Annotated in this window: 46 protein-coding genes and 1 pseudogene (2 of these 47 cut by a window edge); 24 read left to right on the top strand and 23 right to left on the bottom strand. The window is 71.1% G+C overall.

Features of this window, described 5'->3' with window-relative positions:
* Positions 1-3,369, bottom strand: the 5' portion of a protein-coding gene (locus tag OG259_RS08940; protein ID WP_328941766.1) for a hypothetical protein. Its footprint begins 585 nt before the window's first position; 3,369 of the gene's 3,954 nt are visible here — the first part of the coding sequence; the start codon lies at positions 3,367-3,369; its stop codon lies off the left edge, out of view.
* A gap of 199 nt (positions 3,370-3,568) precedes the next feature.
* Between OG259_RS08940 and OG259_RS08935 the strand changes: the two are divergent.
* Positions 3,569-3,765: pseudogene (locus OG259_RS08935) on the top strand (IS5/IS1182 family transposase); the annotation flags it as partial.
* A gap of 253 nt (positions 3,766-4,018) precedes the next feature.
* Here OG259_RS08935 and OG259_RS08930 read toward each other — a convergent pair.
* Together OG259_RS08930 and OG259_RS08925 are read right to left on the bottom strand one after the other, a co-directional pair.
* Positions 4,019-4,870 carry a hypothetical protein gene (locus OG259_RS08930; protein ID WP_328941765.1) on the bottom strand — a complete coding sequence of 284 codons (852 nt, stop codon included), beginning with the start codon at positions 4,868-4,870 and terminating at the stop codon, positions 4,019-4,021.
* An 84-nt stretch (positions 4,871-4,954) separates the two neighbouring features.
* Positions 4,955-5,431 (bottom strand): hypothetical protein, encoded by a 477-nt coding sequence (locus tag OG259_RS08925; RefSeq protein ID WP_328941764.1) that lies wholly within the window; start codon positions 5,429-5,431, stop codon positions 4,955-4,957.
* Positions 5,432-5,956: 525 nt separating this feature from the next.
* Here OG259_RS08925 and OG259_RS08920 point away from each other — a divergent pair.
* Positions 5,957-6,544: a GNAT family N-acetyltransferase gene (locus OG259_RS08920; RefSeq protein WP_328941763.1), complete on the top strand. Its 588-nt coding sequence runs from the start codon at positions 5,957-5,959 to the stop codon at positions 6,542-6,544.
* Positions 6,545-6,713: 169 nt separating this feature from the next.
* Entirely contained in the window at positions 6,714-8,282 is a 1,569-nt protein-coding gene (locus tag OG259_RS08915) for an NCS1 family nucleobase:cation symporter-1 (protein WP_328941762.1), read from the top strand.
* On the opposite strand, the gene OG259_RS08910 is transcribed toward OG259_RS08915, so the two are convergent.
* The 3 genes from OG259_RS08910 to OG259_RS08900 all read right to left on the bottom strand — a co-directional run bounded on the left by OG259_RS08910 (position 8,236) and on the right by OG259_RS08900 (position 11,200).
* Positions 8,236-9,027 carry a serine protease gene (locus OG259_RS08910; RefSeq protein ID WP_328941761.1) on the bottom strand — a complete coding sequence of 264 codons (792 nt, stop codon included), beginning with the start codon at positions 9,025-9,027 and terminating at the stop codon, positions 8,236-8,238. The genes OG259_RS08915 and OG259_RS08910 overlap by 47 nt on opposite strands.
* Positions 9,028-9,207: 180 nt before the next feature.
* Complete coding sequence (locus tag OG259_RS08905) at positions 9,208-10,092, bottom strand: hypothetical protein (protein ID WP_328941760.1); 885 nt, start codon at positions 10,090-10,092, stop codon at positions 9,208-9,210.
* Between the two features lie 40 nt (positions 10,093-10,132).
* Complete coding sequence (locus OG259_RS08900; RefSeq protein ID WP_328941759.1) at positions 10,133-11,200, bottom strand: lipoate--protein ligase family protein; 1,068 nt, start codon at positions 11,198-11,200, stop codon at positions 10,133-10,135.
* 112 nt (positions 11,201-11,312) lie between these two features.
* On the opposite strand from OG259_RS08900, the gene OG259_RS08895 reads away from it, so the two are divergent.
* The 10 genes from OG259_RS08895 (at position 11,313) to OG259_RS08850 (ending at position 22,942) form a co-directional block, all read left to right on the top strand.
* Complete coding sequence (locus OG259_RS08895; protein ID WP_328941758.1) at positions 11,313-12,149, top strand: inositol monophosphatase family protein; 837 nt, start codon at positions 11,313-11,315, stop codon at positions 12,147-12,149.
* 81 nt (positions 12,150-12,230) lie between these two features.
* A complete protein-coding gene (locus OG259_RS08890) occupies positions 12,231-13,649 on the top strand; it encodes a phytoene desaturase family protein (RefSeq protein WP_328947031.1) in 1,419 nt (472 codons plus the stop codon).
* A 9-nt stretch (positions 13,650-13,658) separates the two neighbouring features.
* Positions 13,659-14,279 (top strand): L-threonylcarbamoyladenylate synthase, encoded by a 621-nt coding sequence (locus tag OG259_RS08885; protein ID WP_266898503.1) that lies wholly within the window; start codon positions 13,659-13,661, stop codon positions 14,277-14,279.
* Positions 14,280-14,392: 113 nt separating this feature from the next.
* Complete coding sequence (locus OG259_RS08880) at positions 14,393-15,154, top strand: metallophosphoesterase (RefSeq protein WP_328941757.1); 762 nt, start codon at positions 14,393-14,395, stop codon at positions 15,152-15,154.
* A gap of 103 nt (positions 15,155-15,257) precedes the next feature.
* Positions 15,258-16,742, top strand: a complete 1,485-nt coding sequence (locus OG259_RS08875) for an AlkA N-terminal domain-containing protein (protein ID WP_328941756.1) — start codon at positions 15,258-15,260, stop codon at positions 16,740-16,742.
* A gap of 6 nt (positions 16,743-16,748) precedes the next feature.
* On the top strand, positions 16,749-17,246 hold the full coding sequence (locus OG259_RS08870) for a methylated-DNA--[protein]-cysteine S-methyltransferase (protein ID WP_328941755.1): 498 nt from the start codon (positions 16,749-16,751) through the stop codon (positions 17,244-17,246).
* A gap of 29 nt (positions 17,247-17,275) precedes the next feature.
* On the top strand, positions 17,276-17,479 hold the full coding sequence (locus tag OG259_RS08865; RefSeq protein ID WP_328941754.1) for a type II toxin-antitoxin system VapB family antitoxin: 204 nt from the start codon (positions 17,276-17,278) through the stop codon (positions 17,477-17,479).
* Between the two features lie 188 nt (positions 17,480-17,667).
* The gene (locus OG259_RS08860) at positions 17,668-18,216 is read left to right on the top strand and encodes an AMIN-like domain-containing (lipo)protein (protein ID WP_328941753.1); all 549 of its coding nucleotides are present in this window, start codon (positions 17,668-17,670) and stop codon (positions 18,214-18,216) included.
* A gap of 186 nt (positions 18,217-18,402) precedes the next feature.
* Positions 18,403-22,518 carry an SGNH/GDSL hydrolase family protein gene (locus tag OG259_RS08855; RefSeq protein ID WP_328941752.1) on the top strand — a complete coding sequence of 1,372 codons (4,116 nt, stop codon included), beginning with the start codon at positions 18,403-18,405 and terminating at the stop codon, positions 22,516-22,518.
* A gap of 1 nt (position 22,519) precedes the next feature.
* Positions 22,520-22,942 (top strand): hypothetical protein, encoded by a 423-nt coding sequence (locus OG259_RS08850; RefSeq protein WP_328941751.1) that lies wholly within the window; start codon positions 22,520-22,522, stop codon positions 22,940-22,942.
* A 63-nt stretch (positions 22,943-23,005) separates the two neighbouring features.
* Here the strand turns inward: OG259_RS08850 and OG259_RS08845 are convergent, their stop codons facing one another.
* Complete coding sequence (locus tag OG259_RS08845) at positions 23,006-24,103, bottom strand: ADP-ribosylglycohydrolase family protein (protein WP_328941750.1); 1,098 nt, start codon at positions 24,101-24,103, stop codon at positions 23,006-23,008.
* A 260-nt stretch (positions 24,104-24,363) separates the two neighbouring features.
* On the opposite strand from OG259_RS08845, the gene OG259_RS08840 reads away from it, so the two are divergent.
* A complete protein-coding gene (locus OG259_RS08840; protein ID WP_328941749.1) occupies positions 24,364-25,515 on the top strand; it encodes a glycerate kinase in 1,152 nt (383 codons plus the stop codon).
* A 101-nt stretch (positions 25,516-25,616) separates the two neighbouring features.
* On the opposite strand, the gene OG259_RS08835 is transcribed toward OG259_RS08840, so the two are convergent.
* Both OG259_RS08835 and OG259_RS08830 read right to left on the bottom strand, forming a co-directional pair.
* Positions 25,617-26,231 carry a hypothetical protein gene (locus OG259_RS08835; RefSeq protein ID WP_328941748.1) on the bottom strand — a complete coding sequence of 205 codons (615 nt, stop codon included), beginning with the start codon at positions 26,229-26,231 and terminating at the stop codon, positions 25,617-25,619.
* Positions 26,232-26,302: 71 nt separating this feature from the next.
* Positions 26,303-27,511 (bottom strand): PucR family transcriptional regulator, encoded by a 1,209-nt coding sequence (locus OG259_RS08830; protein WP_328941747.1) that lies wholly within the window; start codon positions 27,509-27,511, stop codon positions 26,303-26,305.
* A 205-nt stretch (positions 27,512-27,716) separates the two neighbouring features.
* Between OG259_RS08830 and OG259_RS08825 the strand changes: the two genes are divergently transcribed.
* From OG259_RS08825 to OG259_RS08805, 5 genes are read left to right on the top strand one after another with little or no spacing between them, the layout of a single operon-like run.
* Positions 27,717-28,535: an ABC transporter ATP-binding protein gene (locus OG259_RS08825; RefSeq protein WP_328941746.1), complete on the top strand. Its 819-nt coding sequence runs from the start codon at positions 27,717-27,719 to the stop codon at positions 28,533-28,535.
* Complete coding sequence (locus tag OG259_RS08820) at positions 28,532-29,455, top strand: ABC transporter ATP-binding protein (RefSeq protein WP_328941745.1); 924 nt, start codon at positions 28,532-28,534, stop codon at positions 29,453-29,455. Before OG259_RS08825 ends, OG259_RS08820 begins: the two co-directional genes overlap by 4 nt.
* Positions 29,452-30,342, top strand: coding sequence for a branched-chain amino acid ABC transporter permease (locus tag OG259_RS08815; RefSeq protein ID WP_328941744.1), 891 nt, complete (start codon positions 29,452-29,454; stop codon positions 30,340-30,342). Before OG259_RS08820 ends, OG259_RS08815 begins: the two co-directional genes overlap by 4 nt.
* Positions 30,335-31,471: a branched-chain amino acid ABC transporter permease gene (locus tag OG259_RS08810; protein ID WP_443051935.1), complete on the top strand. Its 1,137-nt coding sequence runs from the start codon at positions 30,335-30,337 to the stop codon at positions 31,469-31,471. Before OG259_RS08815 ends, OG259_RS08810 begins: the two co-directional genes overlap by 8 nt.
* The gene (locus tag OG259_RS08805) at positions 31,468-32,733 is read left to right on the top strand and encodes an ABC transporter substrate-binding protein (protein ID WP_328941743.1); all 1,266 of its coding nucleotides are present in this window, start codon (positions 31,468-31,470) and stop codon (positions 32,731-32,733) included. The genes OG259_RS08810 and OG259_RS08805 overlap by 4 nt, the downstream gene beginning before the upstream one ends.
* Positions 32,734-32,737: 4 nt before the next feature.
* On the opposite strand, the gene OG259_RS08800 is transcribed toward OG259_RS08805, so the two are convergent.
* Complete coding sequence (locus tag OG259_RS08800; RefSeq protein WP_328941742.1) at positions 32,738-33,586, bottom strand: NAD-dependent epimerase/dehydratase family protein; 849 nt, start codon at positions 33,584-33,586, stop codon at positions 32,738-32,740.
* A gap of 59 nt (positions 33,587-33,645) precedes the next feature.
* Between OG259_RS08800 and OG259_RS08795 the strand changes: the two genes are divergently transcribed.
* Positions 33,646-34,647 carry a GNAT family N-acetyltransferase gene (locus OG259_RS08795; RefSeq protein ID WP_328941741.1) on the top strand — a complete coding sequence of 334 codons (1,002 nt, stop codon included), beginning with the start codon at positions 33,646-33,648 and terminating at the stop codon, positions 34,645-34,647.
* A gap of 72 nt (positions 34,648-34,719) precedes the next feature.
* On the opposite strand, the gene pssA is transcribed toward OG259_RS08795, so the two are convergent.
* From pssA to OG259_RS08750, 9 genes are all read right to left on the bottom strand, one after another.
* Entirely contained in the window at positions 34,720-35,586 is an 867-nt protein-coding gene (gene pssA / locus OG259_RS08790) for a CDP-diacylglycerol--serine O-phosphatidyltransferase (RefSeq protein ID WP_328947029.1), read from the bottom strand.
* A complete protein-coding gene (locus OG259_RS08785) occupies positions 35,579-36,235 on the bottom strand; it encodes a phosphatidylserine decarboxylase (RefSeq protein ID WP_189834654.1) in 657 nt (218 codons plus the stop codon). The genes pssA and OG259_RS08785 overlap by 8 nt, the downstream gene beginning before the upstream one ends.
* A 169-nt stretch (positions 36,236-36,404) precedes the next feature.
* On the bottom strand, positions 36,405-37,610 hold the full coding sequence (locus OG259_RS08780; RefSeq protein ID WP_056562931.1) for an acyl-CoA dehydrogenase family protein: 1,206 nt from the start codon (positions 37,608-37,610) through the stop codon (positions 36,405-36,407).
* Positions 37,611-37,612: 2 nt separating this feature from the next.
* Positions 37,613-38,137, bottom strand: coding sequence for a MaoC family dehydratase (locus OG259_RS08775; RefSeq protein ID WP_030320137.1), 525 nt, complete (start codon positions 38,135-38,137; stop codon positions 37,613-37,615).
* A gap of 5 nt (positions 38,138-38,142) precedes the next feature.
* The gene (locus OG259_RS08770; protein ID WP_055640579.1) at positions 38,143-39,108 is read right to left on the bottom strand and encodes an HpcH/HpaI aldolase/citrate lyase family protein; all 966 of its coding nucleotides are present in this window, start codon (positions 39,106-39,108) and stop codon (positions 38,143-38,145) included.
* Positions 39,105-41,126, bottom strand: a complete 2,022-nt coding sequence (locus OG259_RS08765; protein WP_266898556.1) for a protein meaA — start codon at positions 41,124-41,126, stop codon at positions 39,105-39,107. The genes OG259_RS08770 and OG259_RS08765 overlap by 4 nt, the downstream gene beginning before the upstream one ends.
* Positions 41,127-41,140: 14 nt before the next feature.
* Positions 41,141-42,478 carry a crotonyl-CoA carboxylase/reductase gene (ccrA, locus tag OG259_RS08760; RefSeq protein WP_328941740.1) on the bottom strand — a complete coding sequence of 446 codons (1,338 nt, stop codon included), beginning with the start codon at positions 42,476-42,478 and terminating at the stop codon, positions 41,141-41,143.
* Between the two features lie 386 nt (positions 42,479-42,864).
* Positions 42,865-43,695, bottom strand: a complete 831-nt coding sequence (locus OG259_RS08755) for a TetR family transcriptional regulator (RefSeq protein ID WP_328941739.1) — start codon at positions 43,693-43,695, stop codon at positions 42,865-42,867.
* A gap of 115 nt (positions 43,696-43,810) precedes the next feature.
* Complete coding sequence (locus OG259_RS08750; RefSeq protein WP_328941738.1) at positions 43,811-45,592, bottom strand: 3-hydroxyacyl-CoA dehydrogenase family protein; 1,782 nt, start codon at positions 45,590-45,592, stop codon at positions 43,811-43,813.
* A gap of 300 nt (positions 45,593-45,892) precedes the next feature.
* On the opposite strand from OG259_RS08750, the gene OG259_RS08745 reads away from it, so the two are divergent.
* Complete coding sequence (locus OG259_RS08745) at positions 45,893-46,495, top strand: HEAT repeat domain-containing protein (protein ID WP_328941737.1); 603 nt, start codon at positions 45,893-45,895, stop codon at positions 46,493-46,495.
* Here OG259_RS08745 and OG259_RS08740 read toward each other — a convergent pair.
* The 3 genes from OG259_RS08740 to OG259_RS08730 form a co-directional block, all read right to left on the bottom strand.
* Positions 46,466-46,945 (bottom strand): RidA family protein, encoded by a 480-nt coding sequence (locus OG259_RS08740; protein WP_328941736.1) that lies wholly within the window; start codon positions 46,943-46,945, stop codon positions 46,466-46,468. The two genes, OG259_RS08745 and OG259_RS08740, sit on opposite strands and share 30 nt — an antisense overlap.
* 79 nt (positions 46,946-47,024) lie before the next feature.
* Positions 47,025-48,617 (bottom strand): alpha/beta hydrolase, encoded by a 1,593-nt coding sequence (locus OG259_RS08735; RefSeq protein WP_328941735.1) that lies wholly within the window; start codon positions 48,615-48,617, stop codon positions 47,025-47,027.
* Between the two features lie 116 nt (positions 48,618-48,733).
* Positions 48,734-49,765 carry an Rv2578c family radical SAM protein gene (locus tag OG259_RS08730; RefSeq protein WP_328941734.1) on the bottom strand — a complete coding sequence of 344 codons (1,032 nt, stop codon included), beginning with the start codon at positions 49,763-49,765 and terminating at the stop codon, positions 48,734-48,736.
* 147 nt (positions 49,766-49,912) lie between these two features.
* Between OG259_RS08730 and OG259_RS08725 the strand changes: the two genes are divergently transcribed.
* Together OG259_RS08725 and OG259_RS08720 are read left to right on the top strand one after the other, a co-directional pair.
* Positions 49,913-50,356, top strand: coding sequence for an SRPBCC family protein (locus OG259_RS08725; protein ID WP_266898572.1), 444 nt, complete (start codon positions 49,913-49,915; stop codon positions 50,354-50,356).
* A 253-nt stretch (positions 50,357-50,609) separates the two neighbouring features.
* Positions 50,610-53,090, top strand: coding sequence for an MFS transporter (locus OG259_RS08720; RefSeq protein ID WP_328947028.1), 2,481 nt, complete (start codon positions 50,610-50,612; stop codon positions 53,088-53,090).
* Between the two features lie 82 nt (positions 53,091-53,172).
* Here the strand turns inward: OG259_RS08720 and OG259_RS08715 are convergent, their stop codons facing one another.
* Complete coding sequence (locus tag OG259_RS08715) at positions 53,173-56,349, bottom strand: hypothetical protein (protein ID WP_328941733.1); 3,177 nt, start codon at positions 56,347-56,349, stop codon at positions 53,173-53,175.
* Between the two features lie 645 nt (positions 56,350-56,994).
* Here OG259_RS08715 and OG259_RS08710 point away from each other — a divergent pair.
* On the top strand, positions 56,995-57,671 hold the beginning of the coding sequence (locus OG259_RS08710) for a ricin-type beta-trefoil lectin domain protein (protein ID WP_328947027.1). It continues 7,288 nt past the right edge of the window; only the first 677 of its 7,965 coding nucleotides appear in the window; its start codon is at positions 56,995-56,997; the stop codon falls past the right edge of the window.

Genomic DNA, 57,671 nt, shown 5'->3' with positions numbered 1-57,671 from the left:
CTCGTCGTTGCCGCCAAGAGTGAGCATCACCAGCGTGGTGTTCGAGTCCAGGACACCCGACTCGGTCTGGCGTACTTCCCGGAACTGGCCCTCACCATGGGCTTGAGGAGTGTTGCCGGACGGTACGGAGGCCACGTTCTTGGTCATCGCCCCGGAGCAGGTCACGTTCTGGAATGCGACAGCGGAGCTGAAACCGTCGGAGAGCGTGCCGATGGTGGCGCTCTGAGAGGGCAGGACGACCTTGCGTGCCCAGGAGTTGGCGCTGCGGCGGCAGGCGTTCCACTGGCTGGTGCCGTGGGAGGTGTCGGACTCGGGGGAGTAGGCGCCCGCGCCCTCGCCGGAGGAGTACGAGTCGCCCATGGCGACGACCATGTGCTTGGGCTTGCCGGGAAGTGGCTGGAAGGCCACGGCGTCCCAGGCGATGTTGTGGTCCGCCGTGCCGTCACCGGTGGTGTTCGACAGCTCGACCTTCGGGGTGCCGGTGAAGTTGTAGACGCCCAGGTCGACCCAGGTGTTCTTGCTGAAGTGGGTGTTGACGTAGCGGTTGCGGTCTCCGCCGGCGACTCCCTTGATCACGTACTGGGCCTGCTGCGTGCGGGCGCCCGTGTCGGGCTGGTGGACCAGGACGCGGGCCCAGTTGAGATTCTGATTCAGCGTCCAGGTGCCGGTGACCGTCATCCGTCCGTTGAACCCTCCGAGGCGGGCGGAGTCACGGGTGTGGGCGTACCAGAAGTGACCGTCGTAGCCGCCGCCGATCTGGTGCAGGTCGCCCTTGGCCTCGTACTCGCCGTCGGCGTCCGGGTTGAAGCTGAACTGGAAGCTGCCGGCGGACTGTGAGGTGCCGCAGTCGCTCCAGGTCTGTGCGCCGCCCGGTAGCGACTCCACGACGAGCGCGTTCGACGGGAACCCGGTGGGCGGGGTGCAGCTGGGAGTGCCGTACTGAAGGCGGGTGCCCCGACCAGGTTCTGCGCGCAGAGTCTGGTACTTGATGTCCTCGTTGCCGCAGGTGCTGGCGCAGTCGTTCTTCCAGGTCACGTTGTACCCGCGGTACCAGTACTGCATGTAGCAGAGCTCGGTGCCGCACTGCGGCGGGTTGTTCGGGTCGCAGCTGTTCACGGTGTTGCAGAACGCGCTCAGCGGCGGCTTTATCCGCGTGCGGTCCCCGACGCTGGTCCACCAGGCCGGGCGGAAGCCCGCAGAGGCGAAGCCGGCCTCACCGGGCCAGTCCTGCCGACCGCTGGTGGCGTAGGAACGGCCGGTGTCCATGGACCAGGCGCCCCAGCCGAGAGCCTTCTCCTGGTACGGCCACTTCTGGGGGTTCGCAGCGTCGGTGGGACTGTTCTCCATGAAGGGGCCGCGGCTCGCCGGGTACATCGGGTTGGCCGGGTTGTTGTACCAGCCGAGGCCCCACGGGGCTCCCGGGGTGGTGGGAGGGTTGAAGCCGAGGTTGTAGTTCCAGAGTGCGGCGAACCAGTTCTCCGGCTTGGCGGGGTCGTCGTTGTTGATGGTGATCTTCTGGCCGTCGGTGTGCACCTGGTTCCACTTGTCGGCCAGGATGTACATCGAGGCGGCGATGTTCACCGTGTAGTCGAGGGCCACGGCCCGCTGCTTCTGCGGCGACAGCGCGGTCTCGCCGGTCTTCTCGTGTCCGGCCATGCGCATGCCGTCGGTCACCTGACCGACGCCGTAACCGCAGTCGGAATTCTCCCAGTTGATCTTCCAGTAGGAATCCGAGTCGCTCCCCTTGTGGCCGTAGAAGCCGGCGACGGCGGCCAGGGGGTTGCCCATCTGCCCGGGGATCGCACCCGATTCGGCCTGCCACAGGTTCGACTCCTGGGCGAGGACGCCGAGGAGGACCTGGGCAGGGATACGGCCGCTGCCGCCGCCCTTCAGCTCCGGCCTCGGGAAGAGGGCCTGCGGATCGACCGTGAGCAGACCGATCTGGGAGCGCCAGCCGCCCTGGGTGATCCACTGAGAACGCAGCTCGCCGCGCACGGCCATGTCGACGGCCCACTCGACCTGGTTCGGCGTGGGCTGCAGTGCCTGGCTGTTCACGTCGTTACGCGGGACGGAGCACCATCGGTCCGTGTCGACGGGGTCGTTGGCGAGGGAAGCGGCCGCCCTCGTGGCGGATCCGGTGGCGGACCGATCCGCGGCGCTCGTATCGGGCAGGGCCGGGGAGGCCGTGTCCTTGCCCGGGGCGCTGCTCGTCTCCCGTACCGACTGAGTGAACTCCTCACCGGTGGCGGTGGCGGTGGCGGTCACCGTCACCGGCCGCTCCTCGTCGGGAGGGGCGGGGGCTTCTCCAGTGGTCTCCCGGGGCGGTTCAGCGGCGGTGGAGTCATGGCCCGCCCCCTTGAGCCGGTTCAGGCCCCTGCGGACGGTGGGGGCGAGGACGGGGTCGACGGCGAGGCGGCCCTCGCCGGAGACGGCGACGTCGGCGGGTACGGCGAGGGGCACGATTCCGGTCCCCGCGGTACGCGACGGCGCGGTGGGGGTGCCCGTGAGGAAGACCTTGCCGGTGTGGCCCTGCTTCAGGCCGAGGTCGCCGAGTTTTCCGGTGGCGAGCGTCGAGACGGCAGCCCGGTCGGCCCGCCACAGCCTGGCGTACGCGGTGCTGTCCCGGTGGTCGAGGAAGGCGATCCCGTTCTTCCCCGACGCCCGGATCTCGGAGGGCACTCCGGACGCGGTGGCGAGGCTCTCGACCTTGCCCTTCCGGTTCACGTGCACCAGCTTGCGGCCGCGCGCGGCGACTGCGCCGTCCGCGACGGGGACCGCGGAGGTCACCTGACCGGTCACGTCCGTGTCGGACACGACGTCTCCGGTGGTGTCCACGGTGAGGAGGCGGCTTCGGTCGTCTCGGAAGGCGCTGAACAGCGCGGTGCCTGTCGCCGGGTTGCAGCTCGGGTCGAAGTACGCGAGGGAGGCGGTGAAGGGGAGCTTGGTCACCTGGCCGGAGTCGATGTCGACGATGGCGGTGAACGCGCCGCCCGTCATCAGGTCCGGGCGATTGGTGAAGGTGCGGGGTGCGTAGGCGACCGCCGCGTGCGAGCGGTCCATGACGCACGCGTTGCCGATCCAGGTGTCCGCCTGCATGCCCGGTTCGGCGAGGACGGCGACGGTCTTCCAGGCGAAGGCGTCGGAACCGTTCGCGGCGAGGATGCGCAGACCGCCGGCGTCGGCGGCGGTCGTGACGACACGGTCCGTGGAGGTCTTCCAGGTCGAACCGAGGTTCTTGTCCGGGGACGGGACCGTCCGGGGATCGGGACCCTTGCCGGAGGGAGTCGACGGGGACGTGGCGCGTGGCGTCTCACCCGGATCCGGTGCGGCCGTCGCGGGGCCGGCCGCTTGGAGGAGTCCTCCCGCCAACGCGGCGCTCAACACGAGGGCCGCTGGGCCGCGTAAGTGTCGTGTGGGTGTGTGGACTTGTCTGTTCACTTCTCTGCACGCTCCTGGGACGGCGGAGAGACCGAGACCGCTCAGCCGCGAGTACGGGCACGGGAATCGGAGTGCCATGGTCTCGGCCATGGCACTCCGGCAGGACGAGGGGGATCGATCGAAAGTCGCACGGATCGTCCGCCCCGGTATCGAATCCGGTGAGCTGCTCAGTCGGCACCGCGGGAGGAGCGAGCGGTGGCTCTCCTGGCCCATCGGCTACCGCCGCCGTACCGTCCGGTGCGAACGAAGGGCAGCCACTTCCTTGCCTTCCTCGGCCTTGCCGCAGCCCTGACCTGCTACCTGAGACTCGCGAAGCTCACCACGTGAGACAACCTCTCGGTCCGCTCGCCGACGTCACTCCCTACCGAGGCCCTTGCGCAGGTTCAGGGGTGGGGTGTCGTCGCGGGCGCACGACGACACCCCACACCTTCGGTGCCGGGGCCCGGCTTCTGTGCAGCGGATCAGAAGCGCCGGGGCGGTGGTGCCAGACGCCGATGGTGCTCGGTTGCGGTGGAGACGTGCGCCGGCCGGTTGCCGGGTGACGGCGCCACGACTGTCGCCAGGCGGCTGTTTCGGCCGGTCAGTTCTTCGCTGCGGCCAGCGCGGCCGACTTCGCCGCGACGGAGCGGTTCTCGCTCTTGATCGCGTTCAGGGCAGGGAGGTTCTTCCCGATCTGCGCCTGCTGGATCTTCGTCTCGGCGTCGAACCAGGTACGCGTCACGTCGAACTGCTCACGGCAGCTCAGATCGGCCTTGGCCGTGGAGATTTCCAGTTCCGTGACGGTGGTGGGATGGCTGAACCTGGGGTCGTCCATCGGCTCGAGAGGGGACTTGTAGCTGTAGCCCTTGTCCTTCATGCACGCGGTCCACCGGGCGAAGGCGGTCACTACCGCGGGATCCTTCATGGACTCGGTGTACGAAGTGGCGTCGATCTGTTCCACCAGTGAGGACGACTGGATCGCCGGCGCCTGGGCGTCGGTCGACTCGGCACACGCACGCAGCGCGTCCGGGTCGGAACCGGACTTGTCGACCGCGCCGACCTCGATCGCCGCGTCGTATTCCTCCTGGACGTCGAGCGCCGGGTGGTAGCCACGCTGCCCGGTGAGCACGGGATCGTGGACGCCGTACCTACGGTCGACCATCGAATCGCCGCTGAGATCCGGCAGGTCGGGTGCGGGTTGCCACTTCTCGTACCCCGCCTTGCTCATACAGGCGTCGATGAGATCGTCCCGCACACCGGAAATCTTCAGGGCATCGGATCTGGAGCTGATGAAGTCTTCCACGGGAAGGCGCCACGTGGCCGGATTCTTCTCGTCACCGACGAGTGCCTGAGGCGCCTTCGGCGCCTTCGGTGCAGCCACATCGCTTCGGCTCGCCGAAGCCTGATGGTCGGCCTTCGTGCCCGACTGTCCTATCGTCAGGGCGATCGCCACTGCCCCTAACGCTGCCGCAGCGGCAATGGGAGCAGTTGCTTTCGTCATCTTGCTGCTGAGCATCATTCTCGCCCTTCCGTTATCTCACGAGGCCCACGAGAACGATGCATTCTCGTTGTAGACGTACCTGAACCGGTCGATGTGCTGATAAGGGTTCATGATGTCCGTCGGGCCGCCGTACCCACTCCTGAAATGAACCCTGGCCTTGTACTTGTAGTGATCGTTCGTCCCGGACGCGGCATTGTTCTTTACCGTCTGATTGGAGCCGGGCAGTGGGTTGCTGGCGCCTACGATGCAGTAGCGAAGCGGTGTGCCGCCGCCGGGTGCGTTGTTGCCGTTCCACAGGACATCGAAGTTGTAGACGTTGTACCCGATGTTCCGGTAGGCGCCGTTCTGGCCCGAGTTGTAATAAAGGTGGAACTTGAAGGCCGAGCCGGAGGGGGCCGCGCAGGCCGCAGGGTCCCACAGATTGTCGATGTCCCCTCCCGCCATGGCTGGTGTCGCACCAAAGAATCCCAGAAAAGCCGCACCGGAAACGACTGCGGCAACCTTCTTCCTCATCCTCTTCTTGCTCCTTTTTGTGAACGGGCTCTCTGTGCGGCAGCTGCGCAGAGAAATACTCCGGCGTGGATCTCGCCTCTCGAACCAAGAAGCGGCAACCGTGTGGGCAAATGGCCCGCCCTTTCGGAGTTCAACCCATTGAGCCGTGGATTGATTTCCTTGCGAATGGCAGCGCAATCACTCACCCACCCTGTTCTGGTGAATGCCTGGAGTCTTGCCTGCCGGGAAAGGGCGCGTGGAGCCGCCCCCGTGACTCGCAGAAACCTACATTGCCCGGACAGCGCAGGAAAGGGGTTTCAAACAATCCTTGGCTCCATCGTGGCCGGAACTCTATGCCCGCACATAAACCAATTCAGTCATGCAGAGTTGCCGAGGCGTGTGCTTTGTTCGTTTTTCACCCGATTTTGAGGCGGAAAATCGTTCCTCGAAGAAACGCGGTTTCAGCCGAAGTCGGTGCTTACGCGAACACCGGCCCCCGTTCCGTCGGGCCGGCTGCCGCGTTCGGGCAGGCTCTACGATCAACCGATGAACGCCACCGTCCTGCTCACGTCAGCCGCGACCCCGACCGCTCCCGTTCTCCTTCTCCGCCCCTGGTCCGTGGAAGACGTCGCGGAGTTGGTCGAGTCGCACCGGGATCCCGAACTGCGCCGTCGGGCGGCTTCGCCGATGGAGAGCGAGGACGACGGACTGGCGTGGGTGCGGGCCCAGGAGGAGGGCTGGGCTGCGGGCGTCCGGTTCGGATTCGCCGTCTTCGAGACGCCCCTCGACGGGGAGCCGCAGCGCCTCGTGGGCAGCGTCGCGCTCAAGGAGGTCGCTTCCGGCAAGCCGTTCGCCGAGGTCGGCTACTGGACGGCGGCCGCGGCCCGGGGGCGGGGCGTGGCACCCCGAGCCCTGGAAACCCTGACCGGCTGGGCGTTCGACACCTTCGGACCCGACGGCCTCGAACGCCTCGAACTCCTCCACCAGGTCGACAACCAGGCTTCCTGCCGCGTGGCGGAGAAGTGCGGCTACGCGTTCGACAGGCTTCTGCCCTCGGCGCCGCCCGCCTTCCCGCTGGACGGCCATCTGCACGTACGGGGGGCGGTCGTAGGCGCCTCGCGTACGCCGACGTGATGCGCGGGTCTACCCGCGTCGCACGGCGAGTGGAAGAATCGGGCCCCGACTCCTTGGCTGCAAGTGGTTCTTGACAGACCACGACGGAGCCGATCCGGCATGGCACCCCCTCGCCCTCCTCGGGCGACACCTCGTTCCGTCCTCCCCGCCGAACGAAGGGTTCCTCCGTATGACCGCAACCGTCCCCCCGGGAAGCCCGACCGAACCCGCCGGCCCCACCGGCCGCTCCGGGCCCGCCGGCGGCGACCGCGTCGAACTCGCCCCCGGCACCGCACGGCCCGCCGATCCCCGCTTCGTCAACGACGACCTGCTCCCCGTCCCCGTCGCCCAACGCCGCTGGACCACCTACAACTTCGCAGCGCTCTGGGTCGGCATGGCCCACAACATCCCCTCCTGGATGCTCGCCTCCGGTCTCGTCGCCCTCGGCATGGACTGGAAGCAGGCCGTCCTCACCATCGCCCTCGCCAACGTCGTCGTCCTGCTGCCGATGCTGCTCACCGGACACGCCGGACCCAAGTACGGCATCCCCTTCCCCGTCCTCGCCCGCGCCTCCTTCGGGCTCCGCGGGGCGAACCTGCCCGCCCTCATCCGGGCCGGGGTCGCCTGCGCCTGGTTCGGCATCCAGACCTGGATCGGCGGCCAGGGCGTCTTCGTCCTGCTCGACAAGGTCTTCGGCGGCGGCTGGGCGGACGCGTCGAGGATCGGCGGCCAGCCCTGGACGCTCTGGCTCTGCTTCGTCCTCTTCTGGGCCCTCGAACTCGCCATCATCTACCGGGGGATGGAGGCCCTGCGCCGCTTCGAGAACTGGGCCGCGCCCTTCGTCATCGTCGGCGCGCTCGTCCTCCTCTGGTGGGTCGCCGCCAAGGCGGGCGGCCTCGGGCCGCTGCTCGACCAGCCGTCGAAGCTCGGCTGGGGCGCCGACTTCTGGCCCGTCTTCTTCCCCGCCCTCATGGGCATGATCGCCTTCTGGGCGACACTCAGCCTCAACATCCCCGACTTCACCCGCTTCGGCGCCGGCCAGCGCGCCCAGGTGTGGGGCCAGACCCTCGGCCTCCCCACCACCATGACCCTGTTCGCGCTGCTCTCGGTGCTCGTCACCTCCGGCTCGCAGGCCGTGTACGGGGCGCCCGTCTGGGACCCGGTGGCGCTCGCCGCCAAGACCGACAACGTCTTCGGGCTGCTGTTCGCACTGGTGACCGTCCTCGTCGCCACCCTGTCGGTGAACATCGCGGCGAACGTGGTCTCCCCGGCGTACGACCTCGCCAACCTCGCCCCGAAGCTCATCGACTTCCGTACCGGCGCGCTGATCACCGGCGTCGTCGGCGTCCTCATCATGCCGTGGAAGCTGACCGCCACCCCCGAGCTGTACATCTTCACCTGGCTCGGCCTGGTCGGCGGGCTCCTCGGTACGGTCGCCGGCATCCTCATCGCCGACTACTGGCTCGTCCGCCGGACCGTCCTCGACCTCGAAGGGCTCTACCGGGCCGACGGACCCTACTGGTACCGGAGCGGCTGGAACCCGGCGGCCGTGCTCGCCTTCGCGGTCGGCGGCGTCCTCGCCGTCGGCGGCTCCCACTCCGCCCCGGGCACCGGGCCCTTCCCCGAGGACGGGCTCGTCCCCTTCCTGAAGCCGTTGGCCGACTACGGCTGGGCCGTCGGCCTCGCGGCCTCGCTGCTCCTCTACACCGCCCTCATGAGGCGCGGGCCGGCCGGCCGGTCGTCCGCTCGATCCAGCTGAGGTAGGAGCGGACCCGGGTGTTCACGGCGGGGGTGTCGGTGGCGCACTCCTTGCCGTAGGACACCAGCCCGACGACGTACGGCCGCCCCCCGACCATCCGGACCAGGGGGCTGCCGGAGTCGTACTGGCAGGTGTCGCGCCCGGGGGAGTACGTGCAGATCTGAGTGGGGGCGATCTGCGACATGCCCCGGCTCGCGCAGACCGGGTTGCTCATCGTGCCGAGGGTCACGGTCCGCAGCACGTCGGAGGTGCGGCCGCCGAACGAGGTGGTGCCCCAGCCCGGCACCTCGACCTGCGTGTGGTCGGAGGCGCCCCGGTCGGACGCGGTGGGCAGGCCGATCGGGCGCACGTCGCGGTTGAGGGCGACCGGTTCGGCGAGCTCGACGAGCGCGATGTCGTTCCGCTGGGTCTCCGGGTCGTACTCCGGGTGCGGGACGAAGCGGGCGGGGGACGCCAGGACCGCGTGCGGGCTGTCGGCGCCGGTCGTCAGGTCGTGGTCGCCGAGCAGCACGCCCACCCGCGTGGGACTGCTGTACGAGCCCGTCAGACAGTGGGCGGCGGTGAGCACGTACCGGTTGCCGATCAGCGCCCCGCCGCACATCACCCGTCGCTCCACCACGTCCACCAGTCCCGCCATGAAGGGGTACTGGTGGGGCCGTGCCTCGTGTCCGCCGACGACCGCCCGCGCGGGCGGCGCGATGCCGAGGGGGCACACCGCCATCACCGCGCCCGCGACCGTCGCCATGAGCTTCCTCGCCCGTCCCACCTGATCTCCGTACCGTCGGCGCCGTGTTCCCGGGGCCGAGGAGTGCGGAGACGTTTCCGCACGCCTTCCGTACGTCCGTCCCGGCCCGCGTGGGCTCAACGACGCGCGACGGATACGGTCACCTGATCATGGGGCCGGACCGGTGACGGACGGGCGTGATCAGCTGTCGGCGTCCGGGGCCCAGCCGGGGACGTGCGCGGCCGCGGCCGCCTCCCAGGCGGGGGCGCCGCCCGGGAACGGCCAGGCGCGGGTGAGGTCGGGGGAGTGGACGATCGCTCTGAGCCGGGAGGCCAGCATCCGGCTCTCGTTCGCGATCCGCGACGGGCCGAGCGGGCCGTCCAGCGTGGCGACGCGCTTCTCGTACTCGAGCACCGGACGCTCGGCGCAGAGCGCCACCCACGCGGCGTCCACGGCCCGCGACAGGATCAGCACCTCCGGCCGGCCGCCCTGCGCGAGCGCCGCCGTCAGCCGGTCGTGACCGTCGAGGACCACGGGGGAGTTGAGCCCGCTGATCCACCAGGCGAACACCGGGGGCAGGACGCCCTCCCGGTACTGACGGCGGTACGCCTTCACACGCGGCGCCTCCGGGTGTGACAGTGCCCGCAGCGGCAGCAGATCGCGCGCGTCCTCCACGGGGTCGCCGTACCCGAACCAGGTCAGATGGCCCCGGTCGGGGTCGTGAGCCAGGAGTTTGGGCCAGTTGGCGGCCACGAACCACCGGTGGGTGTCCGGGGCCAGCAGCCATTCGCCCGCGTGCAGCGGCCCGTCGGCCGCCGTTCGGAGCTCCGCCTCCGCGTACGCGGCCCAGCGCTCCGGCCACCGGGCCGAGCCCGGAGCCGCGAACTCCGCCACCGCACGCGCCCGTTCGGCCCGGAGCGGGGCGAGCGGAGAGGCGTACCGGCCGGTGCGCGCGTAGTGCAGGCCGTGGTGGGTGGCCCGCTGCCGGGCGAAGAGTACGGGGACGGCGCCCTGCATCAGCACCAACCGTCGCCCGTCGGCGCACTCCATCCGCAGTCCCGGCTTCACCGGCCCCTCGACACGCATGCCGCCACCCTACGCAGGGGGCACGGGGGCCGGGCCGCGGCTACGGCACCCGCGCCGTCCACTCCCGCGTGCCGAACTTCGTCTCCGCCAGCTCCTTCGCCCGCGTCAGCTCGTCCTCCGTGACGTGGCCCTCCGACAGTCCGTACCGGCCCCGGAACGAGGCGATCATCCGCTCGATCACCGTCTCGCGCGGCAGGCCCGTCTGGCGCCGCAGCGGATCCACCCGCTTCTTCGCGCTCTTCGTGCCCTTGTCGGAGAGCTTCTCGCGGCCGATCCGCAGCACCTCCGTCATCTTGTCCGCGTCGATGTCGTACGCCATCGTCACGTGGTGCAGGACCGCGCCCTCGCCCGCCACCATCCGCTTCTGCGCCGCGCCCGCGATCTTGCCCGCGTCCGTGGCGATGTCGTTGAGCGGCTGGTACCAGGCCCGGATGCCCATGTCGCCGAGCGCGCCGAGCACCCAGTCGTCGAGGTAGGCGTAGCTGTCGGTGAAGGACAGGCCCTGCACGAGGGCGTCGGGCACGGAGAGCGAGTACGTGATCGTGTTGCCGGGCTCGATGAACATGGCCCCGCCCCCGCTGATCCGGCGCACCACCTGGATGCCGTGCCGCTCCGCGGCCTCCGGGTCGACCTCGTTGCGCAGGGACTGGAAGCTGCCGATGACCACCGCGGGGGCGCCCCACTCCCAGACCCGCAGGGTCGGCGGGCGGAGTCCGGCGGCCACCTCGGCCGTGATGACCTCGTCGAGCGCCATGTGCAGGGCGGGGGACTGCGGCGGCTCGTGGATCAGCTGCCAGTCGTAGTCGGTCCAGTCCGTGGCGTGGGCGAGGGCGCGGCGGACCGCGACCCCGATGCCCTCCGTGGTCAGCCCGAACATCTGCGTGCCCGCCGGCAGCGCCGCGTCGATCCGTGCCGCGAGACCGGCGGCGTCCGTGTCGACCGGCGCGCCCTCCAGGGCGCGGTCGATCGCCAGGATCGCCTCGTCCGGCTCCAGGAAGAAGTCGCCCGCCACCCGGACGTTCCGCAGGACCCCGTCCTCGGCGTCGAGGTCGACGACCACCAGTTTCCCGCCGGGAACCTTGTACTCACCGTGGTACGCGCCGTGCACGGAACCCTCCCTGCGTGTAAGGGGTGAACTCGGCCAAAGGGTACTCCCAGGGGAAACGGAGGGTGACAGATGCGCCGGTCCGCTTGTCAGCGCCCCGTGCTTAGCTGGACACATGAGCGATGAGTTCCTTGACCAAGTCCTCGGCGGCCGGACGACCGAGGTGGAGGAGGCGGTCCGCAAGGCGGCCGCCGCCGAGATCATGCCGCGCTTCCGGCAGCTCGCCGCCGACGACATCGTCGAGAAGAACGGTCCGCACGACCTGGTCACCGTCGCCGACCGGGCCGCCGAGGCCCATCTCACGGCCTCCCTGACCGCCCTGCTCCCCGGATCCGTGGTCGTCGGCGAGGAGGCGGTCCACGCCGACCCCGCCGTCTACGACGCCCTGCGCGGCGACGCCCCCGTCTGGATCGTCGACCCCGTCGACGGCACCCGCCAGTTCGTCCACGGCGACCCCGCCTTCTGCACCCTCGTCGCGCTCGCCCAGCACGGCGAGTTGCTCGCCTCCTGGACCTTCGCACCCGCCCTGGACGAGTTCGCCGTGGCCGTACGCGGCAGGGGCGCCACACTCAACGGACAGCCTCTGCACGCCGGTTCGCCCGCCCCGGGCGCGGTCCTGGAGGTCGCCACCTCGCACCCCGACTACACCACCCCGGACCAGAAGCGCGCCCTGCTCGGCCTGGTCACCGAGGGCGTCGCCCCCCGCCCGTGCGGCTCCGCAGGCCTGGAGTACCTGGCCGTGGCGCGCGGCGCGCTGGACGGAACCGCATTCGGCTGGGAGTACGCCTGGGACCACGCGGCCGGGCTGCTCCTCGTCACCGAGGCGGGCGGCACGCACACGACCCTCGCGGGGGAGCCGTACCGGATCACCGGGGGGAACGCGCTGCCGTTCACCGCGGCCCGGGACGCCCGGACCGCGGAGCGGATCCGGACCCTCCTCGGGGGCCGGTGAGGACGGCACAACCCCCCGCCTATCCTGGGAGCCTTGGCCATCGGCTGACGAAGGAGTCCGAAGGTGTCGAAGAAGACGTCGATGCTCGATGCCGTCGTCGTGGGGGCGGGGCCCAACGGACTGACGGCCGCCGTCGAACTGGCCCGCCGCGGCTTCTCCGTGGCCGTCTTCGAGGCCAAGTCGACCGTCGGCGGCGGGGCCAGGACCCAGGAGCTGACCCTCCCCGGCTTCCGCCACGACCCCTGCTCCGCCGTGCATCCCCTCGGGGCCGGTTCGCCGGTCTTCAGGACGATGCCGCTGAAGCGGTACGGACTGGAGTGGCTCCACCCCGAACTGCCCATGGCCCACCCCTGGGACGACGGCACCGCCGCCGTCCTCGCCCGCTCCGTCGCCGAGACCGCAGCCTCCTTCGGGCCGCGCGACGCGGGCGCGTACCGCAGACTCGTCGCCCCCTACATCGGCAAGTGGGACACCCTCGCCCGGGACTTCATGCAGCTGCCGCTCACCGCGCTGCCCCGCGACCCGGTCACCCTCGCCCGCTTCGGCCTCACCGGACTGCCGCCGTCCACCTGGCTGATGCGCCGCTTCCAGGACGAGAAGGCCCGCGCGCTCTTCGCCGGGCTCGTCGGCCATGTCATGGCCCCGCTCGGCGGCTTCGCCACCGGCGCCGTCGGCCTGGTCTTCGCGCTCGCCGCCCACGCCGGCGGCTGGCCCCTGCCCCGGGGCGGCTCGCAGTCCATCTCCGACGCCCTCACCGCGTACCTCAAGGACCTCGGCGGCGCCGTCCACACCGACTTCGAGGTCAAGCGCCTCGACGACCTGCCGCCGGCCCGCGCCTACGTCTTCGACACCTCACCGACGGCCCTCGCCCGGATCGCCGGCTTCGGCGGCCACTACGACCACTACCGGTACGGCGCGAGCGCCTTCAAGATCGACTACGCCCTGGACGGCCCCGTGCCGTGGACCGCCAAGGAAGCGCGACGCGCCGGAACCGTCCAGGTCGGCCCCACCGCGCGGGAGATCGACACCGCGCTGCGCCAGGCCTCCTCCGGCACCGCCCCCGACACGCCTTTCCTCATCACCGCCCAGCCCAGCCTCGTCGACCCCTCCCGCGCCCCCGAGGGCAAGCACGTCTTCTGGGCGTACGGCCATGTGCCCAACGGCTGGAACGGCGACCTCACCGAGGCGATCGAGCGTCAGATCGAGCGCTTCGCCCCCGGCTTCCGCGACCGCGTCCTGGCCCGCGCCACCGCCGGACCGCCCGAACTCGCCGCCCACAACGCCAACTACGTCGGCGGCGACATCGCCTGCGGCGCGGCCCGCGGCCTCCAGCTGCTGCTGCGCCCCACCCTCTCGCTCCGCCCCTACGCCACACCGCACCCGGCGGTCTTCCTCTGCTCCTCCGCCACCCCTCCCGGCCCCGGCGTACACGGCATGTCCGGCCACAACGCGGCGAAGGCGGTCTGGCGTCGGCTGCGCGCCACCGCCGGCGAAAATTAGACTGTCCCCATGGCGAAGTACTTCGACGTGCACCCCGACAACCCCCAGCCGCGCACCATCGGCACGGTGGCCGACAGCATCCGGAACGGTGCGCTCGTCGCGTACCCGACCGATTCCTGCTACGCGCTGGGCAGCCGACTCGGAAGCAAGGACGGCATCAGCCGCATCCGGGCGATCCGCGACCTCGACGACCGGCATCACTTCACCCTCATGTGCCAGAACTTCGCCCAGCTGGGCCAGCTCGTGCACATCGACAACGACGTCTTCCGCGCGGTCAAGGCCGCCACCCCCGGCGCGTACACCTTCATCCTCCCGGCGACGAAGGAGGTACCGCGCGCGATGCTCCACCCCAAGAAGAAGACGGTCGGCGTCCGCATCCCCGACCACGTCGTCACCCAGGCCCTGCTCGCCGAACTCGGCGAACCGCTGCTCTCCAGCACCCTGCTGCTGCCCGACGAGGCCGAGCCGCTGACCGTGGGCTGGGAGATCAAGGAACGGCTCGACCACCTGGTGGACGCCGTCCTCGACTCCGGCGACTGCGGCACCGAACCCACCACGGTCGTCGACTTCTCCAGCGGCGAGCCCGAGGTCCTGCGCCGCGGGGCGGGGGACACCGCGCGCTTCGAGTAGCGGACGCGCCGTGAGCAGGCCACCGCTCGCGAAGCGGCCCTTACGGCACGGACCGTGATCATCGTACGGTCGGCCGGGCACCCGCCCACCGACCGTACGGAGGACCGAGTCACGTGATCGTCATCGCCCATGTCAGCGACATCCATGTCGACCTGGAGCAGCGCAGCGCCGACCGCACCCGCGCGGTCATGCGCTACCTGGAGGACCTGCCGTACGACCTGGCGGCCGTGCTCGTCACCGGGGACATCGCCGACCACGCGGCCCCGGACGAATACGCCGTCGTGCGGGAGCTGCTGACCTCCCGTCACCCGCTGCTCGTCTGCCCGGGGAACCACGACGACCGCGCCGCCCTCCGGAAGGTCCTCCTCCCCGAGACGCCCGGAACGCGCCCGTACGCCCCCGTCAACCAGGTGCTCCGGGGCGAGGGCTTCGTGATCGCCCTCTGCGACTCCTCCGTCCCCGGCAAGGACGAGGGCTTCCTGGAGGACGAGACGATCGAGTGGCTGGACGGGGTCCTCGCCGGGACCCCGCGCGAGGTGCCCGTCCTCGTCGGCTTCCACCACCCGCCCGTCCCGCTGCACACCCCGTACGTGGACGAGATCCGGCAGTTCGGCGAGGAGCGGCTCGCCGCGCTCGCCGACCGGCATCCCCACCTCACCGCCTTCCTCGCGGGCCACGCCCACACCGCCGCCGCCACGACCTTCGCCGGGCGCCCGCTGCTCGTCGCCCCGGGCGTCGTCTCCTCGATCCGGCTGCCCTGGGAGCGCCCGGTGACCCATCCGCACGTCCACTTCGACCAGCCGCCGGCGCTCGCCTTCCACGTCCTCGGCGAGGACGGCAGGGTCACCACCCACTACCGGACCGTCACGGTCTGAGCACGCCGGCGGGTCCGGGGGCGCCCGGCCACGACCACGGCCGTCCGACCACCATGTCGTTTTCTCGCCAGCCCGCGAGCCGTCCGTCCCCGATCCTGGACGCATGCACACCGACACCGAGCGCTGCGTCCGGGCCGTCCAGTCGAAGGACGCCCGCTTCGACGGCGTGTTCTTCACCGCCGTCCGCACCACCCGGATCTACTGCCGGCCCAGCTGCCCCGTCGTCCCGCCCAAGCCCGAGAACATGGAGTTCCACGCCAGCGCCGCCTCCTGCCAGCGCGCCGGATTCCGGGCGTGCAAGCGCTGCCGGCCCGACACCAGCCCCGGCTCGCCCGAGTGGAACGTCCGCGCCGACGCCGTCGCCCGGGCCGTACGGCTCATCCAGGACGGGGTCGTCGACCGGGAGGGCGTCCCCGGGCTCGCCAAGCGGCTCGGCTGGTCCACCCGCCAGATCGAACGCCAGCTCCTCGCCGAGCTGGGCGCGGGCCCGCTCGCCCTGGCCCGCGCCCAGCGCGCCCAGACCGCCCGGGTCCTCATCGAGACGACCCCGATGCCCCTGGGCGAGATCGCCTTCGCGGCCGGCTTCTCCGCCATCCGCACCTTCAACGACACCGTCCGCGAGGTCTTCGCGCTCACCCCCGGCGAGCTGCGCGCCCGCGCCGCCCGCCCGGCCCCCGACCGGGCCCCCACCCCGGGCGTGATCAGCCTCCGGCTGCCGTTCCGCACGCCGCTGGAGCCCTCCAACCTCTTCGGCCACCTCGCCGCGACCGCCGTCCCCGGCGTCGAGGAGTGGCGCGACGGCGCCTACCGGCGGACCCTGAACCTTCCGTACGGCCACGGCATCGTCGCCCTCGCGCCCCGCGCCGACCACATCGCCTGCCGCCTCTCCCTCACCGACCCCCGCGACCTCACCCATGCCATCAGCCGCTGCCGCCGCCTCCTCGACCTCGACGCCGATCCCGTCGCCGTCGACGAGCGGCTGCGCGCCGATCCGCTGCTCGCGCCGATCGTCGACGCGGCGCCGGGCCGCCGGGTGCCCGGGACCGTCGACCCCGCCGAGTTCGCCGTACGGGCCGTCCTCGGCCAGCAGGTCTCCACCGCCGCCGCCCGAACCCACGCCGCCCGGCTCGTCACCGCGCACGGCACCCCCGTCGACGACCCCGAGGGCGGCCTCACCCATCTCTTCCCGAGCCCCGAGGCGCTCGCCGCCCTCGCCCCCGAGACGCTCGCCCTGCCCCGCAGTCGGCGCACCACCCTCCTCACTCTGGTCGGGGCGCTCGCCGACGGCTCCCTCACCCTCGGTCCCGCCGACGACCGCGAGGAGGCCCGCGCCCGGCTGCTCGCGCTGCCCGGGTTCGGCCCCTGGACCACCGAGATCATCGCCATGCGGGCGCTCGGTGACCCCGACGCCTTCCTCCCCGGGGACCTCGGCGTCCGGCGCGCCGCCGAAGGACTCGGACTGCCCGGCACCCCGGCCGCCCTCACCGCCCGCGCGGCGCATTGGCGCCCCTGGCGCGCGTACGCCGTCCAGTACCTCTGGGCGACCGACGACCACCCGATCAACCACCTGCCCAGCGAAGGACACTGAACCGCCATGGCCCCCACCGTCCGGCACACCGTCGTGGACAGCCCGTACGAGCCGCTGACCCTCGTCGCCGTCGACGGCGTCCTCAGCCGCGTCCACATGACGGGGCAGCGCCACCGTCCGTCCGAGGAGACCTTCGGCGAGTCCGACCCGCGCCCCTTCGGCGAGGCGATCCGCCAGCTGGACGCCTACTTCGCGGGCGAACTCACGGAGTTCGACCTCCCCGTGCACCTCGTCGGCACCGAGTTCCAGCTCCGGGTCTGGGGTGAGCTGTGCCGCATCCCGTACGGGGAGACCCGTACGTACGGCGAACTCGCCGAGCTGCTCGGCAATCCGGGTGCCTCCCGTGCCGTGGGCCTCGCCAACGGCAAGAATCCGGTCAGCGTCATCGTCCCCTGCCACCGGGTGATCGGAGCGGGCGGCGGCCTCACCGGCTACGGGGGCGGGCTCGACCGCAAACAGCGGCTGCTGGCCTTCGAGTCGGGGCGCGACGCCACCCTCTTCTGACGGGGCGCCTCGCGGTGTAGGTTCCGGGCATGGCCAAGGTCAACATCGCGCTCGACGCCGAACTCGTCGTGGAAGTCATGGTTCTGGCCGGTATCGGCAACCCCCAGGATGCCGTCGAGGCGGTCGTCCGTGACTACATCGCCCGTGGACACCGCACGGAGGCGCGAGCCGTCAGCCGCGACGAGGCCGGGCGCACCGGCGAGATCGTTCCGCCGGAGCCTCCGCAGGGCTGAGTACCCGTGGGGCTGAGCGCCGCGCGAGGCTGAGCACCGTGATCTCCTGACACTCTCCGGCCTGATTCCCTCTCATAATTCCGCTGCTGCTCCGACCATGATCGAAGTAGGGTGCGACCGGCTCCCGTGTGGCATGCACATGGCGGGCATCTGTGGACGAACAGACCGGCAACAGGAGAGAACTCACCATGCGCGTCAAGAGAACCGCCCGACTCGGTGCGTCCGTCGCCGCCTTCGCGATGGGCATGCTGTGTCTGGCAGCACCCCAGGCCCAGGCCACCGGCTCCGCGGCGACGGCCGCCGTCACCGTCGCCCCGGACTGCCAGGGGATCTGCGTACTCGGTGTACGCGCCGCCACCCACCCGGAGTTCGACCGCTTCGTCATCGACCTGGGCGAGGGTGCCATCCCCACCTGGACGACGAGCGTCCAGACGACTCCGTTGACCTGCTGCGGCGACGAGACCAACGAGCACGTCGTCCCGATCCAGGGTGCGCAGTACCTGAAGATCTATCTCTCCCCGGCGACCCGCTACGACTTCGCCAACCAGACGTCGGTGTACAACAGCCCGGACTTCCAGACGTACGGCTTCCCCAGCCTCAAGGGCCAGGGCCTGACCGACATCGTCGACCCCGAGGCGCGCGCGTTCCACATCGGACTGGCCCTCGGCGACCACTCCTCGTACCGGATCTTCAAGCTCACCGCCCCGAACCGCATCGTGGTCGACATCAACCACTGAGGTTCACGCACCACCGGCTGTGTCCCGCACCATCCTCCCCTTGTGTAAAGGACAGAACCTGTGCCACCTCGTATACGTCCGTCAAGACGTAGTGGATCGACCGCGTCCGGCGGCTCCGCCGGACGCGGTCGCAGCAGTCTGACGGCGGCCCGTTTCACCACGGCCGCCGCGACCACCGCGCTCCTCGTGGGCCTCCTCCCCGGCCTCGCCCTGGCCGCCGACACCCCGCCGCCCGGCGCCGCCGCCGGCTGGTCGCCGCAGACGAAGACGAAGCCCGGCGGCACGGGGACCCCCGACCGGGTTCCCGCCGCCGATCGCGCGAAGACCATCGGTTCCGGGTACCGCACGTCCAAGGACAGGGCGTGGACCACGTCCGGGGACGCCCAGGGCTTCCACGTCCTGGTCGCCGACGCCAAGGACGGCTACGCCTGGAAGACGGCTGCCACCCTCTACGAGCCCGGCTTCGACGCCGACGCCTGGATCGGCAACGCCTGTCTGACCCGCTCCGGCAAGCGGGCCGTGGTGGCGTACGCGCCCCGCACCTTCACCAACAAGCCCGAGCTGATGGCCCGCGGCGCCTTCACGGCCGTCGTGGACCTGACCACCGGCAAGGTCACCAAGCTGGCGAGCACCGCCTCGCTCGCCTACTTCTCCCCTGGCTGCGGCACCGGCGAGAAGGCCGTCCTCACCCAGCTCACCCACGACGGCGAGAAGCAGAACGCCACCCGTCTGATCAGCGTCGACACCGCCACCGGCAAGAGCTCCGCGCCGCTGCGCCTCGACGGCCAGGTCACCTCCGCGGTCCCCACCGACCAGGGCATCATCGCCGCCCACGGCAACCGCCTGGTCCGCATCGGCACCGACGGACGCGAGACGGAGATCGCCCGCACGGCCTCGATCCCCTTCCAGCTCCGCCCCGACCGCTCGGGCGGCGTCACCTACATCGAGCGCGTTCCCCAGGCGTCCGGTGCCAAGACCGCCGGCGTCAAGTCCGCCGGTGCCAAGTCCACCGGCGCCCAGGCCACTTCGGCGACCGCCGACGAGAGCGTGGCCCGCCGCGTCGACGCCCGGCAGATCCGTCAGGGCAAGGCCGCCCCGGCGACCCTCGCGCGAGGCCCGCTCGTCGGCTGGGACCTGTCCTCCACCGTCGACGGCACGGTGTACGTCACCGGAAAGGCGACGACCCAGGGCACGCTGCCCGAGGCGGTGAAGAACCCCGGCACGCTCGCCAAGGACGACCGCATGTCCACCCTCGGCGACGCCGCCGTGGGGACCTCCTGGGCTCCCGGGTCCGACGCGCCGCTCGCCTCCCAGGAGACGGCCGACGAGCCCCGCTCCGTACGCACCCGGCTGAGCGTCCTCGACACCGGCGCGAAGGTGACCCTGGAGACCGAGCCCGGCGCCGAGCCCGTGGCTCCTCAGCAGGTCGCGTCCGGCGGCAGGACCTCGCCCGCGCTGACCGTCTCCGCGGGCACGGCGAAGACGACGCCGGGCGCGAAGACGACGTCCGGCGCCAGGACCTCGGCCGCCGGTACGGCGACGAGCTCCGCCCTGGCCGCCGCGGCCGGCTCGCCCACGAACCCGGTCGAGGCCGAGCGGATGTGCGCCGTGCCCCGCGGCGACGTGCGCAAGCAGGCCCTGCAGCCGACGCCTCGCCAGGCCGAGTGGGCCGTGGACCAGGCCGTGATCGACGGCCTGTACATGTGGGCCAACCGCCCCGCCAACTGGAACAACACCGGGATGTCCCCGTACAGCCCGCAGGTGCTCTTCCCGCTGCCCGTCCTCGAGGGCGACCCCAACGGTGTGGTCGACCGGGCCGACGAGTACCACATCCCGGCCCAGATCCTGCTCGGTGTGACCGCGCAGGAGTCGAACATGTGGCAGGCCGCCCGGACGGTCGTCCCGGGCGTCTCCGGCAACCCCCTCATCGGCAACTACTACGGCATCGCGTACTCCGCCAGCGGCAACCAGGCGGACCCGTGGGCCGTCAACTGGGGCAAGGCCGACTGCGGTTACGGCATCACCCAGGCCACCGACGGCATGCGCGTCTCCGACACCCAGCTGTCGGCGGCGCAGAAGGAGGCCGCGGCGCTCGACTACTCGGCGAACATCGCGTACGGCGCCCAGATCCTCGCCTCCAAGTGGAACGAGACCCGGATCGCCGGCATGACCGTCAACGGCGGCAAGCCGAAGTACATCGAGAACTGGTTCTTCGCCCTGTGGGCCTACAACTCGGGCTTCCACCCGCAGTCCGCGGCCGGCAGCAACGGCGGCAAGTGGGGCGTGGGCTGGACCAACAACCCGGCCAACCCGCTGTGGAAGGAGAACCGTCTGCCGTTCCTGGAGTCCTCCTCCGGCGGAGACGACTACTCGCACGCCGCGCGGCCGCAGGAATGGCCGTACCAGGAGAAGGTCATCGGCTGGGCGGCCCGACCGATCTCGGCGCTGTTCAAGCCGGGTGACATGCAGGCCGGTTACCGGGCCGCGTGGTGGAACAACAACCCGGCCCGCACCCGGGCCAAGCCCCCGAACATGCTCTTCTGCACCGCGTCCAACGACTGCGACCAGAGCAAGATCGTCGACGGTGCCTCCAACAAGACCGGCATGGGCCCGTGCACCCTGCCCGGCGACCCCGACGAGACCAACCCGCTCTACCTGAAGTGCTGGTGGCACGAGGCGGTGACGTGGAAGAACTGCGAGGCGGCCGCCGAGTGCGGAAACCCCGTCCACCGCTTCAACAACGCCGACTATCCCGAGCAGCCGAACGAGAACTCCTCGTACCCGCCGCGGTGTTCCTCCGGTCTGCCGTCCGGTTCGCTCATCGTCGACGACGTTGCCAACGGCGTCACACCGATGGGTCAATCGGGACACACCTGCGGACCGAGCACATCCGCCGGCTCGTTCTCGTTCAACTTCGCCGAATCCAACGGCACCTACCCCGGCAAGATCGACCTGCACCAGATCGGCGCCGGGTACGGCGACCACTTCTGGTTCACCCACACCCGGAAGCCCGACACGGACGGGCTGCGACTGGCCACCGAGGGCACCTGGACCCTGGGCCGGACCCTCGACCAGTGGGTCCGGATCATGGTCCACATCCCCGACCACGGCGCCCACACCCAGCAGGCCAGGTACGAGATCGACCTGGGCGACGGCAACTTCACCCGGTACCGAGTGCTGGGCCAGGAGTACAAGGCCAACACCTGGGTCACGCTGGGCGTGTACAAGGTCTCCGGCACGCCCCGCGTGAAGCTGGGCAGCCTCACCGAGGACGGCACCGGCGACGCGGACGTGGCCTGGGACGCCGTGGCCTTCCAGCCGCTGGCCGCCAAGCCGAAGCACATCGTCGCGGTCCTCGGCGACTCCTTCACGTCCGGTGAGGGGGCCGGGTCCTACTCCAAGGAGAGCGACAAGGACCACGGCACCTCGGAGTGGAACGCCTGCCGGCGCAGTTCCAACGCCTGGGCCCGCAAGCTGGTGCTGCCCGGCACCAGCGAGTCCCTCGGTGCCATCGCCGACACCTACGGGTCCGCAGCCGACCTGGGCTTCGTCGCGTGCTCCGGCGCGATGACGCGGAACGTCGCCTATCTGTCGAACGGATACAACGGGCCGCAGCCCTACAACGAGGGCCAGTTCGGCGAGGTCAGGCAGACGGAGTCCGGAGTCCTGAGCAGTGACACGACACTGGTCATGATGACCCTCGGAGGCAACGACGGGGCCGGCTTCGCCAGCGCCATGACGGAGTGCGGCAATCTCACCAACTGCGCCGACTCGGACTTCCTGCCGACGTACAAGGCGATCGTCGACACCATGATCGGCAACCTGGAGGACGTCCTCATCGACGTGGAGTTCCAGGCCGACAAGGCCCAGATCGTCCTGATGGGCTACCCCGAGCTGCTCAGCCGGACCGTGAAGTGCGGGGGTTCGCTCTACTACGACATGACCGAGGTCGCCGCCCTGGCGGAGCTCGTCAACTACGCCAACGGCAAGCAGCAGGCGCTCGTGGACAAGATGCGCGCCGCGGGGAAGAAGATCCAGTACGCCAACCCCGTGGACGCGTTCGTCGGCCACAGTGGCTGTGACGACCCGGAGTGGATCAACAAGTTCGTCCTCGGCCCCAACGGCGACGGCGACTTCCACCTCGGCGACCCGGCCGCGCAGCCGGGGGTCTGCCTGTGGGGTGCGTTGGGCGGCAAGTGCCTCAGCCGCGAGGCGTTCCACCCCAAGAGCGCCGGCACCACCGGATACGCTGACGTCATGCGCCAGCGCCTGAACGCCATCGGATACGTCGGAAGCCCCTGACGTGTCCGAGGAACCCGGCCGACGCACCCGCCTTCTCGTGGGCGGGTGCGTCTGGGCCGTCGTCGGTGCCGTCCTCCTGGTCGTCATCGGCCTCCTGGCGGCCAACGCGATGGTCGGCGGCCTCGCCCGTCCCCAGCCCGAGGAGACCCCGGGGCCGACGCGGGCGGAGAGGGACCGGCAGCGGCTGGAATCGGCCGCCCGCGACGGCGAGTTGAGCGTGCTTGACGTCCGACGTGCGGTGGGCTCGCGCCCGTACCGCCAGGAGGCCGACGAGACCGCCATCAGGATCGCGGTCACCTACGAGGACTCGGCCGGAGCGCCCGGTGGCTGCTACCTCTTCGTCGTCCCCCTCCCTCTGCACACGGACACCCGCGTCGCCCTGGGGGCGCAGGGCGAGGGATGTGAGGAAACGGGCGCGAAGTGACCCGGAAGGGCCCGGTCGGAGGCGGATTCTCCGGCCGGGCCCTTCGTCGTGACCGCCGTCCCTTCACCCCGCCCGCTCGGCCAACCGCACGGTCCGCTCCGCCAGTTCACCGATGCCGACCCCGTCGAAACCGAAGACGGCACTGCGCACCCGGTCCCGCAGCGGTTCCGACCACTGCGGCGGGATGGCCGCCGCCCCGCACATCACCCCCGCCACCGAACCGGCCGTCGCCCCGTTGGAGTCCGTGTCCAGGCCCCCGCGTACGGTCAGCGTGATCGTGCGGGTGAAGTCCCCCTCCCCGTACAGGAGTCCGGCGGTGAGCACGGCCGCGTTGGGGACGGTGTGGATCCAGCCGAGCCCCGCCGTCCGCTCCGCCTGCGTGGTCAGGGTGTCCGGCCACTCCAGCCCCGCCTCGTACAGCGCGATCGTGTCCCGTACGGTCCGGGCCAGCCGGCAGCTCGCCGGGATCCGCTCAAGGGACGACTCCAGGGCGGACCCGACGTCCGGCGCGGTGAAGGCCGCCGCGATCAGCGCCGCCGCCCACATCGCCCCGTACACCCCGTTCCCGGAGTGCGAGAGGACCGCGTCCCGCCGGGCGAGCGAGGCGGCCCGGCGTGGATCACCCGGACTGGTCCAGCCATGGACGTCGGCCCGGATCAGCGCACCGATCCACTCCTGGTACGGATTGTCGTACGTGGCGGTCAGCGGCGGCTTCAGCCCGTTGGCGAGGTTCCGGTACGCGGCCCGCTCGGCGGTGAAGGTCTGGAGGTACGGCAGCCGCAGCAGCCACTCCCGGCCCACCTGCTCCGTCGTGAAGCCGGAACCGTACGTCTCCAGAAGGTGCAGCCCCAGGATCGACCAGTCGATGTCGTCGTCCCGGCAACTGCCCTCGATCCCGCCGCGCACGCACCGCTCCCACTCGGGGCGGAGCTCGAAACCGGCGGCGCCCGGGGGTGGGGGCGGCAGGTAGTCGGTGAGCGGGAGTGCGTCGGTCAGCCGGAGATAGGCGTCGATGCGGTCCCGGGTCCAGTGGTCACCCCGCTCCACGGGCTTGCCGAGCATGTTTCCGGCGATCCGGCCGGTCCAGCCGCCCAGGACGCGGTCCGCGAGCTCCCCGTGGGCGAGCTCCGGGTGGGGTCGTTCCCCGTGCGTGAGGCCCATACCTCCGGTCTACCGAATCCGACGCCCGACCGCGCGCCGAAGGCCCTAGGGGGTGTCTTGCCGATCAGGCCGGGCTCGCGGCGTCCGGCGTCGCAGCACAGCACCGGCACTGCTCGGGTGGGGTCCGTTCGGTCGGCTCCGTACGCAGGTGACCCCACTATCGTGCGAAATATGCGTCTATCTGGGGGTGGCACGCCGTCCGGCCGTACGGATAGGGTCGGCCTCGGCGCGACTGCACGTTCGAAAGCAAGGGATGCAAGGTGACGGACGGGGCAGCAACTCAGGTCGCTCACGTGCTCGTGGCGGCCGACAAGTTCAAGGGCTCGCTCACGGCCGTACAGGTCGCGGAGCGGGTCACAGCAGGACTGCGACGGGTCGTCCCGGAGCTCACGGTGGAGACACTGCCCGTCGCGGACGGCGGCGACGGCACCGTCGCGGCAGCCGTCGCGGCCGGATTCGAACGCCGCGAGGTCCAGGTGACGGGACCGCTCGGCGAACCGGTCACCGCGGCCTTCGCGCTGCGCGACACCACCGCGGTCGTCGAGATGGCGGAGGCCTCCGGCCTCCAGCTCCTCCCGCCCGGTGTGTTCGCCCCGCTGACCTCGACCACCTACGGCTCCGGTGAGCTGCTCCGCGCCGCACTCGACGCCGGCGCGACCACCGTCGTCTTCGGCGTCGGCGGCAGCGCCACCACCGACGGCGGCGCCGGCATGCTCGCCGCCCTCGGCGCCCGCTTCCTCGACGCGTCCGGCGCGCCCGTGGGACCCGGCGGTGCGGCCCTCGCCGACCTCGCCACGGCCGACCTCACCGGCCTCGACCCCCGCTTCGCCACGGTCGACCTGATCCTCGCCAGCGACGTCGACAACCCGCTCACCGGACCCAAGGGCGCCCCCGCCGTCTACGGGCCGCAGAAGGGCGCCACCCCGGACGACGTCCGCACCCTGGACGCGGCGCTCGCCCACTTCGCCACCGTCCTGGAGAAGGCCATCGGCCCCAAGGCGGCCGAGGCGGCCCTCGCCCCCGGCGCGGGCGGCGCGGGCGGCATCGGCTACGGCGCGCTCATCCTGGGCGCGAGCTTCCGCCCCGGCATCGAGCTGATGCTGGAGGTGCTCGGCTTCGCCCCCGCCCTCGACCGCGCGACCCTGGTCATCACCGGCGAGGGCTCCCTCGACGAGCAGACCCTCCACGGCAAGGCGCCGGCGGGCGTCGCCGCGGCGGCCCGTGCCGCCGGCAAGGAGGTCGTCGCGGTCTGCGGCCGCCTGGCCCTCCCGCCGGAGGCCCTGGGCACGGCGGGCATCCGCCGCGCGTACGCACTGACGGACCTGGAGCCCGACACCGCCAAGTGCATCGCGAACGCGGGCCCGCTCCTGGAGGACACGGCGGCCCGCATCGCGGGGGACTTCCTGGCCTAGGAACCCGTCTCGGGGCCCTCCCAAGGGGCCCCGACGCGGGCATCCCCGGGCGCTGCCGACGACGGACGCCCCGGCCGGTGCCTACGGCACGGACAGCTCGCCTACGGCACCGACAGCTCCCGGTCCGGCCTCCCGTCGCGCGCGTCCAGACGCACGGTCGTGACCCCGTCACCGGTCGTGACGACCAGGGCGTCGGACCCCGACCATTCCACCTGCTCCAGTACGCCCTCGGCGGTGTCGCCGTTGAAGAAGCCGACCGGCCAATGGCGCGCCGCGAGCCCCGACCCGTCCACGACCGACACCCGCCACAGCGGGTCGATCATGGCAGCGCCCTCCTCCACCACCAGGTACCGGTCCACGCCCCCGGGCGCCGCCGTCCGGCCCGTCTCCTGCCAGCCCGCGCCGATCATCGGGAAGACGACCGCCCGGAACCACACGACACCGACGACCGCGGCCGCGCACACCGCGAGCACCCGCCTCCGGAGCGCCGGCCGGTCCGAGAGGAGCCGCACCGCCGCGCCGAGCAGCACGACCGTCACCAGGAAACTCGGCCAGCGGTGCTCGAAGGCGGTGACCAGGACGAGCAGCCGGGTCGACTCGGCGAGCTCGGGCCCCACCAGACAGCAGACTCCCGCGGCCACCGCCCCGGCCAACAGCGCCCGCCCGAAGATCCTGCTCCGGGGGCGGTTCGTACGTATGTCCACAGTGATCGTCACGGGCCCATCCTGGCAGGTCCGTTCGGCCACCCGGGGCCGCGCCCGCCGGACGGCGTCGGCGCCCGAAGCCGTCAGACAGCACCCCCCGAGGCCGTCAGCCGGAACGCGTCCAGGGCCAGTGTCATCTCCGTCAGGTCCCGCGGCCGGGACAACGACCGTGCCGTCAGCTGCTCAAGGCGTCGCAAGCGGTTGAACACCGTGTTCCGGTGGCAGTACAGCCGTCCCGCCGCCCGTCCCGCCGACCCCTCGCACTCCAGCCACGCGTCCAGCGTCTCCAGGAGCACCGCCCGGTCCGCCGGGTCCAGTTCGAGCAGGCCCCCCAGGACGTCCGAGACCAGCAGGCTCGCCACCTCCGGCTGGCCCACCACCAGGGCGCCCGCCATCCGCCGGTCGAGCCGTACGATCTCGCGGCTGCCCGGCGGACACGTCCGCAGCGCCAGCTCGGCGAGCCGCCGCGCCCGGCCCAGCTCGGTCAGCCCCACCACCACCGGACTGATCCCGCCGGGGCCAGGGCACCGCCCGTCCAGGAGTTCCGACAGCGCGTCCAGACCGGTGTCCCCGGCCAGCGCCACCACCCCCAGCTCGCAGTCGGCCCCCATCCGCCACAGGAACCGCACCCCCTCGCCCTGCACCTGTCGGTGGAACGGCTCCCGCTCCTCCCGCCGGTCGTAGCGCAGCACCACCACCGCGTACCGCCCCTGCTCCGGCAGGTCCAGGCCCGCCGCCGCCCGCGAGATCAGCTCGGGCGAGCGCTGGCCCTGGAGCAGCGCGTCCAGGAGCGCCTGGAGCTGTTCGTCCGTGCGGCGGCGCAGTTCGAGCTCCGTCGTCCGGTACGCCTCCGACGCCGTGTCCGCCTGCGCGTCCACCGCCGACCACACCGTCGTCGCCGACTGCATCAGCGCCGCGAGCTGCGCCGTGTCCGCCCCCGCGCCCTCGATCAGCGCGTCCCAGACCAGGTGCCCGGCATGCCGGTAGGCGTGCACCACCAGTTCGAGGGGCATGCCCTGCGCGGCCCGCCGCCTGCCCATCTCGTCCGCGTGCTCCAGGTCGCGCCGGGGGGAGTTGCGCGGCGCCGAGATCATCTCGATCCCGATCCGCATCGCCTCCTCGGCCTCCTGCCAGTGCCGGTCGTACGGCAGGATCCGCCCGTAGGCGGGCTCGTACGCGTGGAGTTCCCTCAGATGCTCGTCCACCAGCTCCGGCACCCGCTCCAGAAGCGCCGTGCACGCCAGCGCGAGCACCTTCCAGTCGTCACCGGTCCGCCGTCTGCGCCGTCCCATGCCCGGAGGATCCACCGCCCCGGCCCCCGCCGCACAGCCCTGACGCGCAGCGTTGTGCGCATGCACAGCCCTTCGGCGCGCCCGCTGGTCACCGGCAGCGATTCGGCCGCGGGCCGTGGACGCGCGGTCCGGCGCGGTGTTGGGGTGAGCGCCATCGAACGGCCGAGTAACAAGAAGCGGCCGGGAAACCCGGAAAAGGGGAACCATGGGAGGTACCGCACCCGCCCTCGAGGTGACGGACCTGACGGCGGTATACGGACCGGTACGCGCGTTGCGGCAGGTGTCGCTGACCGTACCGGCGGGCGAGATCGTCACCGTCCTCGGAGGCAACGGAGCCGGCAAGTCGACGCTGCTGCGGGCGGTCTCGCGCACCCTGCGGTTCCACGGCGGCGCCGTGGTCTCCGGCACGGTGCGCCGCGACGGCCGGCCGCTCGACGGGCTGCCGCCCGACCGCGTCGTCGCGGCCGGCGTCTCCCAAGTGCCCGAGGGCCGCCAGGTCTTCGCCCGGATGACGGTCGAGGACAACCTGCGCGCCGGAGCGCTCGGCAGACGCGGCGGCCGGACGGCGAAGGCCGCCGCGCTCCGCCGGGTCCACGAGCTCTTCCCGGTCCTCGCGGAGCGCGCCCGCCAGCCCGCCGGGCTGCTCTCCGGCGGCGAACAGCAGATGCTGGCCGTCGGCCGGGCCCTGATGGCCGGACCGGGCCTGCTCCTGCTCGACGAACCCTCGCTCGGGCTCGCCCCGCTGATGGCGGCCCGGATCGCGGACGCCGTCCGGGAGATCAACGCCCAGGGCACGGCGGTGCTGCTCGTCGAGCAGAACGCGGCGCTCGCGCTGCGGCTCGCCTCCCGCGCGTACGTCCTGGAGGTCGGCGAGGTCACCCTCTCCGGCCCGGCCGACGAACTCGCCGCCTCCGACGAGGTACGCCGCCGCTATCTGGGCGTGGTCGACGAGGACGCCGCCGCCGACGCGGCCCGCGCCCGTGCCACGCACCCGGTCCTGTCCCGCTGGGAGGAAGCCCGATGACAGCACGGCCGACACCGCACCAGCCCCCGGGACCCGATCCGGAGCCCGGACCCGACGGCCCCACGGCCCCCGGCCCCCGAGCAGCGACCACCCCCGGCGCTCCCGTCCCCCCAGCAGCGACCACCCCTGGCGCCCCCGGCCCCGCAGCACCACTCGCTCTCGAAGTCCGCGACCTCACCGTCCGCTTCGCCGGCCTCACCGCCCTCGACAGCGTCGGCTTCACCGTCCGGCCCGGCACCGTGCACGCCCTCATCGGGCCCAACGGCGCCGGGAAGTCCACCTGTTTCAACGTCCTCTCCGGCGTCTACCGCGCCACCGAGGGCTCCGTTCACCTCGGCCCGCACGAGCTGACCGCCCTGCCCCCGCACCGGATCGCGGACCTCGGCGTCGGCCGGATCTTCCAGAACCTGGCCCTGCCGCCCCGCGCCACCGTCGAGGACAGCCTGATGCTCGGCCGCCACCGGTTGACCCGTACCGGCTTCGTCGCCGCCGGACTGCGGCTCCCCTCCGCCGCCCGCGAGGAGGCGCGCCACCGAGCCCGGGTCCGGGAGATCGCCGCCTTCGTCGGCCTGGAGCAGCAGCTCGGGCGGCCGGCGGGCTCCCTCCCGTACGGGCAGCAGAAACTCGCCGAACTGGCCCGCGCCCTCTGCATGGAGCCGAAGCTCCTGCTGCTCGACGAGCCCGTCGCCGGCATGACCGCGGACGAGCGGCGCCGTACCGCCTCGGTCATCGCCGGGGTCCGCGACAGCCTCGGCATCTCGGTGCTCCTCGTCGAGCACGACATGGGCCTGGTGATGCGGCTCGCCGACTCCGTCACCGTCCTCGACTTCGGCCGCCGGATCGCCGACGGGGCACCCGCCGACGTCCAGAACGACCCGGCGGTCGTCCGCGCCTACCTCGGAGAGGAGTCCGCCGCGTGAGCACCTTCGCCGAGTTCCTGATCAACGGCATCTCACTGGGCTCGATCTACGCCCTCATCGCCCTCGGCTTCGTGGTCATCTTCCGGGCCACCGAGGTCGTCAACTTCGCCCACGCCTCCCTCCTGCTGGCCGGCGGATACGTGACCGCCGTCCTCCACGACGAGATCGGCTTCTGGCCCGCCCTGCTCGCCGGCATCGCCGGCGCGGCGGTGGTCGGCGCGGCCGTCGAGTTCCTCGTGATGCGCCGCCACCGGGGCGGCGACCACAGCGTCCTCGCCATCGTCACCATCGGCGTCGACATCCTGCTCGCCACCGAGCTGACCCGCCGGATCGGCACCGACATCCTCGCCCTCGGAGACCCCTGGGGCGACGCCGTCGTCACCGTCGGCGGGGTCACCATCGCGGAGACCCGGATCGCCGCCCTGCTCGCCGCGGCCCTTCTCATCACCGCCTTCCTGCTGGCCTTCCGGTACACCTCCTGGGGCGTCGCCATGCGGGCCGCCGCCGAGAACCAGGAGACCGCCGCCCTCATGGGCATCCGGCTCGGCCGGGTCTCGATCGGCGCCTGGGCGGTCGCCGGCGGTCTCGCCGCCGTCGCCGCGCTCTTCCTGACCGTCTTCCCGACCCCGGGCCTGGAGCGGGCGACCTCGCTCGCCGCGCTCAAGGCCTTCCCCGCCGCCATCCTCGGCGGCCTCGACTCCACCACGGGCGCCCTCGTCGGCGGCCTCCTCGTCGGCGTCACCGAGTCCCTCGCCACCGGCTACCAGAGCGACCTGGCGTTCCTCGGCCGCGGGATCGGCGACCTCGCCCCCTATCTCGTCATGGTCGGGGTGCTCCTGATCCGCCCGGCCGGACTCTTCGGCACGAAGGAGCTCGCCCGTGTCTGAGACCCTCGCCCGGAGCGGCCTGCGGGTCCGCACCCCGGCGCTGTACGGAGGGGTCGCCGCCGGCCTCGTCCTCCTCGTCCTGCCCTTCTACCTCGACCGGTTCTGGCTCCAGGCCGGACTGTTCGCGATGGTCGCCGCCCTCGGCGCGATCGGCATCAACCTGCTGACCGGCGCCACCGGCCAACTCTCCATGGGACACGCCTTCTTCCTCGCCGTCGGCGCCTACGGCTACTGCGCCTTCGCCGGGGACGGCACCGACGGACTCGCCGGGCTCGGCCTGCCCGGCTGGCTCGCCGCCGTCCTCGCGGTCGCCCTCGCGGGCCTGACGGGCGGGGTGTTCAGCCCCATCGCGGGTCGGCTGCGCGGCGCGTACCTCGGCATCGCCACCCTCGCGCTGATCTTCATCGGCCAGCACGTGCTCTTCAACGCCCATGACCTCACCGGCGGGTACAACGGCCGCGCGGTCCCGCCGCTCTCCCTCTTCGGCCTCACCTTCGACGACACCGAACTCCTCGTCGCACAGGTGCCGTTCGGGGCGGTGGAGAAGCTCTGGTACCTCGGACTGGTCCTGCTCCTCGGCGGGGTGCTCTTCGCCCGAGGCGTCCTGAAGGGCCGCCCCGGACGCGCGATGAACGCCATCCGCGACCACCGGATCGCCGCCGGCGTCATGGGCATCCCGGTCGCCCGCTACCGCGCCGCCGTCTTCGTCCTGTCCTCCATGTACGCGGGCCTCGCCGGCGTCCTGCTCGCCCTGGTCTTCCAGCGCACGGTGCCGGAGTACTTCGGCATGGCTCTCTCCCTCGAATACCTGGCGATGATCGTCATCGGCGGCCTCGGCTCGGTCGCGGGCGCGGTGGCCGGAGGAGTCTTCGTCTCCCTCCTGCCCCAGCTCCTCAACCGCTACAGCGACGCGCTCCCGCTGGTCTCCGCCCCGGGAACGGGCGGCATCGCACCGGGGGAGGCCGCGCGCTACCTGTACGGCGCCGCCGTCGTCGCGGTGGTGCTCTTCCTGCCCGGAGGCCTGGCCCGGCTCGCGGCCCGAAGGCCCGGGAAACCCGGAAGCGGCAAGAGCCCCAAGAACCCCACGCACACCCCTACCACCACCGAACCCTCAGGGGAGACACGATGACCCACAGACGACAGGCCGTGCGGGGCCTGGCCGCCGCGCTCGCCGCACTGGTCGCCCTCACCGCCGCCGGATGCAGCTCCAAGGCGAAGACCGGCGACGGCAAGCAGACCGGCGCGGGCGGGGTGAAGACCGGCGAGGGCGTCACCGACAAGACGATCTCGCTCGGCGCGCTCACCGACATGACCGGCGTGTACGCCACCCTCGGAAAGAGCGTCACCCAGGCCCAGCAGCTGTACGTGAAGCAGGTCAACGCCGCCGGCGGGATCTGCGGCCGACAGCTGGAGCTGACCGTCCGCGACCACGGCTACGACCCGCAGAAGGCCCTCGCCGCCTACACCGAACTGGAGCCGAAGGTCGTCGGCTACGCCCAGTTCATCGGCTCCCCGTTCGTCGCCGCCGTCAAGCCCCGGGTGGACGTCAAGGACAAGGGCCTCGTCCTCCCGCAGGCCTGGTCGGCCTCGCTGCTGGGCTCCCCGTACATCCGCGTCCTGGGCGCCACGTACGACGTCGAGACCATCAACGCCGTCGACTTCCTGCTCAAGGAGAAGGGCCTGAAGTCGGGCGACAAGCTCGGCCACGTCTACTTCGAGGGCGACTACGGCGAGAACGCCCTCAAGGGCTCGAAGTACGCGGCGGAGAAGGCGGGCCTGACCGTCGTCGAGCAGAAGATCAAGCCCACCGACAACGACATGTCGGCGCAGGTCGCGGCGCTCAAGCAGGCCGGGGTCAAGGGCATCGTCATCAGCGCGGGCCCCCGCCAGGCCGCCTCCCTCGTCGGGGTCGCCGCCGCCACCGGCCTCAAGGTGCCCGTCATCGGCAACAACTCTGCCTTCGCCCCGCAGCTCCTCGGCACCCAGGCCGGTCCCGCCCTGGAGAAGATGTACTGGTTCGCCTCCCCGAGCCTCCCCATCGGCGCGGACACCCCGACCGCGAAGAAGCTCGTCGCCGACTACAAGGCCGCCTACCCGAGCGACTCCCTCGACAACGGCATCGTCGCCGGCTGGACCGCGGCGAGCGTCTTCGGCGAGGCCCTGAAGAAGGCCTGCGAGAGCAAGGACCTCACCCGTGACGGTGTCGACAAGGCGCTCCTGACGCTGACGTCCTACGACGCCGGCTTCGGGATGAGCCACGACCTCGGCGACCCCAAGGCCCCGTCGTCCCGGGAGTCCGTCATCATCCAGCCGGACAAGAAGGTCCCCGGCGGCATGCGCACCGTCCGTCAGCCCTTCGTCGCCGACGCCGCGAAGTCCTACACCCCGTAACGGGTCAGCCGGGGCGGCCCGGGTCCCGGTCCGCGAAGCCCGTCCGCCAGGACGGGTGGGCCGGGGCCCACCCCAGGGCACGGGCCCGCGCGTTCACCGCGCCCCGCGCCCACGGCACCCGGCCCTCGCTCCGCGCCGGGGCCGGGACGCCCAGGGCCTCCGCGAGGACCGGCAGCCAGGTGTGCCCGGACGCGGGCTCGTCGTCCACCACGTTGTACGCGCCCGAGGGCCACGCGAGGGCCCGTACGGCCGCCTCGGCGGCGTCGGCCACGTGCACGAAGGAGCTCACCCCGTCGTCGGCCGCCGTGCTTCCGAGGAACCGGGCCGCCGGATCCCCGGCGAGCGCGGCGGCCACGGCGCCGCCCGGCGCGTACCAGGTGCCGGGGCCGTACAGGATCCCGTACCGCAGGACGACCGCCTCGGGGAGCTCGGCCACGGCGGACTCCAGGGCCCGCACCCCGGCGACGATGCGCGACCGGGGCACCTCCTCCGTCGGATCGAGCGGTACGGACTCGTCGGCGGGCGCGTCCCCGGGGGCGTACGCCCAGCTGATCGACTGCGCGACGATCCGGCCGACGCCGGCCGCGCGCGCCGCGTCCACCAGGTTCCGGGTGCCCTCGACCCGTACGCGGTTGTTCGCGGAGCCGTCCGCCGCCCCGAGATCCGTGAGCTGGTGGACCACCGCGTCCGGCGCGGCCTCGGCCACCGTCCGGTGCACCGCCCCGGCGTCCAGCACGTCCACGGGGTTCGGCCCGCGCCGTGACAGACCCACGACCTCGTGGCCGGCCGCCTCCAGGCGCGGCACGAGCTGACGACCGACGGCGCCCGTGGCGCCCGCTACAAGTACACGCATGGGCCCCAGCGTAAAAGATCTTCACGTTCCCGAAACATCGCGGTGTGAAGCTCGGGCCCATGACTGCACGCATCGAGGAGAACCGCTCCCACCCACGCCTCCCTGACCTGCTGGCCGCCTACCACCTGGTCAACCAGGCCGAGAAGGGGACGGCGGTGGAGCAGGTCGCCCAGCTCCCCGCCGTATACCGCGCCGAGGTCGAGGACCCGGCCGGCGCGTTCGCCGCCGACACGGTCCTGCTCGCCACCCCGCCCGGCGACGACCTGCCGGCCGGCTGCGTCGTCCTCAAGGCCCCGCACGGGGGCCGGGCGCCCGAGATCAAGCGGCTCTGGGTGGCGCCCGAGGCCCGCCGCAAGGGGATCGCGAAGGCCCTCATGACCGCGGCCCTGCGCCGCGCAGCGGTCTCCGGCGCCGCCGCCGTACGCCTCACCGTCTGGAACTGGCGGGAGGAGCCACTGGCCCTCTACCGCGCCCTGGGCTTCGAGACGGTCGACTCCTGGGACGAGCGGCCCGACCTGCTGTGCCTGGAGAAGCCGGTCGACGTCATCGAGCGCCTCACCCCCGACGCCGTACGGGCGCACGCCGCCGCCGGTCTCGCCGCGCTCCTCGTCGACGCCGTGGACTCCGGCGCCTCCGTCGGCTTCCTGGCGCCCCTCGCGGCCCCCGAGGCGGCCGCCTGGTGGGCGCGCGTCGCCGAGGAGGCGGCCGAGGGCGCCCGGGACGTCTGGGCGGCCCACGGCCCCGACGGGACCCTCACCGGCGTCGTCACCCTCGTCCGAGGCGGCACGGCCAACGGCAGGCACCGCGGCGAGATCGCCCGGCTCCTGGTGCACCGCGCGGCCCGCGGCGGAGGCCTCGGACACCGGCTGCTCGCCACGGCCGAGGCCCACGCCGCCGCCACCGGCCTCACCCTGCTCGTCCTGGACACCCAGACCGACAGCCCGGCCGAGCGCCTCTACCGGGGCGCGGGCTGGACGGCCGCGGGCACGATCCCGGACTTCGCCGCCGACCCGGCCGGCGTCCTGCGCGCGACCACGCTCTACTACAAGCGACTGGGGTAGCCCCGGGCACACGGAAGGGCCCCGGAGGCGAATCGCCTCCGGGGCCCTTCCGTACATCGGTCGTTCTCTCGCCTACGGCAGCTGTGCCGCCCGCGCCTCCCGGCTCTCACGCCGGTTGCCGCGGAAGGTGTTCACCCGGCGGGCCGTCGCGAAGAGGGGGATCACGGCGCCCATCACGACCTGGAGCGCACACCCGGTCTGGAGCAGGAACTGTCCGCCCGGAGCGTCGAACGCCCAGGCCGCCAGCATGCCCATCGCACCGACGATCCAGCTGAGCATCGCCACCGCGAGGATGCCCCGCGGCTTGGGGTACTCGACCCGGCTCACCATCAGCCAGGCGACACCGATGATCGCGAGCAGCGTCGGGATGAACGGCAGCTCCAGGAGCACGATCGAGACCACCGTCAGCGCGCCGAAGGGGCTCGGCATGCCCTGGAACATGCCGTCCTTCATGGTCACGCAGGAGAATCTCGCCAGCCGCAGCACCACGGCGAGCAGCACCACGATCGCGGCCACCGCCGAGACCTTCTGCTGCGCGCCGGGCGTGACCATGCCGTACACGAGTACGAAGTAGGCCGGTGCCAGACCGAAGCTGATCAGGTCCGAGAGGTTGTCGAGCTCGGCGCCCATCGGCGACGAGCGGAGCTTGCGCGCCACGATGCCGTCGAACAGGTCGAAGATCGCCGCGGCCAGCATGAGGATCACGGCGGTGGCGGCGCTGTTGCGCGCCATGCCGGTCTCCGTGCTGCCCGTGAGGTGCGGGATGAGGATGCCCGTGGTGGTGAAGTACACCGCCATGAATCCACACGTGGCGTTACCGAGCGTGAGGGCGTCCGCTATGGACAGCCTCAGCGACAGCGGCATCTCCTCGGCCTCTTCGGCCGCTTCCGCATCGGTGCCGGCGACCCAGTCGGCGGCCCGTGTGTCGGGATCAATCACGGTCAATGCGAGTCACCCCCGCTGTGGTGGCCTGGCCGACCTCGACGGCGACCTCGACACCCTCGGGGAGGTAGATGTCGACGCGCGAGCCGAAGCGGATCAGACCGATGCGGTCACCCTGTTCGACCTTGGTCCCCTGCGGGATGTACGGCACGATGCGGCGGGCCACGGCCCCCGCGATCTGCACCATCTCGATGTCGCCGAGCTCGGTGTCGAAGTGCCAGACAACGCGCTCGTTGTTCTCGCTCTCCTTGTTGAACGCCGGGACGAACCCACCGGGAACGTGCTCCACGGACGTCACGGTGCCGGCCAGCGGCGCGCGGTTGACGTGGACGTTCAGCGGGCTCATGAAGATGGCGACCCGGGTCCGTCCGTCCTTCCACGGCATGATGCTCTGCACCACACCGTCGGCGGGGGAGATGACCCGGCCCTGAGCGATCTCACGCTCGGGGTCGCGGAAGAACCACAGCATGCCGGCCGCGAGCGCGGTGACCGGCACGGCGATGGCCGCGGCACGCTTCGACTTGCGCGCGCGCACGAGGCTGAGCGCCGCGGTGGCGACGGTCGGCAGGAGCCACGGCGATGCTCCGCGCGCGAGGCGTACGCCCGTGAGGCTGTCGCGGTGTGCAGAGGTTTGGCTGTGGGGCATGGATGACCTTCGTAGCGGATGATGCCGCACTGGCAACGGGGGACGGCGGCTTTCCCTCGATGCTATCGGTTGCGGGGCGCAACTGGGTAAGCCAGGAACCGAGTCGACGGCCGGAAGACGAACACAGGGTGTGATCTTCTTCGCGGCCGAAACGACTCAAAACCGACAATCAACCCTGGAATCGGTACTCCTCGAGCAGCCGACGACCAATGATCATTTTCTGGATCTCGGCGGTACCTTCACCGATGAGCAGCATCGGCGCCTCGCGGTAGAGGCGCTCGATCTCGTACTCCTTGGAGAACCCGTAGCCGCCGTGAATGCGGAAGGCATCCTCGACGACCTCCTTGCAGTATTCGGAGGCGAGGTACTTCGCCATCCCTGCTTCGAGGTCGTTTCGTTCCCCGGAGTCCTTTTTGCGTGCTGCATTCACCATCATCGCATGAGCGGCCTCGACCTTGGTAGCCATCTCGGCGAGCTTGAACTGAATCGCCTGGTGCTGGGCGATCGCCTTGCCGAAAGTGTGACGTTGCTGGGCATACGAGACACCGAGCTCGAAAGCACGCTGAGCGACACCGCAGCCACGGGCCGCCACGTTGACGCGGCCGACCTCGACGCCGTCCATCATTTGGTAAAACCCTCGGCCGGTGACCCCGCCGAGGACCCGATTGGCCGGAATGCGCAGTCCGTCCATGATGAGTTCGGTCGTGTCGACGCCCTTGTAACCCATCTTGTCGATCTTCCCGGGGATGGTGAGGCCGGGGCGGACCTCTCCGAAGCCGGGCTCCTTCTCGACGAGGAAGGTCGTCATCGACTTGTGGGGGGCGGTGCCCTCCGGGTGGCCTTCGTCACTTCGGACGAGAACGGCCACCAGCGACGACGTGCCGCCGTTCGTCAGCCACATCTTCTGGCCGTTCAGGACGTACTCCTCGCCGTCCTTCACCGCCTTCGAGGTGATGGCCGACACGTCCGAGCCGAGGGCCGGCTCCGACATCGAGAACGCGCCACGCGTCTCGCCGGCCGCCATCCGCGGAAGGAAGTAGTCCTTCTGCTCCTGGGTGCCGTGCTGCTTCAGCATGTACGCCACGATGAAGTGCGTGTTGATGATGCCGGAGACCGACATCCAGCCACGCGCGATCTCCTCCACGCACAGCGCGTAGGTGAGGAGCGACTCACCCAGACCCCCGTACTCCTCGGGAATCATCAGACCGAACAGACCGAGCTCCTTGAGCCCGTCGACGATCTGCTGGGGGTACTCGTCGCGGTGCTCCAGCTCGGTGGCGACCGGGATGATCTCCTTGTCGACGAACTCCCGGACGGTCTTGAGGATCTCCTGCTGGACGTCCGTGAGCCCGGCGGTCTGGGCGAGTCGGGCCATGGCTACTTCTCCGTCTTCTTGGCGGGCTCGATCAGCTCGGGGCGGCCGGGCTGCTCGCCGCCGCGCTCCTTGATGTACGTCTCGGTGGGGACCATCACCTTGCGGCGGAAGACACACACGAGGGTGCCGTCCTGCTTGTAGCCCTTGGTCTCGACGTAGACGATGCCGCGGTCGTTCTTCGACTTCGACGGGGTCTTGTCGAGGACCGTGGTCTCACCGTAGATCGTGTCGCCGTGGAAGGTCGGCGCCACGTGCCGCAGCGACTCGATCTCCAGGTTGGCGATGGCCTTGCCGGAGACGTCCGGCACGGACATGCCGAGCAGCAGCGAGTAGATGTAGTTGCCGACGACGACGTTCTTGCCGAAGTCCGTCGTGTTCTCGGCGTAATTCACATCCATGTGCAGCGGATGGTGGTTCATCGTCAGCAGACAGAAGAGATGGTCGTCGTACTCGGTGACCGTCTTTCCGGGCCAGTGCTTGTAGACGGCGCCGACTTCGAACTCTTCGTAGGTGCGACCGAACTGCATCGGACTCAGGCCTCCGGGATCTCGAACTTGCTGGTGCGCTGCATACCGGCGGCGCGGCCCTTGCCGGAGATGACCAGGGCCATCTTGCGGGAGGCCTCGTCGATCATCTCGTCGCCGAGCATCGCGGAGCCCTTCTTCCCGCCGGCCTCGGACGTGTAGTAGTCGTACGCGTCCAGGATCAGCTCGGCGTGGTCGAAGTCCTCCTGCGAGGGCGAGAAGATCTCGTTCGCGGCGGCGACCTGGTCCGGGTGCAGCACCCACTTGCCGTCGAAGCCCAGGGCGGCGGCGCGCTGCGCGACGGCCTTGTAGCCCTCCGGGTTGCGGATCTGGAGGTAGGGGCCGTCGATCGCCTGGAGGTTGTTGGCGCGGGCGGCCATCAGGATGCTCATCAGGATGTGGTGGTACGCGTCCGCCGGGTAGCCGGGCGGCTGCTCGCCCACGACCAGCGACTTCATGTTGATGGAGGCCATGAAGTCGGCCGGGCCGAAGATGATCGTCTCGACGCGCTGGGAGGCCTGCGCGATCGCGTTGACGTTGGTGAGGCCCTGGGCGTTCTCGATCTGCGCCTCGATGCCGATCTTGCCGACCTCGAAGCCCATCGTCTTCTCGATCTGGGTCAGCAGGAGGTCGAGCGCCACGATCTGCTGGGCGTCCTGGACCTTCGGCAGCATGATGCAGTCGAGGTTCTGGCCGGCGCCCTCGACGACGGTGACGACGTCACGGTACGTCCAGTGGGTCGTCCAGTCGTTGACGCGGACGACACGGGTCTTGCCGGTCCAGTCGCCCTCGTTCAGGAACTTCACGATGGTGTGCCGGGCCTCGGGCTTGGCCAGCGGGGCGCACGCGTCCTCCAGGTCCAGGAAGACCTGGTCGGCCGCGAGGCCCTGGGCCTTCTCCAGGAAGCGCGGGTTGGAACCGGGGACCGCCAGGCAGGAGCGGCGGGGGCGGAGTCGGTTCACGGGGCTGGTCATGCGGGGACCTCCGTACTTTCAAGGGGGTGGAGCTTGTTCGCTGTCCGGATCTCGTCGACGATACGTCCGATGATCTCCGTGATACCGAAGTCCTTCGGTGTGAAGACGGCGGCCACACCCGCACGCTTCAGTTCTGCGGCGTCGGCGTTCGGGATGATCCCGCCGACGATGACCGGCACGTCGGTCGCGCCCGCCTCGCGGAGGCGGTCGAGGACGTCCGGGACCAGCTCGGAGTGCGAGCCGGAGAGGATCGACAGACCCACGCAGTGCACGTCCTCGGCGAGGGCGGCGCTCACGATCTGCTCGGGCGTCAGCCGGATGCCCTGGTAGACCACCTCGAAACCGGCGTCACGCGCGCGTACGGCGATCTGCTCGGCCCCGTTGGAGTGCCCGTCCAGGCCCGGCTTGCCGACGAGCAGCCGCAGCCGCCCGACGCCCATCTCCTCGGCGGTCCGCGCCACCTTGTCCCGTACCAGGGCCAGCGGCGTGCCCGCCTCGGCCGTCACCGCGACCGGGGCCGAGGACACGCCCGTCGGGGCGCGGAACTCGCCGAAGACGTCCCGCAGCGCCCAGGACCACTCCCCGGTCGTGACGCCCGCACGCGCGCACTCCAGGGTGGCGGCGAAGAGGTTGCCGTCACCGGCAGCCGTCGCCTTCAGCGTCGCCAGGGATTCCTGGGCGCGGGTCTCGTCGCGGTTGTCGCGCCACTCGTGGAGGGCCGCGACGACCCGCGCCTCGTTCGCCGGGTCCACCGTCATGATCGCGGTGTCCAGGTCGGCGGTGAGGGGGTTCTCCTCGGTCGCCTGGAAGATGTTGACGCCGATGATCTTCTCGTCGCCGGCCTCGATCCGGGCGCGCCGCTCGGCGTGCGAGGAGACGAGCTGCGACTTGAGGTAGCCGGACTCGACGGCGGCCATCGCGCCGCCCATCTCCTGGATCCGCTCGATCTCGGCCAGGCACTCCTCGACGAGCGAGTCGACCTTGGCCTCGATGACGTGCGAGCCGGCGAAGATGTCCTCGTACTCCAGGAGGTCGGACTCGTGGGCGAGGACCTGCTGGATGCGGAGCGACCACTGCTGGTCCCACGGCCGCGGCAGTCCGAGCGCCTCGTTCCAGGCGGGCAGCTGCACGGCACGCGCGCGGGCGTCCTTGGAGAGGGTGACGGCCAGCATCTCCAGGACGATCCGCTGGACGTTGTTCTCCGGCTGGGCCTCGGTCAGACCGAGCGAGTTGACCTGCACGCCGTAGCGGAACCGGCGCTGCTTCTCGTTCTCGATGCCGTACCGCTCGCGGGTGACCTTGTCCCAGATGCGGCCGAAGGCGCGCATCTTGCACATCTCCTCGATGAAGCGGACGCCCGCGTTCACGAAGAAGGAGATACGGGCGACGACCTCGCCGAAGCGGTCCGCCGGGACCTGGCCGGAGTCGCGTACCGCGTCGAGCACCGCGATCGCGGTGGACATCGCGTACGAGATCTCCTGGACCGGAGTGGCCCCCGCCTCCTGCAGGTGGTAGCTGCAGATGTTGATCGGGTTCCACTTCGGGATGCTGTTCACCGTGTAGGTGATCATGTCCGTCGTGAGGCGGAGGGAGGGGCCGGGCGGGAAGACGTGCGTCCCGCGCGACAGGTACTCCTTCACGATGTCGTTCTGGGTGGTGCCCTGGAGCCGGGTGACGTCCGCGCCCTGCTCCTCGGCCACCACCTGGTAGAGCGCCAGGAGCCACATCGCCGTGGCGTTGATGGTCATCGAGGTGTTCATCTGGTCCAGGGGGATGTCCTGGAACAGCCGCCGCATGTCACCGAGGTGCGAGACGGGGACGCCGACCCGGCCGACCTCGCCGCGGGCGAGGATGTGGTCGGGGTCGTAGCCCGTCTGCGTCGGCAGGTCGAACGCGACCGAGAGGCCGGTCTGACCCTTGGCGAGGTTGCGCCGGTACAGCTCGTTGGACGCCTCGGCGGTCGAGTGACCGGCGTACGTCCGCATGAGCCACGGCCGGTCCTTCTGGCGCTCAGTCATCTATGGTCCCGGGCTCAGATGTTGCGGAAGCGGTTGATGGCGTCGATGTGCTGGGCGCGCATCTCCGGGTTGCGGACTCCCAGGCCCTCCTGGGGCGCGAGCGCGAGGACGCCGACCTTGCCCTGGTGCAGGTTGCGGTGGACGTCGTAGGCGGCCTGGCCGGTCTCCTCCAGGGAGTACACCTTGGAGAGCGTCGGGTGGATCTTGCCCTTGGCGATCAGGCGGTTGGCCTCCCACGCCTCGCGGTAGTTGGCGAAGTGCGAGCCGATGATGCGCTTGAGCGACATCCACAGGTAGCGGTTGTCGTACTCGTGCATGTAGCCCGAGGTGGAGGCACAGGTGGTGATGGTGCCGCCCTTGCGGGTGACGTAGACGCTGGCGCCGAAGGTCTCGCGGCCCGGGTGCTCGAAGACGATGTCGATGTCCTCGCCGCCGGTGAGCTCGCGGATGCGCTTGCCGAAGCGCTTCCACTCCTTCGGGTCCTGGGTGTGCTCGTCCTTCCAGAACTTGTAGCCCTCGGCGTTGCGGTCGATGACCGCCTCGGCGCCCATCGCCCGGCAGATGTCGGCCTTCTCGGGGGAGGAGACGACACAGATCGGGTTGGCGCCGCCGGCCAGGGCGAACTGCGTGGCGTACGAGCCGAGGCCGCCGCTGGCGCCCCAGATGAGGACGTTGTCGCCCTGCTTCATGCCGGCGCCGTTGCGGGAGACCAGCTGGCGGTACGCGGTGGAGTTGACGAGACCGGGGGAGGCCGCCTCCTCCCAGCTCAGGTGGTCGGGCTTCGGCATCAGCTGGTTCGACTTGACCAGCGCGATCTCCGCCAGGCCGCCGAAGTTGGTCTCGAAGCCCCAGATGCGCTGCTCGGGGTCGAGCATCGTGTCGTTGTGGCCGTCCGAGGACTCCAGCTCGACCGAGAGGCAGTGCGCGACGACCTCGTCACCGGGCTTCCACGAGTTCACGCCCGGGCCGGTGCGGAGCACGACGCCCGCGAGGTCGGAGCCGATGACGTGGTACGGCAGGTCGTGGCGCTTGCTGAGGTCGCTGAGCCGGCCGTAGCGCTCCAGGAAGCCGAAGGTGGAGACCGGCTCGAAGATCGAGGTCCAGACCGAGTTGTAGTTCACGGAGCTGGCCATGACGGCGACGAGGGCCTCGCCCGGGCCGAGCTCGGGCACCGGCACGTTGTCGAGGTGCAGCGACTTGCGCGGGTCCTTGTCGCGGCTGGCGAGCCCGGCGAACATCTCCGCCTCGTCCTTGTGGACGGTGATGGCGCGGTACGACTCGGGGAGCGGGATGTTCGCGAAGTCGGCGGACGTGGAGTCCGAGGACTGGATCGCGTCCAGGATGTCCTTCACGGGGTTGCCTCCGGCGGTGCGGCGTCCTGAGGGGAGGACGCGCTGAGAGTTACGTCTGGGGCTGCTGCTGTGGAGGTGTGCCGTCGGTTCGGCGGGGTGGTGCGGGCCGCGCCTGGTGGGCGCTGAGGGTGCCTGTGACGCAGGCGTCCGGGCGCACGATCACGATCGCTTGTGGGGACAGCCGGCGCACGAGGAGACCTCTGCGCGCCGGCCGCCCGGACACCATCAACGTATGGCACGGCGTGTCACGTGACAAGGCACTGCGTGCCAACAATTTCACTCAGATGCAATCTGCCGGTCACAGATGAGCGATGATCGATCGAACCGCAGGTCAAAACGGGCGAAGGCCGCCCCCGGAGGGGCGGCCTTCGTCGTGGGAAGGGGGGTCAGCTCTTCGTCAGCGCCTGCTGGATCGTGCGCATGACCTCGTCGAGCGGTGCGTCCGTACGGGCCACGGCGACCACCACGTCACCGGTGGTGGAGGCACGGACGGACGGAGCCGGCTCGGCGGTGCCCGGGGCGGACGAGGAAGGGGCCGGGCGGCCCGCGCCTATGCCCGAGCCGAAGGTCTCCCGGACGATCGCGAAGGCGTGGTCCAGCTGGGACTCCACGTCGCCCTGGCCCCCCGCCCGCAGCCAGCGGCGCAGGACGTGGTTGTGGGCCGTGACGACCGCCGAGGCCGCCACCTCGGCGAGCAGCGGGTCGTCGTTGCCGTCGTGGTGGTCGCGCTCGTCGAAGTGCCCGAGGAGATAGCGGGTGAACAGCCGCTCGTAGCGGGCCACCGAGGCGATCTCCCGCTCCCGCAGGGTCGGCACCTCACGCGTGAGCCGGTAGCGCTCCACGGAGACCGCAGGGGACCCCGCGTACATCTTCATGACTTCCTTGATGCCCCGGCACACCGTGTCGAGCGGGTGCTCGTGCGGCGGGGCCGCGTTCAGCACCGCCTCCGCCCGCACCAGGGTGTCGTCGTGATCGGGGAAGATCGCCTCTTCCTTCGAGCGGAAGTGACGGAAGAAGGTCCGCCGCGCGACCCCCGCCGTGGCCGCGATCTCGTCGACCGTCGTGGCCTCGTACCCCTTGGTCGCGAACAGCTCCATCGCGGCCGTGGCGAGCTCCCGGCGCATCTTGAGCCGCTGGGCGGCGGCGCGAGTACCCGCCGCGCTCTCCGGAGCGTCGGACGGGGACGTGGCACGGGGTGTCTTCGCGGCCTTGGGCATGGTCCGAACGTACTGCATCGGAGGGGGAGTGTGCCCAGGTGGGGGCGGGGAGCCCTCCCGGGCACCGACGGTGCCCGGGAGGCTCAGCAGACCGCCCCAGCCGGCCGCTCCCGGCTCAGCGTCGGGCATATTCGCGGAAGCCGCGCCCCGTCTTGCGGCCCAGGCAGCCCGCCGCCACCAGGTGCTCCAGGAGCGGGGCCGGGGCGAGGCCCGGGTCGCGGAACTCGCGGTGCAGCACCTGCTCGATCGCCAGCGAGACGTCCAGACCGACCACGTCGAGCAGTTCGAACGGGCCCATCGGGTACCCGCCGCCCAGCTTCATCGCGGCGTCGATGTCGTCCAGCGTCGCGTAGTGCTCCTGGACCATCTTGATCGCGTTGTTCAGGTACGGGAAGAGCAGCGCGTTCACGATGAACCCGGCCCGGTCGCCGCAGTCCACCGGGTGCTTGCGGATCTTCGTGGTGACCTCGCGGACGGTGGCGTGGACGTCGTCGCCGGTCAGCACCGTACGGACGATCTCGACCAGCTTCATCGCCGGAGCCGGGTTGAAGAAGTGCATCCCGATGACGTCCTGCGGGCGCGAGGTGGCGCGGGCACAGGCCACGACCGGCAGCGAGGAGGTCGTGGTGGCCAGCACCGCGCCCGGCTTGCAGATCTTGTCGAGCCGCGCGAACAGCTCCTGCTTGATCGCCAGGTCCTCGGCGACCGCCTCAAGGGCCAGGTCGACGTCGGCGAAGGCGTCGAGCGTGCCCGCCGCGGTGATCAGGGCCAGCGTCGTGTCACGGGCCTCGCCCGTCATCCGGCCCTTGTCGACCGAGCGGGCCAGCGACTTGGCGATCCGGGCCTTCGCCGTGTCCGCCTTCTCCTGGGAACGGGCGGCGAGGACGACCTGGTACCCGGCCTTGGCGAAGACCTCGGCGATGCCGGAGGCCATCGTGCCCGAGCCGGCGACGCCGACCGAGCGGATCTCGCGGCCGCCGGCGGCGTCCGCGGAGCCGAGCGGGGTGAGCGCGTCCCGCACGACCTCGCCGGAGCCCGGCGCCTCGTACGTGTAGAAACCGCGGCCCGACTTGCGGCCGGTCAGACCCGCCTCGCTGAGCTGCTTGAGGATCGGGGCCGGGGCGTGCAGCCGGTCGTGGGAGTCCGCGTACATGGCCTCCAGGACCGTACGGGCCGTGTCGACGCCGATCAGGTCGAGCAGCGCGAGCGGGCCCATCGGAAGACCGCAGCCCAGCTTCATCGCCGCGTCGATGTCCTCGCGGGAGGCGTACTTCGCCTCGTACATGGCGGCGGCCTGGTTCAGGTAGCCGAAGAGCAGTCCGTCCGCGATGAACCCGGCCCGGTCGCCGACCGCCACCGGCTCCTTGCCGAGGTCCAGGGCGAGCCGGGTGACGGCGTCGACGGCCCGCGGGTCGGTCAGCACGGAGGAGACCACCTCGACCAGCTTCATGGCCTGGACCGGGGTGAAGAAGTGCAGGCCGAGGACGCGCTCGGGGTGCGCCGAGTCGGCGGCGAGCCGGGTGACGGAGAGCGCGTTCGTGCCGGTGGCGATGATGGTGCCGGGCCGGACGATGCCGTCGAGGGCCCGGAAGACCTCCTGCTTCGCCTCGTACGACTCGGGCACGACCTCGATCACGAGATCGGCCTCGGCGGCCGCGTGGAGGTCGGAGAAGGTACGGAAGCGGGCCAGGACGTCCTGCCGCTCCTCCTCGGTGATCCGCTCACGGGCCACCGCACGGGCGGTGGAGGCCTCCAGGGCGGCGACGGCCTGGGCGGCGGCGGTGTCGCTGATGTCGATGCCGATGACCTCGCGGCCGGCCCGGGCGAGGACATCGGCGATACCGGTGCCCATGGTGCCGAGACCGACGACGGCGATGGTGGAGAGAGGGGTGTCCATCAGGGGACTCCTGAGAGGAAGAGTGACGACTGAGGGCAGTGCGCGCACGAAAGGCGCGGGAATGAATGAGGGCGCTGCCCGGAGAAAGGGCTATGCCCTGAGAGAAAGGGAGACGGACTCTGTCCCGGAGTCACGTCGAAACTGCCGAACCGACCGACACCCACAACGGCTGCGTCACCAGGCCGTTGTGAGAAGCGCGGGGGGTGCCCCGCTCACCTGAGACTAACCGGCCGGTAACGAGCGCGCCAGTCCCGGGAAGTTGAGGAAAATGTGATCTGGATCGCGGATAGGCTCGGATTCATGGAATACGCCGAGGATCCGGAATTCTGCTCGATGATCGATCGATTGCGGGACGAGATCGAGAATGACACCGGAACCGTCCCGGCGGCATTCGGACATCTCGCGGAAACCACCGATCCCGAGGAACTGCACCACGTCCTCACGGCACCCGGACAGCCCCTCTGGGCCCGCGAGATCGCCGCCTACGCCCTCGGCGTCGCGGGCGACCCGCGCGCCTTCGAGGCCCTCGTGCTCCTCCTCAACCACCGCGACCCGGAGCGCTGCGTCACCGCCGCCCACGCCCTGACCCGGCTCGGCGACCCCCGTACCGCCCGCGCGGCCGCCGCCCTCGCCACCAACGAACTCCGCGTCGCCTACGCCCTGCTGCCGATCCGGCTGCTCGCCGCCCTCCGCGCCCCCGAGTCCGTACCCGCCCTGATCACCGTCCTCGAACGGCGGCTGCCCGCCGACGACCCGCACTGGCGGGTCGGCCTCGCCTGCGTCGAGGGCCTCGGCACCCTCGGTGATCCGCGGGCGCGCCCCGCCCTGGAGGCAGCGCTCCCGCACCCCCGGCTCGGCGCCGAGGCCGAACGGTCACTGGGCCGACTCGACACCGCCCACTGACCGAAGACGCGGGCGGGAGACATCGGCCGTACCGGACTCCTCCTCCGCCCGCGTCGGAACCAGCGCGAACGCCTCGATCTCCACGAGCAGTTCCGGGCGGACGAGCGCCGACACCTGGACCGCCGAGCTCGCCGGCAGCGGCGCCCCCGCGAAATGGGCGTCCCTGGCCTCTCGTACGGCCGGGAGATGGGCGACGTCCGTGACGAAGTACGTCAGTTTCACCACGTCCTGGAACCCGGCGCCCGCCGCGGCGAGGCAGCGGTCCAGGTTCGCGAAGACCTGATGGGCCTGGGCCACCGCGTCACCCTCCCCGACCACCGCGCCCGAGGCGTCGAACGCGCACTGGCCGGATATCGCCACGAAGCGGCCCGTCCCCCACACGACATGGCTGTACTGGGGGCTGGCGGCGATGCCGTCGGGAGCGGGGACGTGGGTCAGGTGGCTCGTCATGTCCCACATCCTCGCGCACGGCACCGACAATGCCCGCCCCCCTTGCGGCGGCGGGCATGGCCGGTGGGTGGGTCCGAGGTCAGCGCACGTGGCCGAGGAACCCGTGCAGGGCGGCGCCGGCCGACTCGGCGAGGGGCGGTGCGGACCGCGTCAGCGGCTCGGCCTTCGGCTCCGGGAGCGTCGCGCAGGCGGCGTCCACCTCGCCCTCGCCCTCGGCGCGCGGGACCTTGCCCGTGGCGAGATAGGTGGACAGGTGCCCGTCCATGCAGTCGTTCCCACCGAGGGTGACCCCGTGGTTCCCGCCGCCCTCCTCGACGACCAGGCTGGAGCCGCGCATCAGCCGGTGCAGCGCGACCCCGCCCTCGTACGGCGTCGCCGCGTCGTCCGTGGCCTGGAGGATGAGGACCGGCGGCACCTGGTCGTTGGTGACGTCCGGCGGGGTCAGCGACTCCACCGGCCAGAACGCGCACGGCGCGTTGTACCAGGCGTTGTTCCAGGTGGAGAAGGGCGCCTTGGCGTGCACGTCCCAGTTGTCCTTGCGCCAGACGCTCCAGTCACGGGGCCAGGCCGCGTCCCGGCACTGCACGCTCGTGTAGACCGAGTAGCCGTTGTCGGCGGCCGCGTCGGCCTCCGCGTACCGCTCGTACGCCTCCTTCAGCGGCACCGCGTCCGCGTCGTTGACGTACGCCGAGAAGGCCTTCGCGAGCCGGGGCCAGTAGCCGTTGTAGTACGCGCCGGGCAGGAAGGTGTCCTCCAGCTCGCCCGGTCCGACCTTGCCGTCGGCCGGCTTCGCGCGCAGTGCGTCGCGCATCCGGTACCAGGCCGCCTCGACCGCCGCCGGGTCGGTGCCCAGCTTGTACACGGCGTCCTGCTTGGCCACCCAGGCCATGAAGTCCTTGTGGCGGGTGTCGAAGGCGTAGTCCTGCGCGATGTTGTCCTCGTACCAGACGCCGTGCGGGTTCACCACGGAGTCCAGCGCCATGCGCCGCACCCGGTCCGGGTGGAGCCGCGCGTACACCGCGCCCAGGTAGGTGCCGTACGAGTAGCCGAGGTAGTTGATCTTCTGTGCGCCGAGGGCGCGCCGGATCAGGTCCATGTCCCGGGCGGTGCTCACGGTGTCGATGTACGGCAGCGCGTCCGCGTACTTCTTGCCGCAGGCCGCGGCGAAGGCCTGTGCCCGCTCGATCGCGAGCCGCTCGCCCTTGGCGTCGCTCGGCACCGAGTCCTGGCGGACCGGGTCGAAGTGGCCGGGCTTGCAGTCGAGCGCGGGCTCGCTCTTGCCGACCCCGCGCGGGTCGAAGCCGATCACGTCGTACTCGGCGGCCACCTTCGGGGGCAGCGAGGACGCCACGTACCCGGCCATGCCGCGGCCGCTGCCGCCGGGCCCGCCCGGGTTCACGAGCAGCGGCCCCTGGAAGGTCTTCGCGGTGTGCGGGATCCGGGTGAGGGCGAGGGTGACGGTCCGGCCGGCCGGGTCGTCGTGGTTGAGCGGCACCCTGAGGGTGGCGCACTGGAGCTTCGGGTACGCCTCGGTGGCGCAGCCGGTCCAGGCGAGCGGGGGGAACGGGCGGGGGGCCGGTTCACCGGCACCCGCGGGGGCGGCGGGCAGGACGGTGACCGTCCCGGCGACCAGCGCTCCTGCGGCGATCAGCATTCCTGCGCGTGGGGTCATAGGGCGTTTGTGTCCCGAACGGGCGTGGAGAGGACCTGTTTCGCCGAGAGTTGACCCGAACGGAGGGGGATCGGACGGCGTGTCAGGTGACCGGTCCGATGATCGGAGGAGCGCGCTCAGAGGAGGGTGAGCTGCTCGGGGGCGGCAGCGAGGGACGGCTCCTCCGGTACGGGTGTCCGCCGCGTCGCGCCGCGATCCGCGGGACCGATGCCGAACTCGGCAGCCAGTTCGTGCACCTGACGGGTGATCCGGCGCTGGTACCACGTGGGCGCGTAGGCCCCGTCCGCGTACATCCGCTCGTACCGCCCGACCAGGCCGGGGTGGTGGCGCCGCAGCCACTGCGTGAACCACTCGCGGGCGCCCGGCCGCAGATGCAGGACGAGCGGGGTGACCGAACTCGCCCCGGCCTCGGCGATCGCGCGGACCGTGTCGCGCAGCTGCTCGGGCCGGTCGCCGAGGAAGGGCACCACGGGGGCCATCAGGACCCCGCAGTCGATGCCGTGCTCCCCGAGCGTGCGGACCACGTCGAGCCGGCGCTGCGGGGAGGGGGTGCCGGGTTCGATCGTGCGCCACAACTCCTCGTCGGTGAAGCCGACGGAGACGGAGATGCCGACCTCGGTGACCCGGGCCGCCTGGGTGAGGAGCTCCAGGTCGCGCAGGATCAGCGTGCCCTTCGTGAGGATCGAGAAGGGGTTGGCGTGGTCCCGCAGGGCGGTGAGGATGCCCGGCATCAGACGGTAGCGGCCCTCGGCCCGCTGGTAGCAGTCGACATTGGTGCCCATCGCGATGTGCGCGCCCTGCCAGCGGGCGGAGGCGAGCTGGCGGGCCAGCACCTCCGGGGCGTTGACCTTGACGACGATCTGGGAGTCGAAGCCGAGGCCGGTGTCGAGGTCGAGGTAGCTGTGGGTCTTGCGGGCGAAGCAGTACACACACGCGTGCGTGCAGCCCCGGTACGGGTTGACCGTCCATTCGAACGGCATCCGGGAGGCGCCCGGCACCCGGTTGAGGATCGAGCGGGCCCGTGCCTCGTGGAAGGTGATGCCCCGGAACTCCGGGGTGTCGAAGGTCCGGGTGGTCACCGCGTCCGCACCGAAGAGGGCGACGTCGGCGGGAGCGGCAGGGGTGTCGCCCAGATTGTCCCAGCGCATGGACGCCTCCTCGATGGCTCTGCTTCGACCGTTCGGTCAGAATAGAACACCTGTTCCCTTGATCGTCGCAACCCGGATTTCGCGCCCCGGAGCCCACGTGGTTCTCTTGGCCCACACCCCTGAGGAACCACGAGCTGGAGGAAGTCAATGGCGCAGGTCGAGGCCACCACGGAACGGATCATCGCCGCGGACGCGGAGACGGTGTTCGACGCGCTGGCCGACTACAGCGGCACGCGCGCGAAGCTGCTCCCCGAGCACTTCAGCGAGTACGAGGTGCGCGAGGGCGGCGACGGCGAGGGCACCCTCGTCCACTGGAAGCTGCAGGCCACCAGCAAGCGCGTCCGCGACTGCCTCCTGGAGGTCACCGAGCCCACCGACGGGCAGCTCGTCGAGAAGGACCGCAACTCCTCCATGGTCACCACCTGGCTCGTGACCCCGGCCGGCGAGGGCAAGTCCAAGGCCGTCGTCACCACCGTCTGGGACGGTGCCACCGGCGTCGGCGGCTTCTTCGAGCGGACCTTCGCGCCCAAGGGCCTCGGCAGGATCTACGACGCCGTTCTCGCCAAGCTGGCGGACGAGGTCGAGAAGTAACGCCCGGAGCGTTCACCGATTCGAGTGGATCGCCCGCACCCCCGTAACGGCGCCCCCGTGCGCCGGGGGGCGCGGGCCTCCTCGTAAACGCGCTGATGAGCGCCCCAAGTGCGCCGTGGCGCAGGGCCGTTCGGTTCCTCGGGTGCCACTGGCCTCCCGTACCGCCCGACTTGCTCCCCCTTCGTGCCCAATGCGAAGAATGGCGCGGCGCAGACGCCGTGACGAGGGGAGCAGGTACGTGGGTGCGATCACGATGGCCGAAGCCGCCGAAGACACAGCGGGCGCAGACGGCACGGAACCGCTCGCCGCGGGCGGCCCTCCCGCCCACCTCGCCCCACCGCCCGACCCCGCACCGACCGACCACCTCGACCCCCGCCGCGTCCGGCTCGTCTTCTGCGGCCTGATGCTCGCGCTGCTCCTCGCCGCGCTCGAGCAGATGATCGTCGCCACCGCCCTGCCGAAGATCGTCGGCGAACTCCAGGGCCTCGACCGGATGTCCTGGGCGATCACCGCCTACCTGCTGACCTCCACCATCGGCCTGCCGATCTACGGAAAGCTCGGCGACCTCCTCGGCCGCAAGGGCGTCTTCCTCTTCGCCATCGTCGTCTTCGTCATCGGCTCGGGCCTCGCCGGCTGGTCCCGCAGCATGGACGAACTCATCGCCTTCCGCGCGATCCAGGGCATCGGCGCCGGAGGCCTGATGATCGGCGTCCAGGCGATCATCGCCGACATCGTGCCCGCCCGGGAACGCGGCCGGTACATGGGCCTGATCGGCGCCGCCTTCGGCCTCGCCTCCGTCGCGGGACCCCTGCTCGGCGGCTTCTTCACCGACCACGTCTCCTGGCGCTGGTGCTTCTACTTCAACGTGCCCTTCGGGCTCGTCACCCTCGCCGTCGTCGCCGGCGTCCTCAAACTCCCCAAGCCCACGGCACGCGCGCGCTTCGACGTCCTCGGCGCCCTGCTCCTCGCCGCCGCCTCCACCTGCCTGGTCCTGCTCACCAGTTGGGGCGGCACCGAGTACGCCTGGGACTCCCGCGTCGTCATCGCCCTCGCCTGCGGGGCCGCCGGAACCACCCTGCTCTTCCTGGTCGTCGAGCACTTCGCGCCCGAACCCCTCATCCCGCTCCGGCTGTTCCGCGACTCCGTCTTCACCGTCACCGCCCTCGTCGGCGCCGTCGTCGGCATCGCGCTCTTCGGCGCCGCCAGCTACCTCCCCAGCTTCCTGCAGATGGTCGAGGGCGCCACCGCCACCGAGTCCGGCCTCCTGATGCTGCCCCTCATGGGCGGCATCGTCATCGCCTCCGTCGTCTCCGGCCAGCTCATCAGCCGCACCGGCCACTACAAGATCTACCCGCTGCTCGGCGGGGCCCTCTCCGCCCTCGGCATGTGGCTGCTCTCCCACCTGGACGCCGACACCCCGCGCCTCCAGCTCAGCCTCTGGCAGGCCGTCCTCGGCACCGGCATCGGCCTGGTGATGCCGGTGCTCGTCCTCGCCGTGCAGAACTCCGTACGCCCCACCGACCTCGGCACCGCCACCAGCGCCCACAACTACTTCCGCCAGATCGGCGGCAGCGTCGGCGCCGCCGTCTTCGGCACCCTCTTCGCCTCCAGGCTCGACGACGCCCTCGGCGACCGGCTCTCCAGCGTCCTCTCCGGCGGCGCCACCTCCCTGCCGCCCGCCGAGTCGATCACCCCGCAGACGGTGCACACCCTGCAGCCCGCCGTCCGCGACGCCTACATCCAGGCGTACGCGGACGCGATGCCGCGGATCTTCCTCTACCTCGTGCCGGTCCTCGTGCTCGGCCTCGTCCTCGCCTTCTTCCTCAAGGAGAAACCGCTGGTGACCCACCACAGCCCCACCACCGAGGCCACCGGAGCCGACGAGTTCGGCGGCGTCCAGGCCGTCCCGCACGCCCGGCACGCCGCCCCCGCGTCCGCCCTCGCGTCCGCCCCCGTGTCCTTCGCCCCGCCGCACTCAGGGCTCCCCGTCTGCGGCACCGTCCAGCACCACGACGGCAGCCGCGTCCCCCGGGCCGCCCTCACCCTCATCGACGTCCAGGGCCGGCAGATCGGCCGGGGCGCCAGCGGCGAGGACGGGCGGTACGCGCTCAGCGTTCCCGGCGGCGGCGCGTACGTCCTCATCGCGGCGGCCGGCGGACACCAGCCCCAGGCCGTCTCCGTGACCGTCGGCGACCGGCCCGTCGAACTCGACGTCGTCCTCGGCGGGGCCGGGCGGCTCGCGGGCAGCGTCGTCACCGCCGACGGGACGCCCGTACGGGACGCGGCCGTCACCCTCACCGACGTACGCGGCGAGGTCGTCGCCTCCACCCGCAGCGGCCGCGAGGGCGGGTACGTCATCTCCGAACTGGTCGCGGGCGAGTACACGCTCGCCGCCAGCGCCCCCGCCTTCCGGCCCGCCGCGCTCCCGGTGAGCGTCCAGTCCTCCCGCGAGACCCGCCAGGACATCGAACTCGCCGGCGGGGCGGTGCTGCGCGGCACGGTACGGGCCGGGGGCGGGCGCCCGGTGGAGGACGCCCGCGTCACCCTGCTCGACGCCGCCGGCAACGTCGTCGACACCCTCACCACCGGGGTCGACGGAACCTTCCGCTTCGTGGACCTGTCCTCCGGCGAGTACACCGTCATCGCCGCCGGCTACCCGCCCGTCGCGACCGTCCTCCAGATGGCCGGCGGCGGCCGCACCGAGCGCGACCTCCAGCTCGGCCACCAGGACTGACCGGCTCGCGCCGAAGACCGAGCCCCGGTCGCCTGCTGCGAGGCAGGCGGCCGGGGCTCGGGATCAGCGGACGGGGGCCGGGTCAGCCCAAGGCACGGATGCCCCGCCAGTCGACGCCCAGGACGGTCCTGGCCGGCGCGTTGGTGTTGGTGGTGGAGGGGTAGTACAGCTTGACGTTGCCGGTGTCACCGAAGCGGGCCCAGATGTCGGGTACGCCGTCCTTGTTGACATCGGGGATGCCGATCGCGGACATCACGTTGGCCTCGGTCCACGTCGTACCGAACGCGACGTCACCGTTGAGCGAGTTGACCGCCACCTTGATCGACTCCAGGTCGATGCTGCCGGCGCCGCCCGTACCGGGCTTGCCGTGGCGGACGTACATGTTGCCGTTGTCCAGGTTGCGCCACAGCAGGTCCGGCGTGCTGTCCTTGTTCATGTCCGCGATGTTGACGATGTCACGGCGGGCCCATGCGGTCCCCTCCATCAGCGTCGCGGTCTGGAAGGTGGCGCCGGTGTAGCCGGACAGCACCCAGAACGCCGGCCCGGCCCGCAGGGCCAGATCGGGCAGCTTGTCGCCGGTGATGTCGCCGATCGCCTTCAGCTGCGTCCAGGTGGACGGCGCGGGGGCGTTGGCCGGCAGGCGGATCTTGATCCGTTCGTCGACGTTGAAGCTGCCGTAGCCGTCACCCGGGTAGATCCAGAAGTTCTTGTCCGGGGTGACCGCGAACAGGTCGGTCGAACCGTCGCCCGGGTACGTGTCGTTGTAGTGGGCGATCAGCGACGCGGTACCGGCCGTGTCGATCCAGTGGTTCGGCGGATCGACCTTCTTGTCCTTGGTCACGTACGAGGCGGCCAGGCAGCTGTACAGCTCACCGCCGGTGCCGGGGACCGCCGGGTCGGCGGGCGCACCCACGCAGTTCTTCAGCTTGCCGTCCGGGTAGAGCACCAGCAGGTCGGCTATGTCGTCGCCACCGGTGTCCATCGGACCGTCGGCGCGGTCGCGCGGCGGCAGGTAGAAGGAGTAGTCGCCCTTGATGCTCTGATTGCCGTTGACGTCGTAGGCGTAGACGTACAGGGCGGTCGGACCCGCGTGCCGGGGACGGACGTCGGGGAGGGTGATCTTGCCGTTCGTGGGAGGCGGCGTCTCGATGAGACTCTCGCCCTCGAAGGCGTACTTGAACTTGGTCGCGCCGGCGGCACTGAAGGTGAAGTCACCGGCGGTGCCGTACTTGACCTTGGCCCAGGTCTTGCCGTCGGGCGTGGCCTCGGTGAACACGGTGCTGGTGATGTCCGGCTGCGGCGGTGCGGTCGGATCCACGGTGATCCGGCACGGCTCGTCGCCCACCGGGAAGAACGTGGAGACCGCACCCGCCGCGTCCTCGGCGCGAACGTCCCAGGAGAAGAGGGTGTTGCCCGTGAGGCCCGTCAGCAGCGCGTTGTCGGCCTGGATGACCATCTGGCCGTAGCCGGTGGAGTCCGCGGTGGCGAGGTACTCGGTCTTGGTGGCCGCACCGGACTTCCAGAACCGGAACCGCAGCTTGGGAATGGTGTTGTCCGCGTCGTAGCCCTTGGCCTTCAGGGTGATGGTGGTCCGGCCGATGGTGACGCTGTTGGTCGGTCCGGGCACACACGCGCCGCCCGGCGAGGACGTGCCGTTGGTCGGCTGGGACGGGGCACGGTTGAAGTCACCCTCCACGACGGCGGAGGTCGCGAGGAACTTGCGCCAGGTCTGGGTGTCGCCCTCGCTGGTGGCCCGCATGCCGAAGGTGAGGGTCTCGGCGCCGGCGTCCGCGCTCTTCTGGACTCCGGCCAGCACGTTGAACGCCTCGTACGCGTCCGGGCAGCCGCTCGAGGACCAGCCGTGGGCGAAGGACTGCCAGTCGAGCTTCGTCGACCAGCTCGGCTGCGCGTTCCAGGTCGTACCGGACGAGATGGAGCCGGTCTGCCAGAACTGGAACTCACGCGCGGTGCAGGACCAGGAGTGGTTGTTCTTGACCTTGAAGGTGGCTCGGGTGAACTTCGCGCCCTCGTAGCTGGACGAGAACTTCATCCGCCAGAAGGAGCGGCCGAGGCCGCCGGTGTCGCTCTCGTAGCCGACGCGTGCGTCGGAGGTGCCGGAGGAGAAGTTCGTGCCGTTCCAGAAGCTGGAGCTCGGGTACTTCTTGTACGCGGTCGTCCAGCCTGCCCAGCCGCTGTTGAGCGGCGGGTCGATGAAGACCGGGTACTTCGTGTCCGGGTGGTCGAGGAGGCCGGTCCGGCCCAGGCCCAGGTTCAGGGCAGCCGTACCGGTGCCGTCGCCGTCGAGCGCGACCGGGAGCTGCGCGGAGCGCGCGCCGGGCTCGATGCCGGTCAGACCCGACAGCTTCAGGACGTCGGCGGGGCCGGCGACCGACGTGCGCTGGGGGGTGCCCGGCTTGAGCTCGGGGTCCCGGCCGCTGGAGTCCCAGGCGAAGGGGGTCGGGATGGTGCCGACCTCCGTGCCCGTCTTGTCGAGGACCTGAACGCGGTTGGCCTTGGCGTCCTGCCGGAAGACCGCGGTGCTCGACCGCAGGCCGTAGGAGACGGTCGCGAGGTCCTTGTTCCGTGCGGCCTCGCGGTTCTTGACGATCAGAAGCTGGCCGAAGCCGCCCTCCTCGCGCGCCACGAGGAGCAGGTCGACGCCGGGAAACACCTCGGAGTAGAGGGCCCGCGGGCCGTCGAGCACCGGCTTCGGCAGGGCGCCGGGCCAGGTGTAGGCGATGGTGTGGCCGCCGAGGTCGACCTCGGCGAGGACGGACGCGTCGCCCGCACCCTCGGCGAGCGGAAGACGGGTGAACGAGCGGTCGGCGCGATCCTTGCCGGAGGTGCCGCCCGAGAAGCGGACGGGCACGGCCGGGTTGACCGGGCGGACGGCCAGAGCGCCGGCCTTCTCCGTCCGGTGCAGGGTGTTGTCGATGGGCGCCCACCTGCCCTGGGCGTTCTTCGCGCGCTGGGGCAGCGCGTGGATCTGGGTGCGCATCTGGCCGTTCGGCAGCGCCCAGATCAGCTCGGTGGCGGTGGTCGCCGTGTCGACGAGCACCTTCTTGCCGGTGCGCTTGGCCTCGGCCGCGGCAGCGGCCTCATCCTTCGGTCCGGTCGACGCCTGCTTGGCATCCGTACGGGGCGAGCGGGGGGAGCTGAGGGGCGAAGGCGTGCTCGGCTGCCACCAGGGCAGGAGCGCGGCGGTGAGTGCGGCCAGTACGAGGCCGAGAGTGAGTGTGAGCCGTGTGCGCGTGCGCACGAACGGGCTGAGAAGACGAGGCGGCGCGGGCACGGCGGTCTACTCCCGTGGGACCAGAGGGATTTTCGGACAGCACAGGCGGCCCCGACGGACCGTCCGCGGGGCACAAGGCGCGCACACGATCACACGTTCGCCTCGGGACGTCCATATCTGAAGACTTTATGAAGCTGTTACGAATTCTTGGTACAGGCTTGAGGGGGCGTCACGGAACCGCGGTTCAACGTGTTTTGATAGCGCTTTAGGTGGGAAACGCGCTCCGTATCCGATCTATCGCGAAGATCGATAGTGTGAGCTTCTGTTTGCTACTGCACCGTGGCGAATCTCACTGGCGGGCCCACCTCGACCGCTCGGCCGATGTTGAAAACTGCACGGACATGACAGAGAGTGCGCACGCACGCGCCTGAACCAGGCGCGTGCTCTTTGGTGTTTCCGCACCTCCTCCGTTGTCTTGTTCGTCTGGGTGGGAGTCGACGCGTGATGCGTGCTTCAGAACCACTGTCATGGTCAGGGCGGAATCGCCTTGCCATGACAGAGTCACAACGACGGCGCCGTCGGCGAAGCCGCACGGCGACCGTCCTTCTGTTGTCATCGGTATTGACGGTGACAAGTCTGGGCTCGCAGGCCCTGGCCGTCCCGGGCGACGGGATGAGCCGTGAGCAGACGACCTCCCAGGTCGACCTGCCGGACATCCCGGAGAGCACCGCGCTCGCCGACGACGCCAGCGCCGACAAGACGCTGAGCCTCGGGGACGAGCAGAAGATCGATCCCTACGTGCCGGGGGCCGTCGACCCGTGGGCGGCGGACACCGGCAAGGCGCCGCTGACGGCGCAGACCCAGCCGGGCACCTCGGTCCCGGTGGTCAACGAGACCACGTCTGCCGGTCTGCCGGTCGCGGTCGGTGTGCCGGCCGGTCAGGACCCGGCGGCGATCGCCGGTGACTGGCGGGTCTCGGTCAAGTCGACCACCACGTCGGAGGAGACCGGCGTCCCCGGCATGATCATGGAGGTCGTCCCGCCGGCGACCGCCGATCCGGCCGCGCAGGTCACGCTCGAGGTCGACACCACCGGATTCGCCGACCGCTACGGACCCCAGGCCGCCGAGCGCTTCGGCCTGGTCCTGCTGCCGAACTGCGTCATCGACTCCCCGGACACCGGTGACTGCGCCCCGGACACCGGCACGGAGACCATGTCCGGCTCGCGCGAGGTCGCCGACGACATCGAGCGGCTGCGGTCCACGGTCAAGGAGGTGCCGGCCGCCAAGGCCCCCACCAAGGCCAAGCTCAAGAAGAACGCGCCCACCCGCAAGATCCTGTCCGGATCGGT

Origin of the sequence: Streptomyces sp. NBC_00250 (assembly GCF_036192275.1) — a bacterium.
Classification (GTDB): Bacteria; Actinomycetota; Actinomycetes; order Streptomycetales; family Streptomycetaceae; genus Streptomyces.
The sequence above is the reverse complement of the archived record's forward strand: the minus strand, read 5'-3'. Positions and strand labels throughout refer to the sequence as shown.

Coding starts and splice junctions, on each gene's coding strand:
- OG259_RS08925 (WP_328941764.1), bottom strand. CDS start 5,431: ATGAGGAAGAAGGTTGCCGCAGTCGTTTCCGGTGCGGCTTTTCTGGGA.
- OG259_RS08920 (WP_328941763.1), top strand. CDS start 5,957: ATGAACGCCACCGTCCTGCTCACGTCAGCCGCGACCCCGACCGCTCCC.
- OG259_RS08915 (WP_328941762.1), top strand. CDS start 6,714: ATGACCGCAACCGTCCCCCCGGGAAGCCCGACCGAACCCGCCGGCCCC.
- OG259_RS08910 (WP_328941761.1), bottom strand. CDS start 9,027: ATGGCGACGGTCGCGGGCGCGGTGATGGCGGTGTGCCCCCTCGGCATC.
- OG259_RS08905 (WP_328941760.1), bottom strand. CDS start 10,092: ATGCGTGTCGAGGGGCCGGTGAAGCCGGGACTGCGGATGGAGTGCGCC.
- OG259_RS08895 (WP_328941758.1), top strand. CDS start 11,313: ATGAGCGATGAGTTCCTTGACCAAGTCCTCGGCGGCCGGACGACCGAG.
- OG259_RS08890 (WP_328947031.1), top strand. CDS start 12,231: ATGCTCGATGCCGTCGTCGTGGGGGCGGGGCCCAACGGACTGACGGCC.
- OG259_RS08885 (WP_266898503.1), top strand. CDS start 13,659: ATGGCGAAGTACTTCGACGTGCACCCCGACAACCCCCAGCCGCGCACC.
- OG259_RS08875 (WP_328941756.1), top strand. CDS start 15,258: ATGCACACCGACACCGAGCGCTGCGTCCGGGCCGTCCAGTCGAAGGAC.
- OG259_RS08870 (WP_328941755.1), top strand. CDS start 16,749: ATGGCCCCCACCGTCCGGCACACCGTCGTGGACAGCCCGTACGAGCCG.
- OG259_RS08865 (WP_328941754.1), top strand. CDS start 17,276: ATGGCCAAGGTCAACATCGCGCTCGACGCCGAACTCGTCGTGGAAGTC.
- OG259_RS08860 (WP_328941753.1), top strand. CDS start 17,668: ATGCGCGTCAAGAGAACCGCCCGACTCGGTGCGTCCGTCGCCGCCTTC.
- OG259_RS08845 (WP_328941750.1), bottom strand. CDS start 24,103: ATGGGCCTCACGCACGGGGAACGACCCCACCCGGAGCTCGCCCACGGG.
- OG259_RS08830 (WP_328941747.1), bottom strand. CDS start 27,511: ATGGGACGGCGCAGACGGCGGACCGGTGACGACTGGAAGGTGCTCGCG.
- OG259_RS08825 (WP_328941746.1), top strand. CDS start 27,717: ATGGGAGGTACCGCACCCGCCCTCGAGGTGACGGACCTGACGGCGGTA.
- OG259_RS08820 (WP_328941745.1), top strand. CDS start 28,532: ATGACAGCACGGCCGACACCGCACCAGCCCCCGGGACCCGATCCGGAG.
- OG259_RS08805 (WP_328941743.1), top strand. CDS start 31,468: ATGACCCACAGACGACAGGCCGTGCGGGGCCTGGCCGCCGCGCTCGCC.
- OG259_RS08800 (WP_328941742.1), bottom strand. CDS start 33,586: ATGCGTGTACTTGTAGCGGGCGCCACGGGCGCCGTCGGTCGTCAGCTC.
- OG259_RS08795 (WP_328941741.1), top strand. CDS start 33,646: ATGACTGCACGCATCGAGGAGAACCGCTCCCACCCACGCCTCCCTGAC.
- OG259_RS08785 (WP_189834654.1), bottom strand. CDS start 36,235: ATGCCCCACAGCCAAACCTCTGCACACCGCGACAGCCTCACGGGCGTA.
- OG259_RS08780 (WP_056562931.1), bottom strand. CDS start 37,610: ATGGCCCGACTCGCCCAGACCGCCGGGCTCACGGACGTCCAGCAGGAG.
- OG259_RS08775 (WP_030320137.1), bottom strand. CDS start 38,137: ATGCAGTTCGGTCGCACCTACGAAGAGTTCGAAGTCGGCGCCGTCTAC.
- OG259_RS08770 (WP_055640579.1), bottom strand. CDS start 39,108: ATGACCAGCCCCGTGAACCGACTCCGCCCCCGCCGCTCCTGCCTGGCG.
- OG259_RS08765 (WP_266898556.1), bottom strand. CDS start 41,126: ATGACTGAGCGCCAGAAGGACCGGCCGTGGCTCATGCGGACGTACGCC.
- OG259_RS08755 (WP_328941739.1), bottom strand. CDS start 43,695: ATGCCCAAGGCCGCGAAGACACCCCGTGCCACGTCCCCGTCCGACGCT.
- OG259_RS08750 (WP_328941738.1), bottom strand. CDS start 45,592: ATGGACACCCCTCTCTCCACCATCGCCGTCGTCGGTCTCGGCACCATG.
- OG259_RS08745 (WP_328941737.1), top strand. CDS start 45,893: ATGGAATACGCCGAGGATCCGGAATTCTGCTCGATGATCGATCGATTG.
- OG259_RS08740 (WP_328941736.1), bottom strand. CDS start 46,945: ATGACGAGCCACCTGACCCACGTCCCCGCTCCCGACGGCATCGCCGCC.
- OG259_RS08735 (WP_328941735.1), bottom strand. CDS start 48,617: ATGACCCCACGCGCAGGAATGCTGATCGCCGCAGGAGCGCTGGTCGCC.
- OG259_RS08730 (WP_328941734.1), bottom strand. CDS start 49,765: ATGCGCTGGGACAATCTGGGCGACACCCCTGCCGCTCCCGCCGACGTC.
- OG259_RS08725 (WP_266898572.1), top strand. CDS start 49,913: ATGGCGCAGGTCGAGGCCACCACGGAACGGATCATCGCCGCGGACGCG.
- OG259_RS08720 (WP_328947028.1), top strand. CDS start 50,610: ATGGCCGAAGCCGCCGAAGACACAGCGGGCGCAGACGGCACGGAACCG.